This window comes from Salinimonas sediminis, assembly GCF_003429285.1.
Taxonomy (GTDB): domain Bacteria; phylum Pseudomonadota; class Gammaproteobacteria; order Enterobacterales; family Alteromonadaceae; genus Alteromonas; species Alteromonas indica.
Window position 1 is genome coordinate 1,845,156 of record NZ_CP031769.1, and the last position, 57,671, is coordinate 1,902,826.

At 47.9% G+C, this 57,671-nt stretch carries 51 protein-coding genes (2 of these 51 cut by a window edge); 25 read left to right on the forward strand and 26 right to left on the reverse strand.

Annotation, left to right across the window (positions count from 1 at the left end):
• The 3 genes from D0Y50_RS08290 to D0Y50_RS08300 form a co-directional block, all read right to left on the reverse strand.
• Positions 1–184: the beginning of an anti-phage deoxyguanosine triphosphatase gene (locus tag D0Y50_RS08290; protein ID WP_408640686.1), read on the reverse strand. It extends 1,145 nt beyond the left edge of the window; the window shows 184 of its 1,329 coding nt (coding positions 1–184); its start codon is at positions 182–184; its stop codon lies off the left edge, out of view.
• Positions 185–307: 123 nt separating this feature from the next.
• A complete protein-coding gene (gene yfbR, locus D0Y50_RS08295) occupies positions 308–916 on the reverse strand; it encodes a 5'-deoxynucleotidase (protein WP_117316410.1) in 609 nt (202 codons plus the stop codon).
• Between the two features lie 6 nt (positions 917–922).
• Complete coding sequence (locus D0Y50_RS08300; RefSeq protein WP_117316412.1) at positions 923–2,140, reverse strand: pyridoxal phosphate-dependent aminotransferase; 1,218 nt, start codon at positions 2,138–2,140, stop codon at positions 923–925.
• 376 nt (positions 2,141–2,516) lie between these two features.
• Between D0Y50_RS08300 and D0Y50_RS08305 the strand changes: the two genes are divergently transcribed.
• Positions 2,517–3,311: a DUF2189 domain-containing protein gene (locus D0Y50_RS08305; protein WP_117316414.1), complete on the forward strand. Its 795-nt coding sequence runs from the start codon at positions 2,517–2,519 to the stop codon at positions 3,309–3,311.
• Positions 3,312–3,672: 361 nt separating this feature from the next.
• A complete protein-coding gene (locus tag D0Y50_RS08310) occupies positions 3,673–3,999 on the forward strand; it encodes a DUF3718 domain-containing protein (protein WP_108566912.1) in 327 nt (108 codons plus the stop codon).
• Between the two features lie 101 nt (positions 4,000–4,100).
• Here the strand turns inward: D0Y50_RS08310 and D0Y50_RS08315 are convergent, their stop codons facing one another.
• Entirely contained in the window at positions 4,101–4,499 is a 399-nt protein-coding gene (locus tag D0Y50_RS08315; RefSeq protein WP_108566913.1) for an OsmC family protein, read from the reverse strand.
• Between the two features lie 8 nt (positions 4,500–4,507).
• Complete coding sequence (locus tag D0Y50_RS08320; protein ID WP_117316416.1) at positions 4,508–5,350, reverse strand: CvfB family protein; 843 nt, start codon at positions 5,348–5,350, stop codon at positions 4,508–4,510.
• Between the two features lie 68 nt (positions 5,351–5,418).
• Between D0Y50_RS08320 and D0Y50_RS08325 the strand changes: the two genes are divergently transcribed.
• From D0Y50_RS08325 to D0Y50_RS08340, 4 genes are read left to right on the forward strand one after another with little or no spacing between them, the layout of a single operon-like run.
• Entirely contained in the window at positions 5,419–6,162 is a 744-nt protein-coding gene (locus tag D0Y50_RS08325) for a 5-oxoprolinase subunit PxpA (protein WP_117318682.1), read from the forward strand.
• Positions 6,163–6,164: 2 nt separating this feature from the next.
• Positions 6,165–6,860: a 5-oxoprolinase subunit PxpB gene (pxpB, locus tag D0Y50_RS08330; protein WP_108566915.1), complete on the forward strand. Its 696-nt coding sequence runs from the start codon at positions 6,165–6,167 to the stop codon at positions 6,858–6,860.
• Positions 6,847–7,803, forward strand: coding sequence for a 5-oxoprolinase subunit C family protein (locus tag D0Y50_RS08335; RefSeq protein WP_170145471.1), 957 nt, complete (start codon positions 6,847–6,849; stop codon positions 7,801–7,803). The genes pxpB and D0Y50_RS08335 overlap by 14 nt, the downstream gene beginning before the upstream one ends.
• A 59-nt stretch (positions 7,804–7,862) precedes the next feature.
• Positions 7,863–8,669: an aminotransferase class IV gene (locus D0Y50_RS08340; protein ID WP_117318684.1), complete on the forward strand. Its 807-nt coding sequence runs from the start codon at positions 7,863–7,865 to the stop codon at positions 8,667–8,669.
• A 224-nt stretch (positions 8,670–8,893) separates the two neighbouring features.
• On the opposite strand, the gene fur is transcribed toward D0Y50_RS08340, so the two are convergent.
• Entirely contained in the window at positions 8,894–9,319 is a 426-nt protein-coding gene (gene fur / locus D0Y50_RS08345; protein WP_108566917.1) for a ferric iron uptake transcriptional regulator, read from the reverse strand.
• Positions 9,320–9,587: 268 nt separating this feature from the next.
• Between fur and D0Y50_RS08350 the strand changes: the two genes are divergently transcribed.
• Positions 9,588–11,597, forward strand: a complete 2,010-nt coding sequence (locus D0Y50_RS08350) for a methyl-accepting chemotaxis protein (protein WP_117316421.1) — start codon at positions 9,588–9,590, stop codon at positions 11,595–11,597.
• 94 nt (positions 11,598–11,691) lie between these two features.
• Here D0Y50_RS08350 and fldA read toward each other — a convergent pair whose 3' ends face one another.
• The 5 genes from fldA to D0Y50_RS08375 form a co-directional block, all read right to left on the reverse strand.
• Positions 11,692–12,216, reverse strand: a complete 525-nt coding sequence (gene fldA, locus D0Y50_RS08355; RefSeq protein WP_108566919.1) for a flavodoxin FldA — start codon at positions 12,214–12,216, stop codon at positions 11,692–11,694.
• Between the two features lie 29 nt (positions 12,217–12,245).
• The gene (locus D0Y50_RS08360; protein ID WP_108566920.1) at positions 12,246–12,464 is read right to left on the reverse strand and encodes a DUF2788 domain-containing protein; all 219 of its coding nucleotides are present in this window, start codon (positions 12,462–12,464) and stop codon (positions 12,246–12,248) included.
• An 82-nt stretch (positions 12,465–12,546) separates the two neighbouring features.
• On the reverse strand, positions 12,547–13,332 hold the full coding sequence (locus tag D0Y50_RS08365; RefSeq protein ID WP_117316424.1) for an alpha/beta fold hydrolase: 786 nt from the start codon (positions 13,330–13,332) through the stop codon (positions 12,547–12,549).
• A gap of 308 nt (positions 13,333–13,640) precedes the next feature.
• Complete coding sequence (locus D0Y50_RS08370) at positions 13,641–14,042, reverse strand: H-NS histone family protein (protein ID WP_108566922.1); 402 nt, start codon at positions 14,040–14,042, stop codon at positions 13,641–13,643.
• 117 nt (positions 14,043–14,159) lie between these two features.
• Positions 14,160–15,806 carry an electron transfer flavoprotein-ubiquinone oxidoreductase gene (locus tag D0Y50_RS08375; protein ID WP_108566923.1) on the reverse strand — a complete coding sequence of 549 codons (1,647 nt, stop codon included), beginning with the start codon at positions 15,804–15,806 and terminating at the stop codon, positions 14,160–14,162.
• A 288-nt stretch (positions 15,807–16,094) separates the two neighbouring features.
• On the opposite strand from D0Y50_RS08375, the gene D0Y50_RS08380 reads away from it, so the two are divergent.
• Both D0Y50_RS08380 and D0Y50_RS08385 read left to right on the forward strand, forming a co-directional pair.
• Entirely contained in the window at positions 16,095–16,847 is a 753-nt protein-coding gene (locus tag D0Y50_RS08380; protein ID WP_108566924.1) for an electron transfer flavoprotein subunit beta/FixA family protein, read from the forward strand.
• Positions 16,844–17,770 (forward strand): electron transfer flavoprotein subunit alpha/FixB family protein, encoded by a 927-nt coding sequence (locus D0Y50_RS08385; RefSeq protein ID WP_108566925.1) that lies wholly within the window; start codon positions 16,844–16,846, stop codon positions 17,768–17,770. The genes D0Y50_RS08380 and D0Y50_RS08385 overlap by 4 nt, the downstream gene beginning before the upstream one ends.
• Positions 17,771–17,896: 126 nt before the next feature.
• On the opposite strand, the gene D0Y50_RS08390 is transcribed toward D0Y50_RS08385, so the two are convergent.
• Positions 17,897–18,205: an isoamylase early set domain-containing protein gene (locus D0Y50_RS08390; protein ID WP_108566926.1), complete on the reverse strand. Its 309-nt coding sequence runs from the start codon at positions 18,203–18,205 to the stop codon at positions 17,897–17,899.
• A gap of 275 nt (positions 18,206–18,480) precedes the next feature.
• Here D0Y50_RS08390 and D0Y50_RS08395 point away from each other — a divergent pair, with 275 nt between their 5' ends.
• The 3 genes from D0Y50_RS08395 to D0Y50_RS08405 all read left to right on the forward strand — a co-directional run bounded on the left by D0Y50_RS08395 (position 18,481) and on the right by D0Y50_RS08405 (position 23,694).
• Entirely contained in the window at positions 18,481–19,710 is a 1,230-nt protein-coding gene (locus D0Y50_RS08395) for an efflux RND transporter periplasmic adaptor subunit (RefSeq protein ID WP_117316426.1), read from the forward strand.
• 4 nt (positions 19,711–19,714) lie between these two features.
• Positions 19,715–22,864: an efflux RND transporter permease subunit gene (locus D0Y50_RS08400; protein ID WP_117316428.1), complete on the forward strand. Its 3,150-nt coding sequence runs from the start codon at positions 19,715–19,717 to the stop codon at positions 22,862–22,864.
• Positions 22,865–23,331: 467 nt separating this feature from the next.
• Positions 23,332–23,694: a hypothetical protein gene (locus D0Y50_RS08405; protein ID WP_117316431.1), complete on the forward strand. Its 363-nt coding sequence runs from the start codon at positions 23,332–23,334 to the stop codon at positions 23,692–23,694.
• A gap of 605 nt (positions 23,695–24,299) precedes the next feature.
• Here D0Y50_RS08405 and D0Y50_RS08410 read toward each other — a convergent pair.
• Complete coding sequence (locus D0Y50_RS08410) at positions 24,300–26,588, reverse strand: TonB-dependent receptor (RefSeq protein WP_108566930.1); 2,289 nt, start codon at positions 26,586–26,588, stop codon at positions 24,300–24,302.
• A 117-nt stretch (positions 26,589–26,705) separates the two neighbouring features.
• Positions 26,706–27,710, reverse strand: coding sequence for a GlxA family transcriptional regulator (locus tag D0Y50_RS08415; protein WP_332308383.1), 1,005 nt, complete (start codon positions 27,708–27,710; stop codon positions 26,706–26,708).
• Between the two features lie 157 nt (positions 27,711–27,867).
• Here D0Y50_RS08415 and D0Y50_RS08420 point away from each other — a divergent pair, with 157 nt between their 5' ends.
• The 3 genes from D0Y50_RS08420 to D0Y50_RS08430 all read left to right on the forward strand — a co-directional run bounded on the left by D0Y50_RS08420 (position 27,868) and on the right by D0Y50_RS08430 (position 30,918).
• The gene (locus D0Y50_RS08420) at positions 27,868–28,872 is read left to right on the forward strand and encodes an NADP-dependent oxidoreductase (protein WP_117316433.1); all 1,005 of its coding nucleotides are present in this window, start codon (positions 27,868–27,870) and stop codon (positions 28,870–28,872) included.
• An 11-nt stretch (positions 28,873–28,883) separates the two neighbouring features.
• Positions 28,884–29,645 (forward strand): SDR family oxidoreductase, encoded by a 762-nt coding sequence (locus tag D0Y50_RS08425; RefSeq protein ID WP_117316436.1) that lies wholly within the window; start codon positions 28,884–28,886, stop codon positions 29,643–29,645.
• Between the two features lie 292 nt (positions 29,646–29,937).
• Positions 29,938–30,918, forward strand: coding sequence for a response regulator transcription factor (locus D0Y50_RS08430; RefSeq protein WP_117316438.1), 981 nt, complete (start codon positions 29,938–29,940; stop codon positions 30,916–30,918).
• 50 nt (positions 30,919–30,968) lie between these two features.
• On the opposite strand, the gene D0Y50_RS08435 is transcribed toward D0Y50_RS08430, so the two are convergent.
• Complete coding sequence (locus D0Y50_RS08435; RefSeq protein WP_117316440.1) at positions 30,969–32,159, reverse strand: amino acid aminotransferase; 1,191 nt, start codon at positions 32,157–32,159, stop codon at positions 30,969–30,971.
• A 118-nt stretch (positions 32,160–32,277) separates the two neighbouring features.
• Complete coding sequence (locus D0Y50_RS08440) at positions 32,278–33,045, reverse strand: NRDE family protein (RefSeq protein ID WP_117316442.1); 768 nt, start codon at positions 33,043–33,045, stop codon at positions 32,278–32,280.
• A gap of 222 nt (positions 33,046–33,267) precedes the next feature.
• Between D0Y50_RS08440 and D0Y50_RS08445 the strand changes: the two genes are divergently transcribed.
• Complete coding sequence (locus D0Y50_RS08445) at positions 33,268–34,509, forward strand: cystathionine gamma-synthase family protein (RefSeq protein WP_117316444.1); 1,242 nt, start codon at positions 33,268–33,270, stop codon at positions 34,507–34,509.
• Positions 34,510–34,653: 144 nt separating this feature from the next.
• On the opposite strand, the gene D0Y50_RS08450 is transcribed toward D0Y50_RS08445, so the two are convergent.
• Positions 34,654–36,366 (reverse strand): M1 family metallopeptidase, encoded by a 1,713-nt coding sequence (locus D0Y50_RS08450; protein ID WP_117316447.1) that lies wholly within the window; start codon positions 36,364–36,366, stop codon positions 34,654–34,656.
• A 477-nt stretch (positions 36,367–36,843) separates the two neighbouring features.
• On the opposite strand from D0Y50_RS08450, the gene D0Y50_RS08460 reads away from it, so the two are divergent.
• Together D0Y50_RS08460 and D0Y50_RS08465 are read left to right on the forward strand one after the other, a co-directional pair.
• Complete coding sequence (locus tag D0Y50_RS08460; protein ID WP_117316449.1) at positions 36,844–37,455, forward strand: FMN-dependent NADH-azoreductase; 612 nt, start codon at positions 36,844–36,846, stop codon at positions 37,453–37,455.
• 462 nt (positions 37,456–37,917) lie between these two features.
• Complete coding sequence (locus D0Y50_RS08465; RefSeq protein WP_117316451.1) at positions 37,918–40,437, forward strand: S9 family peptidase; 2,520 nt, start codon at positions 37,918–37,920, stop codon at positions 40,435–40,437.
• A 102-nt stretch (positions 40,438–40,539) separates the two neighbouring features.
• On the opposite strand, the gene rrtA is transcribed toward D0Y50_RS08465, so the two are convergent.
• Complete coding sequence (rrtA, locus tag D0Y50_RS08470) at positions 40,540–41,136, reverse strand: rhombosortase (protein ID WP_108566941.1); 597 nt, start codon at positions 41,134–41,136, stop codon at positions 40,540–40,542.
• Positions 41,137–41,227: 91 nt separating this feature from the next.
• Here rrtA and D0Y50_RS08475 point away from each other — a divergent pair, with 91 nt between their 5' ends.
• Complete coding sequence (locus D0Y50_RS08475; protein WP_108566942.1) at positions 41,228–41,992, forward strand: enoyl-CoA hydratase; 765 nt, start codon at positions 41,228–41,230, stop codon at positions 41,990–41,992.
• 69 nt (positions 41,993–42,061) lie between these two features.
• Positions 42,062–43,780: a gamma-glutamyltransferase gene (gene ggt, locus D0Y50_RS08480; RefSeq protein WP_408640695.1), complete on the forward strand. Its 1,719-nt coding sequence runs from the start codon at positions 42,062–42,064 to the stop codon at positions 43,778–43,780.
• A 102-nt stretch (positions 43,781–43,882) separates the two neighbouring features.
• Here ggt and D0Y50_RS08485 read toward each other — a convergent pair whose 3' ends face one another.
• The gene (locus D0Y50_RS08485; protein WP_117316453.1) at positions 43,883–44,341 is read right to left on the reverse strand and encodes a hypothetical protein; all 459 of its coding nucleotides are present in this window, start codon (positions 44,339–44,341) and stop codon (positions 43,883–43,885) included.
• Between the two features lie 398 nt (positions 44,342–44,739).
• A complete protein-coding gene (gene cysK, locus D0Y50_RS08490; protein WP_108566944.1) occupies positions 44,740–45,705 on the reverse strand; it encodes a cysteine synthase A in 966 nt (321 codons plus the stop codon).
• A gap of 279 nt (positions 45,706–45,984) precedes the next feature.
• On the opposite strand from cysK, the gene D0Y50_RS08495 reads away from it, so the two are divergent.
• The 5 genes from D0Y50_RS08495 to D0Y50_RS08515 all read left to right on the forward strand — a co-directional run bounded on the left by D0Y50_RS08495 (position 45,985) and on the right by D0Y50_RS08515 (position 50,444).
• On the forward strand, positions 45,985–46,821 hold the full coding sequence (locus tag D0Y50_RS08495; protein WP_108566945.1) for an AAA family ATPase: 837 nt from the start codon (positions 45,985–45,987) through the stop codon (positions 46,819–46,821).
• On the forward strand, positions 46,821–47,996 hold the full coding sequence (locus D0Y50_RS08500; RefSeq protein WP_117316455.1) for a vWA domain-containing protein: 1,176 nt from the start codon (positions 46,821–46,823) through the stop codon (positions 47,994–47,996). Before D0Y50_RS08495 ends, D0Y50_RS08500 begins: the two co-directional genes overlap by 1 nt.
• A 107-nt stretch (positions 47,997–48,103) precedes the next feature.
• Positions 48,104–49,090, forward strand: a complete 987-nt coding sequence (locus D0Y50_RS08505; protein WP_117316457.1) for an XdhC family protein — start codon at positions 48,104–48,106, stop codon at positions 49,088–49,090.
• Positions 49,069–49,674 (forward strand): nucleotidyltransferase family protein, encoded by a 606-nt coding sequence (locus D0Y50_RS08510; RefSeq protein ID WP_117316459.1) that lies wholly within the window; start codon positions 49,069–49,071, stop codon positions 49,672–49,674. Before D0Y50_RS08505 ends, D0Y50_RS08510 begins: the two co-directional genes overlap by 22 nt.
• A gap of 41 nt (positions 49,675–49,715) precedes the next feature.
• Positions 49,716–50,444 (forward strand): rhomboid family intramembrane serine protease, encoded by a 729-nt coding sequence (locus D0Y50_RS08515; RefSeq protein WP_232366490.1) that lies wholly within the window; start codon positions 49,716–49,718, stop codon positions 50,442–50,444.
• Here the strand turns inward: D0Y50_RS08515 and D0Y50_RS08520 are convergent.
• The 6 genes from D0Y50_RS08520 to D0Y50_RS08545 form a co-directional block, all read right to left on the reverse strand.
• Positions 50,429–51,040: a MarC family protein gene (locus D0Y50_RS08520; protein ID WP_108566949.1), complete on the reverse strand. Its 612-nt coding sequence runs from the start codon at positions 51,038–51,040 to the stop codon at positions 50,429–50,431. The two genes, D0Y50_RS08515 and D0Y50_RS08520, sit on opposite strands and share 16 nt — an antisense overlap.
• On the reverse strand, positions 51,037–52,434 hold the full coding sequence (locus tag D0Y50_RS08525; protein WP_117316462.1) for an MATE family efflux transporter: 1,398 nt from the start codon (positions 52,432–52,434) through the stop codon (positions 51,037–51,039). Before D0Y50_RS08525 ends, D0Y50_RS08520 begins: the two co-directional genes overlap by 4 nt.
• A complete protein-coding gene (gene moeA / locus D0Y50_RS08530; protein ID WP_117316465.1) occupies positions 52,431–53,690 on the reverse strand; it encodes a molybdopterin molybdotransferase MoeA in 1,260 nt (419 codons plus the stop codon). The genes D0Y50_RS08525 and moeA overlap by 4 nt, the downstream gene beginning before the upstream one ends.
• A 169-nt stretch (positions 53,691–53,859) precedes the next feature.
• Positions 53,860–55,620: a sugar phosphorylase gene (locus D0Y50_RS08535; protein WP_108566952.1), complete on the reverse strand. Its 1,761-nt coding sequence runs from the start codon at positions 55,618–55,620 to the stop codon at positions 53,860–53,862.
• 3 nt (positions 55,621–55,623) lie between these two features.
• Positions 55,624–56,847, reverse strand: coding sequence for a glycosyltransferase family protein (locus D0Y50_RS08540; RefSeq protein ID WP_108566953.1), 1,224 nt, complete (start codon positions 56,845–56,847; stop codon positions 55,624–55,626).
• An 8-nt stretch (positions 56,848–56,855) separates the two neighbouring features.
• Positions 56,856–57,671 carry the 3' portion of an HAD-IIB family hydrolase gene (locus D0Y50_RS08545; protein WP_117318688.1) on the reverse strand. Its footprint extends 3 nt past the window's final position, so 816 of the gene's 819 nt are visible here — the last part of the coding sequence; the start codon falls outside the window, past its right edge; it ends in the stop codon at positions 56,856–56,858.

Below are 57,671 nucleotides of genomic sequence, written 5' to 3' on the forward strand. Positions count from 1 at the left end.
AGTCACTTTGCCCTACACCCAGTACCTGGGTTTTGGCCTGTAAGCGTCTAAATGCAGCGGAATGTAATACTCTGGCCTTATCTCGCTGGTAACTGTTTCGATGGTCGCCATCACGGTTTTGTACGCGGGGCAGGCGTCGGGCCTGCCACAGGGTGGACATATCAGGTTTAGCAGGCGTAGACATTATTATCACAACTCCGCAAATACTGGTTTAACGTATCTGTACTAAAAGGCTCAGGCGCGAAAACAACCAATCTGTTACTTAACAACATTCGCCCCGCATGCGTGTTCTGCTAACGTTATACACTTAATCTTGGTTAACATCTTCCTGAGTGATTTCATCCAGGCTGAGCGAAAAGCTGGGAACATAGCGAGCTACAAAATAATCTACTTCGGGCGACTGATAGTCATTAAGCAGCTTGTCCAGACGCTTCTTGGCTAATTTAAACTCCTGGTTGCCTGCATTAAGCTCTTCCAGCGTTTTAAGGTAAGCACATAAAACATCCGCTGCTTTTACAATAAAGGCTTCCTCAGAACTGTGCTGTTGGCCATCAATTAATTGGGCGTAGTCAGCTTTGAAATCGTCCGGGGCCATATCAATCAGTTTTTGCTCAGCGATTTTCTCGATTTTTTTGTATTCGCTGGCAATGGTGCTGTTGAAGTATTTAACGGGGGTAGGTAAGTCGCCGGTGATCACTTCAGAGACGTCATGAAACAAAGCGAGGGTGGCAATCCGCTCAGGATTCAGGGTACCACCGAAAAAGCGATTTTTTATCAGCGCCAGGCCGTGTGCCACCATTGCCACCTGAAGTGAATGTTCCTGCACATTTTCCGTACGCACATTGTGCATCAGTGGCCACCGATTGATCAGTTTCATGCGGGCCAGGTGAGCAAAAAAATGACTTTTATCGGACATGAATATTTATACCTGTCGGTAACTACTGAAAAAATTATTAATTTTGCGAATTGCCGGGGTCAGCATATCGCTATGCGGCAAAAATACCAGCCTGAAGTATATTCCTTCAGATAAATTAAAGGCCCGGCCATGCACCAACAACACTTTTTCGCTACTTAGCAAATCCAAGATCATTTGTTCGTCGTTTTTGATATTGAACTTGGCGGCATCGACACGGGCAAAGCAGTACATAGCGCCTTTAGGTTTCACGCAATGTATCCCCTCAATTTCATTGAGCATGTTATAGGCGAGGTCGCGTTGAACCCGTAAGCGGCCGCCTTCGGCCACCAATTCGTTGATACTTTGATAGCCGCCCAGAGCGGTTTGTATTGCGGTTTGGCACGGTACGTTGGCACACATACGCATAGACGATAATATGTTTAGCCCTTCTATATAATCCGACGCAATACGCTTATTGCCGCTAACCACCAGCCAGCCCGCCCGAAAACCAGCCACCCGGTAGTTTTTCGACAGGCCACTGAGGGTGACTACGAATACATCATCGGCCAATGCAGCGATACAGGTATGCTGGCGGCCGTCATACAAAATTTTGTCGTAGATTTCATCCGAAAATATCACCAACCCGTGTTCCCGGGCCAGTTCAACTACTTCCTGCAACAAAGCCTCACTGTATACCGCGCCTGTAGGATTGTTTGGGTTAATCAAGACGATAGCCCGGGTGCGCGCGGTAATTTTACTTTTTATATCATCAATATCCGGAAACCAGTCGGCCAGTTCATCACAGCGATAATGTACCGGCGTACCTGATGACAGGCTTACTGCCGCCGTCCATAGTGGATAATCCGGAGAGGGCAGAAGTACTTCATCGCCGGTATTCAGTAGGGCCTGCATTGACATCATGATTAACTCGCTGACGCCATTACCGATAAACACATCGTTAATCCGTAAATCTTTCACGTTCATCTGTTGATAATATTGCATAACAGCAACACGCGCCCCGTAAATACCTGTAGAGTCTGAATAACCCTGAGAGGTGGGCAGGTTATAAATGACATCCTTTAAAATGTCGTCTGGGGCTTCAAAACCAAACGGTGCCGGGTTCCCGATATTCAGCTTTAATATACGATGGCCTTCATCTTCCATTTTGCGGGCTTGCGCTGCAATGGGGCCACGAATGTCATAACACACATTATCTAACTTATGGGAACGGGCTACTGGCTTCATAATCCTGACTACTAATACAAACGGTTCGTCAGATTATCGCAAAGCTAGCGAAGTTGCGACGCCTTATTTAACCTAAAAATTGAAAATATTTAGCTAAATCATACCGCCACTGCAAATAAACGGTCGATTATGAGCAATATCTATCCTGTACCTGGCGAAATTAACTTAAGCTTCAGACCTATCGCAGAGAATAAAAAGCCGGTATATAAGTTTTAGTGCATTAAAATGCTGTAATAGTGGGTTATAAAGTTGTTAAAAAAAGCACGTGAACTATGTTTATAAAACAAGTGCTGAAGGCGTTTTAATGGCAGGCTCTGCGTTACCAGAATGGTCTGTTGCGATGCCCAGGCTCGGTTTTGCTATAGCGAGATACTGCATGTCACATTCGTTCAAACACACACCACATAATGCCATTACTGATAGTGGTATTGCACGGGTCATACCCTGTCGCGAACTGGACTTAACGGATCCCTTCAAATGGCTGGTACTGGCCGTGCACGATATGCGCCGGGCACCCTTACATACGCTGCTTTACGGCGCGCTGTTTGCACTGGTTCCCTGGTTTATTGTTTATTTGGTGAAGTTAACTGGTTGGCATTTAATCATTATGCCCGCCATTGTATGCTTCATGCTTATTGGGCCATTTTTAGCCGCCGGTTTATATGATGTCAGCTGGGAGCTGGAAAAAGGCCACCGGCCTAGTTTTTTGCATTCGATAAAAGCCACCACGCGTAATGCGGTAAATGGTTGGGGCTTTGCGGTGGTGTTAATGATTTTGATGATATTCTGGCTGCGAGTTGCATCGCTTATCCATGCCCTTTACCCACCTTACTTAGACGAAACGTTGCGCGATCTCTGGCCGTTTTTGATCTTAGGCACCGGCGTCGGCGTGCTGTTTTCCGTATTACTGCTTTTTATCAGCGCATTTACCCAGCCTATATTAATGGAACGAAAGGTTGATCTGGCGACCGCGCTGCTTACCAGCGTCAATGCCGTGTGGCTGAATAAACTGCCTATGGCGCTATGGGCCGGAATCATTTTTACCATCGTAGTATTAGGGTTTATTACCCAATTTGTTGGGTTTATCTTGTTAATGCCCTTGCTTGGCTATGCCACCTGGCATGCCTATATCGATACAATAGAAACAAAGAGAGCACGAAATTATGTTTAAAATGTAGTTTTATTACAACAAAATCGGATTTGTCTGTTCAAGAATTATGCTATTTCTACGTTGAATAATATTAAATTTCAGATCTCGGGAAATATCTGCGCAAAATTTGCACATATAAGCCATACTTTATTAGAATAAAAAGATCACTCGTTATACTACTTAGTAATTAGTGCGCGTGGTTTTTTATTAACTAACAGTAACTTACAATTGTAAAAACTCTATAACAAGGGTTTTTACGCACTTGTTACTCACTTACAACAATATTCCAACAGCATTTATTTTTTATTTGGTGCATAACTATAGTGCGTTCTGACTACAGAGCGCTTAACCGAGTTTGCCAAAACCGCTGAGGAATATTGAGATGAAAGTACTAACCAAAACACTGACCACCCTATTAGGTGTAGCCGCTCTTGCTGGACAAGCGCACGCCGCTCAGCCTGAAAAAGATGTTCGCTTTGTTGGCGACACACAGTTTTCTGGTTTTTGTAAAGCTATCGTAATGGACGATATCCGTATTCTTCGTTCAAGCCTGTCACGTAATGTAGGCCGTATCGGTGCAAGCCAGCGCGAAGTATTACGTTTGATTACTGCTGAAGATGGCCTAACCTGTAATGGTACCAGCCTGATTGAATTTTCAGTAGAACGCGATGCCAACTCTGTACATGATTTTCTGGTTTCACGTAGCTAAGATGCAGTTTAGTGGCGCTCGGGCAGTACTCGCTCAACGGTACTGCCCGACATAGCCCACCTAAACGCTTCGTTTCAGGTCATCAGGTCGATAACCTATAGTCAGGCATTTTCCAGTGTAAAGCTGGTGGTAATATCCACATTACCCTTTAGCATCAACATAACTGAGCAATACTTTTGGGCAGACAATTCAACCGCTCTGGCCACTGCCTTTTCAGATAAGTCCGTTCCTTTCACCGTATAATGAGCATGAATTGCGGTAAACACCCGGGGCGACGATTCGGCCCGCTGCGCGTCTAATTCGCACTCGCAGGCAATAACCTCTTTACGACCTTTTTGCAGAATATCTACTACATCGATACTGGAACAAGAGCCCACCGCTAATAATACAGATTCCATTGGCGATACCGCTTTTCCATTACCGTCCATGACCGTTTTATAGCCTGTTTCTGTTACCCCGGTAAAGGTAAGATCCTGGTCCCAGGATACTGTCGCTTTCATAACTAACCTTATTTGTCCGCCAGGCGTACAGCCTGTTTATCAATAATGACTTTACGTTGTTTATAAAGTGCGCCCAATGCTTTTTTATAAGCGGCTTTACTTACCTGGAAACGTGAGTAAATTTCATCTGGGGGGCTTTTATCGGTTAATGTTGAAATACCACCATGCGCTTGTAAATCTTCTATAATCGCGTCGGCCAGGCTCAGCCGACCCGCTTTATCAGTACGCTGCAAGGCGATATCCAGTTTTCCATCTGGGCGAATTTCTTTAACCACGCCGGTGACTGCCTCACCAATTTTCAGTGGCTTAAAAGCATCCGAATGGAAGATGACCCCCGTATAGGTGTCGTTTACCACAACCTTAAAGCCCAGCTCAGTTTTGGCATAAACAACTGCATTCACCTGTTCGGCGGGCGCTAACGTGTCGTTATGTTCCTGCAAAAAATAATGGAGACGGGTAGCCCCCAGTACACGCTGTGTTTTGGCATCAAAAAACGCGTGAACCACATAATACATACCAGGATTAATCTCATTCTCCTGATATTGCGAGGGTACCAGTAGGTCTTTGTCCAGGCCCCAGTTGAAAAAAGCACCAAAATGTGTCACATTTACCGCTTTAAGTACTTTGGTTTGGCCCACCAGAATAGCTGGCGTAGCCGCTTTCGCCACCAATGTGCCGGTTTCGTCGGGTAATACAAACACCGACAACTGTTGACCAATCGCCGTATTGGGCGGCGCATCAGCCTTTAGCAGCGTCACTATTTCTTCCACACCTTCTTGTACAGAAAGCTGAAAACCAAAAGGAAATTCACTGGTGACTACCAATTCGTTTATTTGACCGACCTGAATCATTAGACCTGACTGTTTAGGAAATTACAGTTAACATGATATCGCACATTAGATTTAAGAGCGAAGAAACTATGTTGTTAAATTGCGATTTAGGTGAAAGCTACGGCGCCTGGAAGATGCCTGTAGATAGTGCAATTATGCCGTTGCTTGATCAGGCTAATATAGCCTGCGGTTTTCACGCAGGCGATCCGGTGGTTATGCAGCACGCAATTGAAGCGGCGGTGACCCATAAGGTCGCTATTGGCGCCCATCCGTCTTACCCCGACCGCGAGGGGTTTGGTCGCCGCAGTATGGCAATGAGCGCCGCAGAGCTTATCGCCTGTATCCAATATCAGGTTAGCGCACTTAACGGCATGGCCGGACTACAGGGCTCTCAGGTAACGTATGTTAAACCTCATGGCGCTTTGTATAACGATTTCATGCGCGATGCTGCGATACGGCGAAGCGTATTTTTCGCGGTGGCCGGCTTTGGCCGGCAACGGCTTCCTCTGATGGTACAAGCCCACCCAGACTACCGGACCCTGCAAGCTGAAGCCGCCGAGTATGGAGTACCATTGATATACGAGGCGTTTGCCGACCGGGCTTATACCGATTCCGGTTATCTGGTCTCCCGGCAGCAAGCAGGAGCGGTATTGAGCCTGGACGCCGCCCTGGAACAAGTTGCCAGGTTATTGCGTGATGGCACAATTATATCGCAGGGCGGACAACCGTTATCGGTCAACGTTGACACTCTTTGCGTCCATGGCGATACGCCCGGCGCGGTGGCAATGGCCACGCAAATTCGCCAGTTAATTGCGCAGCAAGCAAAGACATAAACATGGAAGCATTTGGTAATATAACGCGTATTGAGCCCGCCGGAATTGACGGCCTTATTGTGTATTTCGAGCATGATACGTTAAGCCAGACCAATCAGGCTGTGCAGGCAATGAAACGAGCGCTTAAACACAGTAACCCAGTATGGTTAAATGCACTGATCCCGGGTTACGATTCGTTGCTGGTTTTATTTAACTTGCAGCATGCTGATGTTCACACGGTGTATCAAGCGCTACGCCACGCCAAACCGACCGGGCAAAGCCAGCACAAGAGTGAGCATTACACTCTGCCTGTGTGGTATCAGGCAGCTTCTGCCGATGACTTTGACGCGATATCACAGCATACCGGCTTAACTGCCAGCCAGATTATTGAGCACCATACCAGTCAGGATTTTCATGTCTTTACTGTTGGTTTTGCGCCGGGTTTTGCCTACATGGGAGAGTTACCAGAAGTATTAAGTTGCCCCCGTTTAACCACACCGCGCACCCGGGTGCCTAAAGGGGCTGTGGCTATCGCCGATCGCCAAACGGCGGTATACCCCAGCGACTCCCCAGGTGGCTGGCATCTGTTGGGCTTGTGCCCTACAGCGTTATTTGATTTAACCTGGCAGCAGCCGGTGAAGCTGCAACCCGGCGACACTGTGCGCTTTTATGCGATAGATGAACAACAATACAAGGCACTATGTAATGAGCCTGGTTAATATTACAATACAAGATGCAGGAATGCTTACTCTGGTAGTGGATGCCGGACGGAGCCTGGCGATGCAGGAAGTCGGGTTTTGTGTGTCAGGGGCCGCCGATATCCGAAGCTATCATCTGGTTAACTGGTTATGCGGTAATCCACGGCATAACGCGGTTTTTGAAGTGATCGGTAGCTTTGGTATGCAGGTCAGTGAACCCTGTATCGTTGCTACCGGCGGGCCGGAATTCACCCTTACCGTAAATGGCCAACCGGCATCGCCGTGGCAGGCTATGGCGCTGGCCACTGGCGACATCCTGGAACTTTGTCCCGCGCGGCTGGGCACCCGCAGTTATATCGGTATTGCAGGGCAATGGGCGCTGCCCCTGGTGGCGGAAAGTCAAAGCATTGTTATGCGTGAGGGGGCGGGGGGCCTTAACAATGACGGCCAGCCCATCCGGCGACACGATCAAATATCAATTCAAACCAACGATAAACCGTCACGCCAGTTACGTAGCCTGTTACCGCACGCTATACCCGATTACTCGCTAGGCACCGCATTGCAGATGATACCCGGTTATCAGTACGCCAGCTTTGAAGGGTGGCAACAGCAGCTCTTCTTTAGTAGCGAGTATGAAGTAACCAATCAGATAGATCGGATGGGATATCGGCTGAAAGGGCAGCCCATTGTATGTGATACACGTACAATGCGTTCAGAAGGTATTAACTTCGGTGCCATCCAACTGCCGCCGGATGGCCAGCCAATAGTCATGTTATCGGATCGCCAAACCCTGGGCGGTTATCCCAAATTGGGCTGTGTGGCAGAATACGACATTTACCGTCTGGCCCAGGCAGTACCGGGTGACAAAGTAAGCTTTGCGCCGGTGGATATTGATAATGCCCGGGCGCAATGGCTACTTAGACATCGCTTAGACCAACAGTTATTTGAAGGTGAATCACAGTGACGACCACGGCGTTTTTAAACGACACTTATCTCCCGTTAGAAGAAGCAAAAATTTCACCGATGGATAGGGGATTTTTGTTCGGCGATGGAATTTATGAAGTTATTCCTACGCACAGCGGAAAGCCAGTAGGCCTGCAGGCCCACCTTGCGCGACTGGCCAATGGGCTGGCAGAAATCAACATAGCCAATCCTTATGACAATAAACAGTGGGAAGAGATTATTGTTACGTTGGTGGAACGAAACCGAACCGCGCAAACCGGACCGTATATCGGTATCTACCTACATGTCTCCCGGGGCACGGTTATGAGCCGACAACACGCATACCCACAGGACATACCGCCCACTGTATTTGCTTATGGTTTTGCACTGGCGTCACCGCCACAACCTGATGTGGACAAAGTCAGCCCCCTGTCGGTGGCGCTGGAACAGGATCTACGCTGGGAAAGATGCCATATAAAGTCTACCTCGCTGCTGGGCAACGTAATGCATTTTGAACAGGGCCGGATGCAGGGTAAACAAGAAACGATATTGCTCAACGCTAACGATGAAGTCACCGAAGCCAGCTCGTGCAACGTTTTTGTTGTTAAAGACGATATTATCTATACGCCGCCGCTGGATAATCAGTTACTGCCTGGTATAACCCGGATGCTTGTAATCGAAAGTTTGTCCCGTGAGGGAATGAAGGTTAAGCAAGAAGTCGTCAGCAAAGCGCTATTATTAGCCGCAGACGAGGTCTGGCTAACCAGTTCAAGTAAAGAGATTACGCCGGTAATATCGATTGCCGATCAGCGCGTAGGCAATGGTAAAGCCGGTCCGGTATGGGCGCACGCCATAGCCATATTTAATCGCCATAAATTTAGCCTGTAAGGCTATGTGAAGTAATAAGATGCCACTGTGCTTTAACGAGCGTCTTTATTTGCCTGCGACGGTCGCGCACTCGTTTAGCTAGGGGTATTAAGGATGGTGTACCGGCTGAGTGGCAGTTTTACCTTAATGCTTGCGGACCCCCTGGCACCCCGATAACAAAAAGCCCACCGGATTAAGTCATAATTCGGTGGGCTTTAATGCAAAGCTGCTGTGTACACAACGTATCAGTCCAGCTGGTCGCATTCCCCATCGGCACATTCACCGTACAAATAAAGGCTATGGTGGGTCAGCTTCATATTGTTTTCTTCAGCAATCTCGATTTGACGACGCTCAATCATGTCGTCTTCAAACTCAATTACCTTGCCACACTTTAAACATACCAGATGATCGTGATGGTCTTTGTGACTAATTTCAAATACCGACTTGCCGCCTTCGAAATGGTGGCGATTCAGGATCCCGGCATCATCAAACTGGTTTAATACCCGATATACCGTCGCCAAGCCTATCTCTTCACCATGATCAATCAGAATCTTATAGACATCCTCAGCGCTGATATGCTGATTTTTCGGCTCCTGCAGAATTTGCAGTATTTTCAGGCGGGGCAGAGTCACTTTTAGACCGGCCTTTTTCAACTCTTTATTTTGATCCATTAATACCAACTTCAGAGGCTGTTAGAAGATAGCCGTTATTATAGGTAACTTGTATGGATTTGAAAGTAAAAGGAACGGTTTGTCAAATATTCGCAGGTTTTTTGAGCATCGTTATACGGTGGTTGCCCAGTAAACTTTATTATGACGCCTTAACTTTCCCCATGATCTCAACCAAATAAACTCATAAACGCATTGTTAAAGATAAATTTACAAATATTAAACAATTTTGTATGTTAGAAGACGCAGTATTATTTACAGGATGTGGTAAATGCGGCTAACGGTAGTCAAAAAAATAATAATAGGCTTCGCAATATTCTGGTGTTTGCTTTTTCTGGTAGGTATTTTGTCTTATTTCGGGCTGACTGAAATACGTCGTGCCGCCGTTTCTGTGGTAGAGGAGAAAATGCCTCTGCAGGTGCAGATGATGGATATCAAATCCCAGACGTTAGCGTTATCCACGATGGTAGCCAATGGTTTTCACGAGGAAGACAAGGCTAGCCTGGCCGCTAACCAGCTTCAGTTCAGCGCACTGCAAACCACGTATGAGCGCCAGTTGACCAACCTTGCGAAGGCGCGCAGAAGTGTCGATGTACCCCATCAAGGCGTCGTCGAACAGTCACGGCAATTTATTCACCACGCCGGCCAGATGTATCATGCACTCAGTGCGAAGCTTGACTATCATGCCGCCCTGCAAGCACAGCTCTTGCAGGTTATCACACTGGCAGACGAAGCCAGTGCATTGATGCTGGATTTGAGTTACCTGGACTCGCAACAACCAGGTATAGCGACCCTTATTGGCGCTGGCAATAATATAGATAATAAACTGCTTACCCTGAACACGGCCCTTAGTGAACTGGCTAAAACCACTAGCAAGGACGCCACCCTGGCCATCATAGAAGACCTGGATTATCAGTTCAGTAATCTACAAGTAGATACTGAATACCTGAACCGGCTGGCCGAAACAATTAATACAAATGGTACGGTTGAGGCGTTTAACCAACAGTTTTCGGCACTACAAGAAGCGGTAAATGGCGCTAATGGTCTCATCGCCCTGCAACAGTCGCGACTTAATGCTGTCGCGCAAAGCCAGCAATCTCGGCATGCGGCTACCCAGTCATTGGCGGCTGCGCTACTGGCTATCAATGCACTATTTGAAACCGTTAGTCAGGCGACTATCGATGGCCAGCAAAGTATTGTCGAAACGGTACAAGAAAGCCTGACAGAGACGCTGCTGGTATCCGCCGTAGGGCTGGTGGCCGCGTGTATACTGGCTACGATGGCAACGCGCAGTATAGCCCGGCCCCTGGCCAGGATAAACGCAGGGTTGGGTAATGTGGCTGACGGCGATCTAACCATTTCACTGCCCGACCATGGCAACGATGAATTTGCCGACTTAGCAAAAAAAGTGAATGCACTTATCCATAGTTTGCGCGAGCTGATTGGAAATATCCATACGCAGGAAACGCAGCTGGTCACCATATCCAAAGACAGTGTGGCAATGGGTGAGCGAAGCCTGAAAGATGTGGATAAGCAGCGTGAGCAAGTGACCCGCACTTCATCGAATACCCAGAACGTACAGCGCACCAGCCACAGTAACCTGGCTCAAATTCAACAATCCAGTGCCGCTTTGGAAACCATCACCGAACAAAGTCAAAGCATTACCCGGCTGGTTGAACAAAGCCGCCAGCAAAGTAACGAACAAGCCCGGCAGGCTGAACAGTCAGCACTGGCTATCGCCCGGTTAGATGACAATAGTCGCAGCATCGGTAGTATTCTTGATGTGATAAAAACCATTGCAGAGCAAACCAACTTGCTGGCACTGAACGCGGCGATAGAAGCGGCGAGGGCGGGAGACCAGGGACGGGGATTTGCGGTAGTCGCTGATGAAGTCAGAACGCTTGCGACTCGTACGCAAAATTCTACTGCTGAAATCGAAGGAATGATCGATAGCCTGCAACAGGATGCTGCCGGCGCTGTAAATGCCATAAGTGCCGGACGCGAGCAGGCCCAAGTCGGGGTACAAATTATTGAACAAGTCAAACAGCAGGTCGCTCAAATAGCGGATATTATTACTCAATTGAGCCAGATAAACCGGCAAATCGTGACCGATACCCAGCAACAGGATACCTTACTGGCGGATGTCGCCCGTAGCCTGGATGTGATAGTGACATTGGCTGATTCCAGCGCCCAAAGCACACATAAAGCCAATGATTCGGTTATGCAGCTGGATGCGCGAATGGATAGCCTGCGGGCAGCCGTAGAACGCTTCACCCTTTAACCGCAACCAACGCCTTGTGGTATAAATAAAAAAAGCTGCCATTTTGGCAGCTTTTTTCAGTATGTGCGCAGTGCAAATAACCCCACTGGCCAACTTAGGCTAGTTCAGCCAGACACAGCTCATCATATAACTGTTTACACCAGGCTTTTACACGCTCTTCAGTCAGTTCAGGCTGACGGTCTTCATCAATCCCCAAACCTACAAAGTGATCATCGTCCGCCATTCCTTTAGATGCTTCAAACTCATAGCTGGCGGTAGGCCATTGACCCACCAGAATTGCGCCTTTTGGCTCAACGATATCACGTATCATGCCCATGGCATCAAGGAAGTATTCGGCATAATCTTCCTGATCACCACAGCCAAAAATAGCCACGAGCTTATCGTTGAACTCCAATGCCTCAAGTTCTGGGAAAAAATCATCCCAGTCACACTGTGCCTCACCGTAATACCAGGTCGGGATACCAAAAATCAGCAAGTCATATTCCGCAATGGCTTCTTTGCTGCTTTTCGCAATATCAAATACATCGATAAGATGTTTACCCAGTTCTTTTTGAATCATTTTCGCGACATGTTCTGTATTGCCGGTGTCGCTGCCGAAAAATAGGCCAACAGTTGCCATATTCAACCTCTATTGTTTAACTGTTTTGCTTACAAGCCCGTACCTAACCAGAATACTTCAATCAGCCCTTTTGCTAAAAAGCCGAGGGCACCTGCACCCAATACTCCGTAAACCACTACTTTCCCAATCAGGGGAACATCGTTTTTCTTAAGTACGTCATGTACTGCCAAACCCATTAAGATAAACAAGCCTCCCAGGCCAACGTAAATCGAAACAGATTCAAATAACTCGTAACTGTTAGCGGGCATATACCCCATCCTAACTTGGCGTGACTATATCATATTCTATACGGCCGAGGCACAGAATACCGTTTAAAAAATACCGCGTTATTTAGTCCTGTCGGCGTAAAAAGCCTTCTACAACACTGTTAAACGCCGCTGGCTTCTCAGCGTGCAGCCAATGCCCTGTACCTTCTATGATGTGGGCCTTGGCGAGGGGAAAATGTTTAGCAATAGCTGCCTTATATTCACTTTGGATATAATCTGACTCACTACCCTTGATAAATAGGGTAGGTTTATTGAATTGCAAGGTGCTATCTGGCCATCCACGAATATTGTCATAGGCCTCACTGAGCCCTTCAATATTGAAGCGCCATTGCCATTGTTGTTGCGCATTCTGATACAGACTTTTTAGTAAAAACTGCCTTACACCAGGATTATCAACATACTCAGCTAATTGACTATCTGCTTGCTTGCGCTGTGTTATTTGTTCCAGGTCTACCGCTTTCAGCCCTGCAATAATCTCGTTATGTCGGGCGGGATAAGATACCGGTGCAATGTCAGCCACAATTAAACTGGCCACGTGCTCAGGATAATGTAAAGCATAAAACATGGCTGCTTTGCCACCTAGCGAATGGCCCAATAGGTGGTATTCGCGGGCACCAACGTGCAATAGCACCTGATTAACTTCTTCTACCGTATGCGATAAGGAAAACGGTTGTGCCCAGTCAGACTTTCCATGGTCGGGTAGGTCAATACTCAGTACATTGTATTGCTGGCTAAAATGCCGCTTGATTACTGCTAAATTGTCAAGGTTGCCGAACAAACCATGAATTAATATCAACCATGGCGCAGCGGGCGTGGCTTCTGCTGTTTCGTAATATAAACCTGTACTCATAACGATGTTCTTACCATTAATAATTGGCGCTGAATAAGTGTATTGAAAAAAGCAAAAAGGTGATAATAGCGCTTTAGATGGACAGCTATATAGCGCTAACAAAATTCGCTTTCAACAGCTTAAGCGTGAAATGCTACGCTGAATAAATAACTATGGGGATAGCATTATTTTAAACCAACGTTGCTTTTGCTCAAAGTTTGTCAAAAAACGCCAGCAACAAAAAAGCCGGCTTAAAAACACAAGTTTTTAACATCCGGCTTTAATTCAGCCTTTATACTTAAAGGCTGCAATACAGATAAAAGAAACTACTAAATAGAGTAGTCTTCTAACTTTTTGCCACTATCAATGGCTTCTTTAAATACTTTAGGCATTCTGCCAATACCGGTCCATTTATGTTCCTGGCCGGTTTTATCTGTCAGGATAAACTTAACGGGTCTTTTCTTACCTGTTTTACGAGGCTGCGCTTTTTGTGCAGGCGCAACTTCTAAATCACTTACATCAAGACCAGCGGCTTGTAATTGCTGTTGGATTTCAGCAATCTTAGCCAATTTTTCCTGTTCTTTTTCTTGATCTTCCGCCGCTTTTTCACGACGCTTCTCAATAATGTTGCCAAGTTTTTCCTGAACCGCTTCCAGTTCAGCAAGCGACAACTCTTTTACTGCTCCCTGTAAACGTCTTCCATGGGTTAAAATTTCTAAAAATTCGCTCATTTATTAACCTTACGTTTATTTATTACCAGCACTGAACACATCATAGTTAATTTCTTTCAAAAAAAAAAGCAGCGATACGCTGCTTTATTAATTAAAAACGAAAAAGAAAGATCAAATTCACATATTTGGGTAATTTGGCCCGCCAGTACCTTCTGGTGTGACCCAGCGTATATTTTGTGAGGGATCTTTAATATCGCAAGTTTTACAATGAATGCAATTTTGCGAATTAATTTGAAAATGCTTCTGTCCGGCCTCTTCAACTATCTCGTAAACCCCCGCCGGACAGTACCGTTGAGCAGGTTCGGCGTAGTTGGGCAAATTCACCTGAATAGGGATAGACGGGTCTTTAAGTTGTAAATGGCAGGGCTGGTCTTCTTCATGGTTGGTATTCGATAAATACACAGAAGATAGTTTATCAAAGCTGAGTTTCGCGTCCGGCTTTGGATAATCTATTTTGCTGGCTTTATCTATAGTGACCATCTGCGCATGATCCTGCGAGTTATCCATAAGCGTTCGGCCAAACATACTGCCACCAAAATAGTTTTGTTCTACCGTATTGTAGGCACCACCCCAGAAATTGCCGTATTTATGAATAGCCGGACCAAAGTTTCGCGAACTGTAGAGTTCTTCATAAAGCCATGACGATTTTAAATTTTCAGCAAACGCTTCCGGTGTTTTTTCCGGCGTTTCTTTTGCCAGTTCTGAGAAAACGGTTTCAGCAGCAATCATGCCGGATTTCATTGCTGTATGATTGCCTTTTATTTTCGCAAAGTTTAACGTGCCAGCATCGCAACCAATTAATAAGCCCCCGGCAAATGCCATTTTCGGTAACGAATTAAAGCCGCCTTTAGTAATCGCTCTGGCTCCATAGGAAACGCGTTTGCCATTGGTTAAATATTGACTGAATACAGGATGGTGTTTCAGACGTTGAAACTCATCAAACGGACTTAAGTATGGGTTTGCGTAATTCAAATCTACAATTAAGCCTACCAGTACCTGATTATTTTCAGCGTGGTACAGATAACTCCCGCCAGTGGCATCATTGAGTGGCCAACCAGCCGAATGGATTACCAGCCCCGGTTTATGTAACGCCGGGTCGATATCCCAAATTTCTTTAAAGCCGATAGCGTAATGTTGTTCACTTACATCGCTATCCAGATTGAATTTAGCAATGAGCTCTTTCCCTAAGTGACCACGTGAGCCTTCTGCAAATAACGTATATTTTGCGCGTAATTCCATACCCGGCATAAAGCCATCTTTTTGCTCGCCCGTGTGGCTGACGCCCATATCGCCGGTAATTACACCGCCGACACTACCATCTTCATTATAAATGACCTGGGCGGCGGGGAAACCCGGAAATATTTCGACCCCGAGCTGTTCTGCCTGCTCGGCCAACCAGCGGCACATATTACCCATAGAGACAATATAGTTACCCTCGTTATGCATAGTTTTGGGCGTCATCCAACCGGGGAGTTTACGCGCAGAAGTAGCGTTGTTTAGCAGGTATATTTCATCTTCTGTTACCGGCGTATTAAGGGGCGCTCCCCGAGAGCTGTAATCAGGGAACAACTCAGCAAGTGCGCGTGGCTCGAATACGGCGCCGGATAAAATATGGGCGCCCACTTCTGAGCCTTTTTCTACCACGCATACCATGAGCTCCTGGTCAGCTTCGTTAGCCAGTTGCATAAGTCGGATAGCAGCCGACAGTCCACTGGGTCCAGCGCCAACTATGACAACATCAAAGTCCATTGATTCACGTTCCATACAGGCTCCTTAAAAATTATCGTTATAGTGCACTATAGGTGAAACAAATAATGCGAAGTGTCAAAAACTTGTAAATTAAATGCTGCTTCGAAAGGTAATCCAGGTTGACGTTTACGTCAACAGGAAGTAGATTGCAAATAAGTTTACGTTAACGTAAAGGTTGTAACTATTCTTCGTCTATTTACGTTAATAAAGCGTAATAAGTCGAGACGAAGCGAGCGAATGTTTCGCTGATGATTTGGAACGAGGTGCTAAGACACCGGCAAAACTCACATCTTGAGGTAACCAATGAAAATACTTGTACCGGTCAAACGTGCCATTGACTACAACGTAAAAGTGCGGGTAAAGGCCGATAATTCAGGGGTTGATTTAACCAACGCCAAAATGGCTATTAACCCTTTTTGTGAAATCGCGGTGGAAGAGGCCGTGCGTTTAAAAGAACAGGGTATAGCTGAAGAAGTCGTAGTGGTTTCGGTAGGTGACAAAAGCTGTCAGGAGCAGATCAGAACCGCGCTGGCGCTGGGTGCTGACCGCGGTATTCAGATTGATACAGAAGAAAAGCTTGAATCCCTGCAAATTGCGAAATTACTCGCCAAGCTGGTAGAAAAAGAATCTCCAGGCCTGGTTATTCTGGGTAAGCAAAGTATCGATTCAGATAATAACCAGACCGGTCAAATGCTTGCTGCACTTACCGGTATGCCACAAGGAACGTTCGCCTCAAAGGTAGAAGTCAGTGAGAACAGCGTTAAGGTTACCCGGGAAGTTGATGGCGGATTGCAGACGGTCGCGCTCGACCTGCCCGCCGTGGTGACCACCGACCTGCGCCTGAACGAACCGCGCTATGCATCGTTACCCAATATTATGAAAGCAAAACGTAAGCCGCTGGAAGTAATCCCTGCAGCGGACTTTGGCGTCGATTTAACCTCCAAGGTTACCGTGTTAAAAGTCACCGCGCCGGCGCAACGAGCGGGTGGGGTGAAAGTTGCCAGTGTTGCAGAGTTAGTCGACAAGCTTAAAAACGAAGCGAAGGTGATTTCATGAGTGTTTTAGTTTATGCCGAACATGACAACCATCAGTTAAAATCAGAAACCGCGAAGCTGGTTAATGCCGCTTCTAAAATTGGCGGTGATATTCATGTACTGGTTGCAGGTAGCGGCTGTGAGGCCCTGGCGCAAGCCGCAGCAAAAATTGCTGGTGTAGCGAAAGTTTTGCTGGTAGACAACGAACACTTTTCCCATCAGCTTGCTGAAAATACAGCTGATCTTTTGGTAGAGATGGGCAAAGACTACAGCCACCTTATGGCAAGTGCTTCAACTACCGGAAAGAACTTTATGCCCCGGGTTGCGGCATTATTGGACGTAGCACAGTTATCCGACGTTATTGATATTATTTCTGCCGACACCTTTGTACGCCCTATCTATGCCGGTAATGCCATTGCAACAGTACAGTCGCAAGACACCATCAAAGTCATGACAGTACGCGCTTCGGCGTTTGACGCATCGCCTGAGTCAGGCGATGCGGCGGTGGCAACATTGGCCCTTGGGGGCGCGGCGAAAGGTGCACAGTTTGTAGCAGAAGAGCTTACCGAGTCAGCACGACCGGAACTGGGCGCTGCCGAGGTTATTATCTCTGGTGGCCGAGGCATGCAGAACGGCGAAAACTTTGCCCTGCTGGAAGGTATTGCAGATAAGCTTGGTGCAGCAATCGGTGCCTCGCGGGCTGCTGTGGATGCTGGCTTTGTTCCAAATGACATGCAGGTCGGCCAGACCGGTAAAATTGTTGCTCCGCAACTTTACATCGCGGTCGGGATTTCTGGCGCTATACAGCACCTGGCTGGCATGAAAGACTCTAAGGTCATCGTGGCCATCAACAAAGATGAAGAAGCGCCTATTTTCCAGGTCGCTGATTATGGCCTTGTAGGCGATTTATTTGAGATTCTACCTGAACTGGAAAAGTCACTATAGCTGCGGCTTTTGGTACCCTGGCGGCGTAAGTGCTGCCAGGGTTCCCGGATATTGAATGTAGCTTGCCAGTGGGGGAACGATCATACCCGCATTATCTATCTGTTTTGCAACACCGCACATTTGGCGTTACACACTTACCACCGAGTTATCTTCGTTACTGATAGGTGAACGCCGATAGCTGTCGGCTTCCCAATCGTTCTCCCAGCTACCATTGTCTAAAATATATCTGAAGGCGTAATCATTGTTGGTGGAAAGCTCCACGGTTTGCGTAAAATCACCGTTCTTTAATCTTTTCATTGGTTCTACGTTTTCATTCCATTGATTAAAGTCTCCTACCAGAATCGCCGAAGTGGCATCTCCTGCTTCCTTTGCTTTAAGTCGAAAGGTAACCTTGCAGACAGGTTTAGATTTAAGAAACTGCTTTTTCAGGCTCATGGTTGCTCTCGTTTTAGGTAATGGCTACTTCACTAAATTACGTTTAAAAACTAACCATATCAAGCATCCTGGGTAAATTTTCAGCAAGAAAGTGAGGGCGCTTACCCAGGGACTGGACGGGTACGCGGGCCAACACATATTTATTAACAGTTTTACACAAGCACTTCTTGATAAGACGCGTTACACTGCAATTATAAGACTATAAATAGACCATCTGCTAACGGTAACTTCTTGATAGTTAGGTTATTGCAGAGATTATTCTCAAAGGGAAAAGGATGAAAAACACCGCCTTGGCTAAAGCGGGTATACCGTTAATTATTGTGCTTATCGCGATTGTATTTACTGTCGTACTGGTTAAAAGTAAGCAACCCCCAGAAAAGCAGCCGACCGAAGTTAAAGCCTTTTTGGTTGATGCCGCGCCGGTCAGCCGGCAGACCGTAACCTTTAACGTTACCTCCCAGGGTAACGTATTACCCAGCCACAGTACTGAATTAAGCGCCCAGGTTAGCGGCAAAGTAGTCAGTATGGCCGATGCCTTTGTGGCGGGCGGCATGTTTAATAAGGGCGACGTGCTACTGACGTTAGAACAACAAGATTATGAAACAGAGTTGAGCCTGGCTGAAGCTGAACTAGCCCAGGCCCAAGCAGCATTGACAGAAGAGCTGGCAAGAGCGGAAGTCGCCAAAACGGAGTGGCGCTCAGTAAACTCGGTGGTGCCCCCTGAATTAGGGTTACGCAAGCCTCAACTGGCCCGCGAGCAAGCCAATGTTAAGGCTGCCAAAGCCAAATTGGAGCGTGCCAACCGTAACTTAAACCGCACTCAGATTCGGGCGCCGTACAATGGTCTGGTCGTGCAGCGTAATGTGGATATTGGCCAGTTTATCAGTATAGGTAGCCCGGTGGCCACAGTCTACAGCACTGACGTTGCTGAAATACGATTACCCGTTGCTGACAGCGATATGGCATTTATCGACCTGGCGCAAGGTATAGGGCAGCAGAACAATGTGACCTTGCAGGCCCGGGTGAACGGCAGTGTTCGCCAGTGGCAAGCTAGCCTGGTACGCAGTGAAGGGGTACTGGATGCTGCCAGCAGAGTAAGTTACCTGGTGGCTAGACTAGCCGATCCGTATCGCCGCGAAAGCAACCAAAATCAGCCCCCCCTGCGGTTTGGGCAGTTTGTTGAAGCCACTATATCAGCTGGCGAACAACGCTCGTTATTTGTGTTACCGCGCAGTGTGCTGCGACTTGATCAAACCATCTTAACGGTTACTCCGGATAACGAAATAAAAATCACCCCGGTAGAAGTAGCCCGCACTAATGCTGAGCAGGTTTATATCAGCGCTGGGGTTAAAGAGGGTGACAAAGTCGTGCTGAGCGCCGTACCCAACCCTTACAATGGAATGAAAGTTCGCTTACCAGATGAAGACGCCGACGCCCCTGCGAACACCAAGCCGGCGACCCAGGATGTTCCGAGCAAGGCTGACAACCTTGAGGTAGGGGAATAAGCTGATGAATAAAATAGATACGCAGAAAGGCCTTATTGCGTGGTTTGCCAGAAACAACGTGGCTTCTAATCTATTGATGTGGATTTTGCTGGTGGGCGGCATAGTAAGCGCGTTTACCATTCAAAAGCAGATATTTCCGTCTATTGAAATTAATGTCATCAGCGTACGGGTACCGTACCTGGGGGCGGCCCCACAGGAAGTGGAAGAAGGCGTATTACTTAAAATTGAAGAGGCAATTGAAAACCTCGAAGGAATTAAAAAAATTACCTCAACCGCGCAGGAAGGCATGGGCACGGTAAGTATTGAGGTTGAGGAAAACTATGATGTTCAGGAAGTACTGGACGAAGTAAAAGTACAGGTTGATGCGATACCCAGCTTCCCGGGGAATACCGAAAAACCTGTTATTTACCGCGAAAAAATTCAGTCTGATGTTATCTGGGTGTCGGTTTATGGCGATGCATCGGAACGTGAACTTAAAGAGTTTGCCAAAGGCATCCGCGATGATATTGCTAATCTCGATGGCATAACCAGTGTAACGGTGGTCGGAGCCCGCGACTATGAGGTCTCAATAGAATTATCTGAAGCCGACCTACAAAAGTATAACCTGACATTTTCTGAAGTTGTGAATATGGTCAGGCAATCAAGCGTGGACTTACCTGGCGGCTCTATTCGTACCCAAAATGGCGACATTTTGCTGCGCACCAAAGGCCAGGCTTACACTGGTTGGGACTTCGCCCAACTTACGCTACTTACCAGTAGCGACGGCACGCGTGTGCGGTTAGGGGATGTTGCCACCATAAACGATGGCTTCGTAGAAGATAACCGATTCGCGTATTTTGATGGCAAGCCTGCGGTAAGTATGCGGGTGCGGGCGGTAGGCGATCAAAGTGCACTGGATATTTCCACCCAGGTCAATAATTACATAGAACAACACGCCGCAGATTTTCCAGATCACTTAAAAGCAGATACCTGGGGCGATGTCTCGTTTTACCTCAAGGATCGCCTCAATATGATGTTGGAAAACATGGGCGTGGGGGCTTTACTGGTGTTTATTGTGCTGTCTTTGTTTTTACGGGTGAAGTTGGCATTTTGGGTTATCTGGGGACTGCCGGTGTGTTTCTTAGGGGCGATCCTGGCTATGCCAATGGAGTTTATTGGCGTATCGATTAACCTGCTGAGCTTATTTGCATTTATCCTGGTGCTGGGCATCGTGGTGGATGATGCCATTATTATGGGAGAATCGGCTTACACCGAAATCGACACCAAAGGCCATAGTACCGATAATGTTATTGCGGGGGTTCAGAAAGTCGCTATGCCAGCCACCTTTGGTGTGTTAACGACGATTGCGGCGTTTACCCCGATGTTAATGGTATCAGGCCCGTTCGGGGTGATCTGGAAATCTATTGGATGGGTGGTAATTATCTGTCTGATTTTTTCTTTAATTGAATCAAAGCTCATTTTGCCCGCCCATTTGGTGCACATGAAGCTTAAAAAACCAGACCCAACCAAACAAAATCGTTTTCAACGGTTTCGCAATATCTTCAGTGAAGGTCTCAAACGGTTTGTAACCCAACGTTATGCGCCATTTTTGGCCAAAGCAGTGCGTAACCGCTACACCACGTTAGCCACGTTCGTGGCGATGCTGATATTAACCATTGGCTTATTTGCCGGCGGTATAGTGAGGTTTGTGTTTTTCCCGGATATTCCTAGTGATTTCATGTCTGCCAGCTTTGAATTACAACCAGGCTCGTCTTTGGCTCAGCGGGACAAAGCGTTACAAGAAATGCTGAGTGCCATGAAGCGCATGGATAACAACATAACCGAGGAAACCGGCTCTGGCGTGGTAAAGCATGCCATTGCATTTGATAATGGCAACCTTGGCGGAGAGGTATTTGTAGAGCTCAGCAAAGGGGAGACACGTGAGCTGCCAGACTATGAGATACATCAGCGCTGGCGCGAGCAGATGCCTGAAATACCAGGCGTAAAAACCTTAAATATCGGCTCTGGAGACGGCTTCGGCGGACCGGATTTAAGCTTTGAATTTACCTCTGCTGATATTGATGCATTACAAGCCGCCGCACAGGCACTGAAAGACAAACTGAACGACTATGAAGGGTTAAGTGACGTGAATGACTCCTTCGCTGGCGGTAGCGATGAAATTCAGTTGTCGCTGACCCCCCAGGCTGATGCCTTGGGCGTCAGTTTGCAGCAACTTGGCCAACAAGTGCGGTACGGTTTCTATGGGGCGGAAGTCCAGCGTTTGCAGCGCGACGACGAAGAAGTCAAAGTTATGGTGAGATACCCTGAAGAAGCCAGAAATTCTATTGAGTATCTGGAAAATATGCGGATAAGGGCCCCTAATGGGGATGATATCCCCTTCGAAGAAGTGGGTAAAATAAGCTTGGGTGAAGGTTTTTCTTCGATCATTCGGGTAGATGGTAGCCGTTCCATTACGGTAGGCGCAAAAGTTGACAAAGCCTTGCTAGATCCCGGTGAGGTTACCCGCGATGTAGTGATGAACGTAGTCCCAGATATTATGGCTCGTTATCCGGCGGTAAATTTTCAGTTACAAGGCAATTCAAAAGAAGAGCAAGAAGCGATATTCAGTATGTTTCAAGGCCTGATGTTTGCGTTGTTTGCTATCTATGCATTATTGGCCGTGCCGCTGCGTTCTTATTCCCAGCCATTCATTATTATGGCGGTTATTCCATTTGGCGTGGTAGGCGCAATTGTTGGGCATCTGGTACTGGGAATGGCGGTCAGTTCACTGTCGTTGTGTGGAATCATTGCCCTGTCGGGAGTGGTAGTGAACGACAGCCTGATTATGGTGGATTTTGTTAACCGAGCCCGCGCAGAAGGACACCGGTTAATTGATGCTGCAATAAGCGCAGGAACCCAGCGCTTCAGGCCGATTATTCTTACCTCGTTAACGACCTTTATGGGCTTGATGCCGATTGTGTTTGAGCGTTCACTACAAGCGCAAATTGTGATTCCGATGGCTATATCGCTGGCCTTCGGGATACTGTTTGCTACTGTGATCACGTTATTACTGGTGCCCTCGTTATATCTTATTTTGGACGATATCCGGGGGTTATTCAGAAAACGACCCAAGCCTCGGCCCACGGATTTGCCGATAACCAGCAGCAGTCAATAAGCGCTACCGCTGGCTGAGTGGATAGTCAGCCAGCGGTCATTTAAAGCCACATTGAGCCGTTTATCAGCGCTCGGCATTATGGTGATTAACTATCTGCCTTGAAAAAATGGCCCCTCGAGGTATACCGCATTATTAATTAAAAAAAGGTGTTGCTCTGCGCTTTTGTGAGTGACCTAGAAGATAATATTTAAGTTAAACCGCCCCCCCCCCGTTTATTTACCTTAAATCGCTGTTACCGATGAAAAGAGATGGCGGTTTAGTGGTTGAAGCCTGCGTATAACCTATATTCCCTCGATTATAACCTCCCGATATCAGCCGGCCCCTGCCAGCGGCTGAAGCTGGGCGTCTTTTGCTATTTGAATCGCGGATACTGGCAACCCGCTTTGTACATAATTAATACAAAACGGTTGAATTATACGCATCCGTCATTATACTGTTTATATATACAGTGTTTGGTGGGGTAAGTAATGAGTACAGGTATTAAAGCGGTAGATAACCTTATTGTGCGCTATGGCATTCAGCCACAGCCCTCTATTTCGGATTTTCAGCGGGTCACCATACTAAATAGCCAAAACGCCTACGGTGCAGGTCTTGGGCTACCTTATTGTATGCAGCAAGCACTACAACGGGTACCAACCGCATGCCAGGTATTTTTACACCAATTTTATTTACCGTATCGCGCGCAGCGACTGGCAAGTTATTTGGTTACCGATGAAGGCCAGCTACTTGAACAAGTTTGGTATGTAAAAGACCACAAGTACCAAAATGCGGCCAGAATAATAGGTCGGCGGGTGATGAGTAGCTATCTGCAGCGTGCTAACGCCGCGTAACAGTTGCGATAACCCTAGTACTTTTAAAAAGATGCTTCACCATTTGTACAATAGGCTATGGGGCGTTCTTTTGTACCTGCATTAATCGTGAGAAAATTAAGCCACCGCTTTAGTGGGCAAAGCAGAACACGGGTATAGGTAAAAGCCTTTGGCATAAAAAGCATTTATTCAAAATAAGACCCGGGCCGAATAATCCCTAGGATGCGCGCGACTTAACTATTCCTAACCCACCTTACCCCGGCGGTTAATTATTGCAGACGTGCAAAGCACCGCCATATGCCATAGTACATCAAGCATTAGCTACACCGGCTTAAAGGCAGTCATCGCGTGCAGTGGTAGCAAACAAGGGGGGCATTAATATTATGGTTGCTTATCTAACCTCGGTTGGTTTTTTACGATAATCGAAGAGGGTAAATGCTTTTTGGGGTGGCTTTGAGTATAAAAAATCCCACTACCTGAAGGGAGTGGGATTACCGGGACGCCGTACTAGCGATTTACCGTGGAGTATCTGAGGTAAACCGCAAGTAGGGTGCGCCTGGCTTGTAGTTGCACATTTACCGCAGAGCCTGAACCAAATAATTTAAACCCTACAGTACGTTACGTAATTAATAAAAAGACACTTTAAGTTCAGCTCCCCAAATACGAGGTTCGTTCACTATGCCGGTCAGGTTATTGAAATCGATAGCACCTTTGACGTTGTCTTCATCGGTGATATTACGACCAAACAGCGCCACCGTATAACCGTGGGTAAAGTTTTCGTAACCTATGCGCAAGCCACCTTCAACATTGTCATCGGTGGTAAATTCAACCGCATCGTATAGGAACAGATTGGTTTCACCCTGGAACGCCCAGTCGGTGAATGCAAAAATTTCACCGTCGCTACCCATGGGTATAGCGTAACGGGCGGTAAAATTAAAGATGGATTCCGGAGCCTGAGGAAACGGGTTTCCATCAATATAAGCGGCGTAGCCATCAGGACGCGGATTGTTAACTGTACAGTTGCCTGCAAACGCAAAGTCGGGGTTAGCGCCACACGGTTGAACGGTTAACTCATCGTCTTTTATCTCAGTATGGTTATAGCTGTAACCCGCAGTAAGGGTAAGTGCTTCGGTGGCAAGCCACTGGGCGTCTACCTCAAAACCATACGCTTCACCCTGATCGGCATTCACCAGCGCAGTGAAGTTATTCCCGCCACCAATGGCAGATAGCTGCATGTCGTCTACCGTATAGTAAAATGCGGCTGCATTCAGGCGTAGTGTTTTATCTAACAGGTCAGATTTAACCCCCACTTCAAAGGAATTGATGGTTTCGGCTTCAGCAACAGAAGGCGAGCCTTCAAAGGCAACATCCCGGCCCTGGATGGTTTGCGCCCGAAAGCCATTGGCATAGCGAGCAAATGCTGAGATATCTTCAGTCAGGCGATAGTTAGCGCTTAACTCAAAGCTTACCTGTCCATCGTCCACATCTACCGGGGCATAGTCGGTGATCGTGGCATCGCCGGTAACCAGTGCAAAGCCATCTACATTCTGGTCGCCTACGCGTAAAGATTTATCGTCATAGGTGTAACGAATACCACCCGTCACGTTAAGCTTTTTATTCACCTGGTAAGAGGTTTGGCCAAAGACTGCCCACGTTGTGTTTTCGTGAAACACAGTGGTGGCACCATAATAACCGTCGAAACTGGTTACATTGAACGAAGAATCAAAAAAGAATGCTCCGGCCTGCCAACTAAGTGGATCCGTGGTGTTGCTGGCAAATCGGATTTCCTGGGTAAACTGTTCAAGATCGTCCATCTGATCTTTGGTTACCGCTGAAAAACCGATAAAACCCGGGCCTGAATCTAATCGGTTGCCAGACTCGTCTGCGACAAACCAACCGCCATCAACATCACCTAAACTAAAGCCTTCAGCGGTTTCTATCGCAGAGATAGAGGTGAGCTCAACCGCATCAAAGGCGTACGTCAGTTTTAGCGATGAGCCAAAACCATCGTATTCTTGGGGGTTATTGTCCGGGCCGTTTCCTTCCAAATCACCATCATAATAAACCGTTTCACGGTCATAATTCTGGTTTAGATCGTTGCTGCCTTTATCGAACACATTAGCCCGAAAGATAGATGCCGTACCTTCCAGTTCCCGCCCATGCACATTAAGCAAGGCTGAAAAGCGATCGTTTGGTTGATACAGCAACTGGGCACGCCAGGCTTTTTCATCAAACCCGCCGATAGCATCATCTTCGCCCGTGTAGGCGTTATCGATGTAGTCATCGCGCGTCTGCGATAATACCGAAATCCGGCCGGATAAATCATCGGTCAGACCGCCACCTACAGCACCTTCAAAGTTAATCGTGTTGTAGCTGCCATAAACTGCTTTACCGTAACCTTCAAAGTCCTGGCCCGGTTTAACCGTATCAAACTTTACAATACCCGCTGTGGTATTACGGCCAAATAGTGTGCCTTGAGGCCCACGTAGTACTTCAACCCGCTGGATATCGAACAACGGGAAGCTTTTCAGTACGACGTTTTCCATCACCACGTCGTCCATTACAATCGATACCGGTTGTGATGCCGCCAAATCGAAGTCGGTATTACCCAGCCCGCGAATATAAAAACGTGGCGCAACGCGGCCGTTAGATGATTCAGCGTAAAGCCCAGGTACGCGTACAGCCAGGGCCAGAATATCTTCGCCGCCGGCGAACAGGCTATCAAGCTTTTCGCCGCTTAACGTAGCAATGGAAAGCGGTACTTCCTGAATCGACTGGGTACGTTTTTGTGCGGTAACGGTAATTTGCTCAAGGCCCGGTTCTTTTGATTTTTTTTGTGTTTCCTGAGCCATCAGGGGCGCGCTTAGCGCAGTACTGATAGCCAGCGTAAGCAAGGCGATGCGATGTGTTTTCATGTGTCCACCAAGTGTGAAGGTAAAGGTTTTTAGTCATTATGTATGAGCAGTCTACTGAGGCGCTGCTTGCGGTTGCTCAGTTTACTTCATTTACAATTTTTTTATATGACGTTTTTATTACAGTAAGTCTCCCGGCGCGAATTTTGACCGATATTGGGACGGAGAGCAACCGGTTTGCCGCTTGAACAGGCGAGAGAAGGAGCTGGCATCTTCATAACCGATTTCGCTAAGAATGCGCTCAATGGTCCAGCGCTGGGTTTCAAGTAACTTACGGGCATGATCAATCCGGATTTGCTGAATATACTGCACCGGGGTTTGGCCAGTAGCAGCCTTAAACCGTCGGATCAGCGTACGGGTTGTAAGGTTGAACTGCGCCGCTAGCTGGGGCAGGGCAACCGGTTGACGCAAGTGATCAGCAAGGTAAGACTGCACGGTTTTAATCAGCTCATCCTGGTGATGCTGTTGACGACGACTACCCGCGTATAAGGTCTGGTTAAAACGCGGCAAATCCAAGACGTGGGCTTTTGCTGTCTGCCGCGCCACCTGAGTACCGGCATAACGTTCAATAAGTACCAATGCTAAGTCAAACCAGGCCATACCGCCTCCCGCACAGAATAGATTTTCATCCATGGTATGCAATTTCTCGCTATGTAAATTAACCGTCGGATAAGCCGCGGCAAATGCGTTCGCAAATCCCCAGTGCGTCGTTGCCTGACGTCCTTCCAGGATGCCGGCCTGGGCGAGTAAGAATACGCCGGTGCAGTTAGCGGCGATATCCACTTGTTGCTGATGATACTGGCGTAATATGGGATATAAACGTTGTTCACTGGTTAGTACCTCCTCAAGTTGGCTACCAATAGAGGGGATCAATAACACATCGGGACGGATAGCAGGGTCCAGAGCGCCATCAGTTTTAAGCGTCAGGCCATTGGCGCAGCGAATGTCAGTGCCGCGTGCAGATACTAACTCTACCGAGAACACCGGGCGACGAGTTTCGCCATGTATCGCCTGCCAGGTCACCCCAGCTTGGGCAAACAAATCTACCACTCCGGTAATGGCACTGGAGAGCGCATTATCAAAACCGTATACCATCACTTTGGCAGGTCGCTTATCCGGCATCATTAGTTAATTCCATAAAGATGTATAACGAACATAAATGTATGTCCTAATTAACCATAATTGTGTCATTTTTGACAGTAATTAGAAGGTCCGACCTGTGTCACAATCAATTAACATTTCAGCTTACTGGTATAATCCAGGGTAATGATACGGAGAGATGATGAAAAATAAGCAATGGTTATTGGCCGCCCGCCCGCAAGGTGAACCCACCCGTGATAACTGGCAATATACTGAAACTGAATTGGCCGAACCCGGCGCTGGAGAAGTACAGGTTAAGGTTGAATATATCTCTTTAGACCCTGCTATGCGCGGCTGGATGAACGATAGTAAATCCTATATTGAGCCGGTGCAGATAGGTGAGGTCATGCGTGCAGGTGCTGTAGGTGAAGTCATTAAATCCAATGATGATAACTTTTCTGCGGGCGACAAAGTATACGGTAACTTTGGCGTACAGAGTTATGCTGTATGTTCTACTAAGGGCATCCATAAAGTAGACCCATCGCTGGCACCACTTGAACGGTATCTGGGTGTATTAGGCATGCCAGGTATGACCGCCTATTTTGGCTTGCTAAAAACCGGTTTACCGAAAGCAGGTGAAACCGTAGTGGTATCCGGGGCTGCCGGAGCGGTAGGCAGTGTCGTAGGTCAGGTAGCTAAAATTAAAGGCTGTCGGGTAGTCGGTATCGCCGGCGGCCAGGAAAAGTGTAAATATCTCACCGAACAGCTGGGTTTTGATGCGGTGATTGACTATAAAAACGAAGACGTTAAGAAAGCTTTACGCAGCGCTTGCCCGCAGGGCGTAGATGTATACTTTGATAACGTGGGTGGCGAGATTCTCGATGCAGTACTTACGGCTATTAATTTACATGCACGTATCGTTATTTGTGGGGCAATTAGCCAATACAATAATACTACCGCGGTAAAGGGGCCTTCAAACTATCTGTCATTATTGGTAAATCGGGCCCGTATGGAGGGGATAGTGGTCTTTGATAATGCCCCGCATTACGGCGAAGCCGCACAGGAAATGGCCGGCTGGATAGCCCAGGGTAAACTCAAAGCTAAAGAACATGTGGTAGCGGGCTTAGAAACATTCCCTGATACGTTGATGATGCTGTTTAAAGGGGAAAACTTCGGCAAACTGGTCATGCAAGTAGAGCATGGATAAGGAATGTGTAGATGAAGGATTTGTTTAACCTGACCGGCAAGGTGGCCCTGGTGACTGGCGCAAGCCGGGGCATCGGGGAATCGATAGCACATTTGTTAGCGCAGTATGGGGCCCACGTAATTGTTTCCAGCCGAAAACTTGAAGCCTGCGAAGCCGTCGCTCAGGCTATCCGGGAAAATGGTGGCAAGGCCAGTGCACTGGCCTGTCATGTTGGCGACATGCAGCAAATTGATGCCCTGTTTGACAATATTCAGGCCGCCCATGGCCAGTTGGATATTCTGATAAACAATGCGGCTGCCAATCCTTATTTTGGCCATATTCTTGATACTGACCTGGCTGCGTTTCAAAAAACTGTAGATGTGAATATCCGAGGGTATTTCTTTATGTCGGTGGCGGCAGGCAAAATGATGCGCGAACAAGGCCAGGGGGTAATCTTAAATACAGCCTCAGTTAATGGTGTTGTAGCTGGCGACATGCAGGGTATTTACTCTATTACTAAAGCGGCCGTAATTAGCATGACCAAATCATTTGCCAAAGAGTGTGGCAAATTCAATATTCGGGTTAATGCCCTGTTGCCAGGGTTGACTGACACCAAGTTTGCCTCAGCATTAACCGGTAACGACAAAATATTAAAAAGTGCGCTGAGCCAGATCCCGCTGGGCAGGGTGGCGCAGCCCGATGAAATGGCCGGCACCGTGCTGTATTTAGTGTCTGATGCTTCAAGTTATACTACCGGCAGCACCATTATTGTAGATGGCGGCATGCTGGCGTAGCAAAAGTAACGTGTAAACTGGCGCCTCAATGGCGCCTTTTTTATGCGCTGAGCGAGGAGCGTGCCCGACTTGTTCAGTTGGGTCTATTGTGGCGCTGCTGTTTAATCCACCCTGTGTCAATGATAACCGCATTGATTTTCCCCTGGCTATCGAAGCATGGCCTAATTTCCCGGCAATCGGGATAAAAAGAGGCACAACGGTGAATCTGGGTCTATAACTACTGCTATGGTGTCATTAATGGCGCATTGTGCAATAACCGAACGCGTGGGCAGCGTTAATCAGGGAGAATGATATGTTACGGTTATTAATTATAGAAGCAGACGATACGCAATCTGAGATTTACCAGATGGCGCTGGATGAGTATTTTACTATTGAACGGGTGGCCGATTTTAGCGCTGCCAGCGAGCTTATCCCCCATAGCGATATTGTTATCAGCGACTGGGAGATCGGTGCCCAAAACGTGGCTTGCTTAGCTACGCATTTTACTAAACAGCAACCAGATGATTTACCTGTATTGATAGTTGTTACCACCGACAACCGCGAATCGAGCATGATACAGGCTTATAATAATGGAGCCTCTTTTTATATTACCCGGCCCTACAAAGTTATTCAGTTTACCGAATCGGTGCTGGCGGTAAAAAACCAGATTGAAACCGTAGCCCAAATTCGTCGGGACCGTGAACAAACCGCGTTATCAACAAAAACGGCTATCGGCCAGTGTACGTTATACGGCATGGGAATGGATTTAGCGTCGGCGCTGGTGCTAAGCCAGGATATGCCGGCTATGGCTAAAAAAATGCTAAGCACATTACGTTTAAATGGTATTCATGCCGCTATTGAACTGCGCGATACGCAAAATCGCATTTTGCTAGACAGTGATGAAAAGGAATGTGATGAAACACTCGCCGAAACCTTTTCGGTGTTAAAACACCAAGGTACATGTTACCGGTTTGGACGTCGTTGCATGCTAACGGAAGGGGATATGTCATTATTGCTCAAACATGTGGTACATAGTGAAGATGATCTATACGAAACGACCATTGATGTATGCCGAAAACTGTTAGTGATAGCCCATGCGCATTACTGCCAGTGGCGCCACCGTGAAGCATTGCAAGATACCCAGGCACAAATAATTAATCTGATAACCGCCAATGAAACCGAGACCCGGGCGCGGGGTTTGGAGGATTTAACAGGGATGTTAGACACCGCGAGCGCCCCCGACGAGAACCACGAAATACGTGGCGCACGGTTACTTGATTTAGAGCGGTTTTAAAACCTCCGGGGCCTGCCGCTTAACGACAAACCCCGGAGAAAATACGGTCTTTACAGTACCGATACCAGCGCTTTGGCCAGCGTATCAACATTATTTTTGTTGATACCTGCTATGTTGACCCGGCTTGAATCAACAAAGTAAACACTGTGCTGGGCACGCACCTGGCGTACTTGTTCAGGCGTGATACACAAAAATGAGAACATACCTTTTTGCGTATTCAAAAAGCTAAAGTCTTTTTGGGCGCCATTTTCTTCTAGTTTTTCAACCAGCATGGTGCGCAAGCTATGCATACGGTTACGCATACTGTTAACTTCGCTCACCCAATCCTGCTTTAATGCCGTATCGGACAAAATAATATCTACCAGCGCACCACCGTAGCTTGGCGGCATAGAATAAATACCCCGGGCCACCGATTGTATTTGTCCCTGGGCAATTTTCTTCACTTTGCTGCTATCGGTGATGATCGCAGCCAGGCCTACCCGTTCGCGGTACAAGCCAAAATTTTTGCTACATGATGCTGCAATAATGACTTCTGGAAGATTTTCGGCCAGCAGGCGAACACCATATGCGTCTTCTTCCAAGCCATCGCCAAAGCCAAGATATGCGACATCCAGGAAAGGTAAAAAGCCTTTTTCCTGAGCCAAGGTTAACACCGCGTCCCACTGTGCGTTGGTTAAGTCAGCACCGGTAGGGTTGTGGCAACAACCGTGCAGTAATACCACATCGCCTTTACCGGCTTCACTTAACTTCTCCATCATGGCATCAAAATTAATCCCTGCCATGGCTTTATCAAAATAGGGATAGGTTTCCAGTTTCAGGCCGGCGGAGCCAATCAGAGGAATATGATTGGCCCACGTTGGGTCGCTAACAAATACCCGAGCACCTTTATTACAGCGAACCAACAACTCAGATAATATCCGCAGCGCGCCACAACCGCCAGGTGCTTGTACCGCGGCTACCCGGTCAGCCATCATTACCGGGCTTTGTTCACCCAATAGTAAGGCGAGCATATTATTGATATAGCCTTGGTTACCCTGTGGTGTGATGTAGGTTTTGCTGGTTTCACGCTCAAGCAGGATGTGTTGGGCCTGTGCGACAGACGATAAAATCGGTGTATTGCCTTTTTCGTCTTTATATACACCTACGCCAAGGTCAATTTTGGCATTATTTTTATCTTCCGAGAAAGCGGCAGACAAACCGAGAATCGGATCAGGATCTAAATGGGGTAATACTTCAAACACAGTGGTTCCTCACGTTGCGTGAATAATAAGCGAGGCAGGCATTATGCCAGTCGTAGTAAAAAATACGAGTCCTAAAAGCAGAAATTATCAATAAGTATTGAATGGTTATGCATAAATATCAGATAAATTGAAACAGCGCGTTAGCCTGATTAATTTGCTCACCCTCCCGGTTGAACGTTCGTTCTGTCCAACTGGCGCTACCATCCCGTTTAACCAGGAGCAGGGTAGAGGACCGCGTACCATACTCTGGCAATTGAATAAATATGGGAGATAGACGTTTTTCCCACGCTTGTTCGATACCGGTAGTGGGTAATAATTCATCCGGCGCCTGGGTACTATCCTTAAGTAAGGCGAACAGCGCTTCTTCTTCTAAGTTGATCGCGTTATTACAGTATTCGGTCAGCGCGCCTACGCCCCGAGAGACTTTAGGCCAGGGAGCATTAAAAGAAGCGTTGGATAAACCATGGACACCATCGCTTACCGACTCAACTTGCTCACGGTGGTTATTAAATACCTGTAGCTTTTGCCATGTACCAAACAGCAGGTTGTAGCCATTAAACTGATTGGCTTGTTGGCTCAATTCATGGGTAAAAGCCGAATCTGAAGACTGACTCAGTAAATAGCGCACCACCAATTCGCCGCGGGAGCGGGCTTGCGGATTTTCACTATCCGGTTTTCTGATATTCGTTAGTGCTGCGATGCGCCCGCTACGGGTTACCCCCATCCAGGTGCCACCTGCCTGTAAATCTTTGCCTGCAAAAATAGGCGGATGCGAGCTCCATATATGTGAGCTCTGGGTAGGGCGGGCATGAAACTCATCCCGGTTTGCAGCGATAATGAGCGGGTAATCTTTACGCTGCCTTTGCGCAATGAACAAAATACACATAACGGCAGATACATCTCCTATAGGCCCTAGTGCGTGGTTCTTATAAGCCTTTTGTATTAAAGCGGATCATCGAAACAGCGGTGTAAGCACCACTACCCGCGCATAAAGTGCGCAGCGAGTGTAAATAGCCCTTAACGAAATGCGCGAACACGCACACACAAAGATATTTTTATGCTAACGTTGCAGCTTATTATTTTAGTCTGCAGATGGAGCATCCTTTTCGTGAGCAAACAGGGCTTTACTACCCGCCAAATCCACGCCGACCGGCAGTTAAATCAACCTGAACATGGTGCAGTTCATACTGCTTCAACCAATTCAGTACTGTTTGAATTCAAAGATGCGCAGGGCATTATTGATGTGTTTCAGGGGAAGCAGGCCGGACATGTTTACGGCCGTTCATCAACCGGGTCTGCGGTAGCCTTAGCGAATCAGATCAACGCGCTGGAAGGCGGTTGTGGTGCAGTATGCTTTGCTACCGGTATGGCGGCCATTAGCGGGTTGTTTTTAGCGTTATTCCGCCAGGGCGACCACATCATCGTTAGCCAGTATCTATTTGGAAATACACGCAGCTTAATGGCCACCTTAAGCGATATTGGGTTGCAGATTAGTTTTGTGGATGTCACCTCCTTAGAGGCGATACAGGAGGCATATCAGCCTAATACCCGAGCGGTATTCACTGAAACCGTCGCAAATCCGGCTACTCAGGTAGCGGATATTCAGGCAATAGGTAAATACTGCCAGGAACGCCAGATACCCCTGATTGTGGACAATACCATGTCACCGCCGCCGCTTTTCAACGCACGGGATTTGGGGGCGAGCCTGGTGGTTTCTTCGTTAACTAAGTTTGTTGCCGGTCACGGTAACGCGCTTGGTGGTGTAGTAGTCGATACCGGCCTGTATGACTGGCAAGCTTTTGACAATATTAAGCCGGCCTATCAAGTTGCCGATCCCCGCCAGTGGGGCCTCACCCAGATAAAGAAAAAAGGCCTACGGGATATGGGCGCGACCTTATCTCCGGATGCTGCGCATAAGATAGCGGTGGGAATGGAAACCCTTGGCTTACGTATGCAACGTGCTTGTAATAATGCTCAGCAACTGGCCACTTTTCTGGATAACCATGACAAAGTGGCAAGGGTATTTTATCCGGGGCTGGCAGACCATCCGCAGCATTTTATCGCCCGCGAACAAATGCAGAATGGCTATGGGGCGATGTTAAGTATTGACCTGATAGACAGTATCGACCCGGTGGCCTTTTTAAATGCCTTAACCCTGGTAATTTGCGCTACGCACCTGGGCGATACCCGTACCCTGGCGCTACCCGTGGCACCCACAATTTTCTTTGAAAGCGGCGCCCAGGAACGAGCACGCATGGGAATCAGTGAAACTATGATCAGAATATCAGTAGGCATTGAAGACCTTGACGACCTGATTGCTGATTTTGGTCAGGCATTGAACCAGTTTTAATACGGCAAGGTTTAATGACTCGAATCAGACCTGCTTAGACCATGCCGGGGCGTATTAAAACCTCGGCATGGTTAGGCGCGATAGGGCTAATCTTTATTGGTGCAATAGCCTGGTATCTAAGCCGTGCACAATCTCGGGGGGACTTCACGATGCATCTTGTGCTTTTGCCTCTTCATAGCGGGCTTCAAAGCGCAGAATTTTACTGGCCGGGTCTATAATCACAATATCTTCAGGCTTGAGCTTTATAGCAGTGGGCTGCGCCATGGACAGGGTTGTTATCTTGCCATTAATGCTTACCTCTAGCGGCATGGTAAATGGGCTGGATGCCGCGGTTTGCCAGCGAAAACTAATAGAGGTTTTATCGCGTGTGACATCTAGGCGGGGCAAACTGGCCTGATATAAATAGGTATCAAAAAACCAGTTCATGTTTTGACCGGTCTGTTGGTTGACATTGTTGATAAAGTCTTTGGTCGCTGCATACACCGGCGAAAAGTTACCCGGCTGGGGATCGTTGCGGCCATATACAGTGCGGGTGACCGCGTTAAAAAACGCCTCATCACCAATTAAATACCGCAGGGTGTGCATTATCCATGCGCCTTTATAATAAATATCCAGCCCCGGTCCTTTGTCGCTATCGTAGACTTCTTCTTCGGCACGCGGTTGGCCGCTTACAATAGGATAGCGATTAGTTATCTGCTGACGAATTTTATTCAGATACGCGTAATAGGCCAGATTGCCATGCAGGTATTGGGCGTAAAGCGGCTGCATATAAGTACCCAACCCTTCGTGCAGCCACATATGGTCCCAGTTGCTGTTGGTTAACTGGTTGCCAAACCATTCATGGGCAAACTCATGCTGCATTAGCCAGTCAAAACCGTACTCATCTTTTGCATAATCGTTACCATAAGCATTAATTGATTGATGCTCCATACCTTTATGAGGGGTTTGCACCACGCCCACTTTGTCGTTAGCAAAAGGGTAGGGGCCGATGAACTTCTCAAAAAACGCTATCATCGAGGGCAGTTCATCAAACAAGACCTGAGCTTTGGTTTTTTCTTCGTCGTTGGTAGGAAGATAATAGTAAGTGATAGGAAAACGGTTACCATACTGACTAGTAAAACCCGCCGATAAAGTTTCATATGGGGCAATATTTAACGCGATACCATAGGTATTTGTAGGGTAATCGGAATGCCAGTGAAATGTATGCGCGGTTTCCTGCTGTGTCACCTTATGTAAGGCACCGTTACTGGCTGCGATTAAATGTTTAGGCACCGTTATGTGCATATCAAGCGATTGTGGTTCGCCGGTAGGCTGATCGATACACGGCCAGAATAAATCGCAACCTTCACCCTGGACCGCGGTGGCAAGCCATTCGTCACCGGAGGCGGTTTTTTGCCACATCACACCACCATCCCAGGGTGCATTCACCGGGGTCCGGGGGCGGCCATAATATTTCATTTTAAGTTTAAGAGGGAAGGTAACCGCCGCGGGTGGGGTGATGAGCACCTGACCATCCGGGTTTTTTACGTTACCTGCGGGCACGGGCTTGTCGTTTACCCACACCTGTTCAATTTTAAAGCGGGTATCAAGGTCCACAGAGAGGGTTCTTTTCTTGCGTTTGCTGTCCAGGGTTAGAATACTGGTACCGTATAGCACTTCGCGCTCGAAATCGAAATTGAACCATAAATCAGCGTGCTGAATTCTTAAGCCTCGCTGCAACGGGGGAATAAAGCCCCCGCTTTTCAGCGTATAGGGGGTCGAAAGCTCTCTGGAAGGCTCACCTTTGACTACCGGTTTGCGGGTAGCGCAGGCGGTTAACACCAGCAAAGGTATTAAACCTATTGCGAATTTCTGCATTAAAAATTCCTGCCAAAACTGTAGTAGATGATAAAAACCAGTAATGATGACGTGGTTTGTGTGTGCAGTACAGCATTCGCGCGCCAAATAACGCGGTGAGTGCGGTAAACTTTATTATCTTTGTGGCTAAACAATACCTTACAATGCTTTGGGTATACAGCCCTGTGAATGCTAAACGGCTGTTTTAACATCAATAGATAAAACATGTAAATGATGCGTTAAAAGCAAGACAAAGCGTGAACATCAGTGATATAGTTTATTTTGCAAGTTGTGTGGCCTCCCAGTTGTCGCTTAGTCTGGTTACTCTCTGTTTTGGCGAACTCGGTATACGGTCTTAGTGCGGAAGCCACCCTTGCATTACCTCATACCCCTACCTATATTCCATTTATTCGAACGTTTCCTTGCATATTTTAAAATTTTAATCGATTTACTCCTGACGTAGACTAACAGCACTTATTGAACACGTCGGAGTACACTATGACAAATGTTCTGGTCCTCAAGTCCAGCCTTAATCAAACTAATGGTAATTCCAATAAATTAATCAACAGCTATATCGCAAAGCTGACCGCCCAGCACACTGTGAGTTTGGCTGAGCGCGATCTAGCGGCGCAGCCATTATCCCATTTGTCAGAGCAGGAAATGGCCGCATGGATGACTGAACCGGCAAAGCGCAGCGATGAACAACAAGCGCTGGCAGCGCTATCCGATAATATCGTGGCCGAAGTCATGCAGGCAGACCACATCGTTATCGGGGTACCCATGTATAATTTTGGTATTCCTTCTGTACTTAAAGCCTGGATTGACCGTGTTGCGCGGGCGGGAATTACCTTTAAATATACTGATACCGGCCCGGTGGGATTGCTTGAAGGCAAATCTGTTACGATACTGGCGGCCCGGGGAGGCCAGTATCAGGGCACTGAATTTGATACCCAAAGTCGATACCTGGAACATTTTTTTAATTTTATCGGGATTACCGATATCAACTTTGTGTATGCAGAAGGGCTGGCGATGGGCGCCGAAGCAGCCAACCAGGCATTTGATGCAGCAGATAAAAAAATTGTTGAACTAATTGAACAGGCCGCTGACTAACTTTATGCAGTTAGCGAAAAGTGTTCATTGCCCGGCAGTGAATACGTTTCAAGCTAAAGTGTGTTCCAAGTTGAGTGTGCTTGATTGCCCCGCGGGATAGCGGGGCTTTTTTTTGCCGGTTATTTAGTGAATGCACAGGTTGCCAGCCGCTTAAGCCGCGCTTGGGCTTCTGCGTTAATTTAATGTATCTTTGGCATAGGTGTGCTGGTTACTGGGTTGCCGCAGACGCGCCCCAGGGGCGGATGATTCCCTGCACCTGAGCGAGAGCCTACCGCTGCTAGTACAAAGCCAAATCAGGCAGTGTGAGCTTAGCCGCTGGTGATCTTTTATCCCCTTGCCCCCATCGCGGGCCTAAAAAGAGGCAGGACGATTGCGCCAACATAGCAGATGAAGCTTGACCGGCAATCACCTGCTTTGCGTATAATGCGTGTTCAAATAACAAAATATAAACGACGGACACACATGAATAAACTTTCCACTTTGGTATTGGCTGCCGCGGTGGCCAGCGCCCTTGGCGCTTGTTCATCTACTTCTGCACCTACACCTACGCCCGATACTACCGCCGACGCGCCGAATACGACCAGCCAGCCTGCTCCGGCCAAAGTTATTAAGACGGCCCCGGCCGCCGCCGCATCAGACAACAACACTATAACCTTGAAAAAAATTATGTCTGATCCCCAGTGGATGGGGCGCCAGCCTCAGCATGCCGGCTTCTCCATCGATGGCGCAAAGATTGTTTTTGAACAAGAGAAAACCGATAGCGATTTGCGGGAGGTTTATAGTGCCAATGTAACGCGGCCAGACCATGCATCAAAAGCTGAATTAGCCGACTTGCATACTTTACGTTACGACGAATATGTGGTCAGTCCCGATGGCAATACAACGGCCTTTCGCTTTAAAGACAGTGTTTTTGTAAAATTTGATCAGGGCCAGCAGACCGGTCAGATTGTTCAGCTTACCCGGGGCGGGGCGGCACTGTCGCAACTGCGCTTTATGCAGGATGGCCGGTTGATGGCCCGCAGTGCCAATAAGATTATTGCTATTAACCTGGCTACAGGGCAGCGTGAGCAATTGCTGAGCTGGCAGTTTGCTGACCAGCCTGAACCGGTTACCGAGCCAGCAGACTATGTGGCGCGCGAGCAGGTTTCTTTGTTGGCTTATATTGCAAAACAGCGTCGCCATGCTGAAGAAACGCAAACCGCAGAACAAGCGTTGGCCGAGCACAGTCCGGCAGTCGCTGCGACCCCTGTGTACTTTGCCGCCGATGAACGTTTGGTCGCCGTCTCTATGTCACCGGCAGGGGATAAGGCGATATTAGCCACCACCGAAGATACCCCGTGGCGCAAGGACAACGATATTATGCCCCATTATATTCAGGATGATGGCAGAATTGAGGCAAAACAAGTGCGTCAACGGGTTGCGGATGCTGAGTCGGTAAAGCATAACCTGTGGTTAGTAGATGTTGCCAGCGGTGAAAAAACAGCCTTATCAATGGTGAATTTACCCGGCTATAACGATGATGTTCTAGCGGAAGTAAAAACAGAAAATGCCAAAGCCCGCGGTGAGACGTACCAGGTCAATCGCCTGCCACGCGATATCACGTTATTAGAAAGCTGGTACTGGAACAAACCATCTATCCGCTGGCACCAGTCAGGTGAGCAGGTAGCAATAATGCTTGAAGCCTGGGATAACAAAGATCGGTGGCTGACTACGGTTGACCTGAAAAACGCTAAGTTGGTTAACCAGGCACGGTTACATGATGATGCCTGGATTAATTATCAATTTAATCAGTTTGGCTGGTTGCATAATAGTCACACGCTTTACTATCAATCAGAACGTTCAGGCTACGCTCATATCTATACCCAGGTTCCGGGGCAGGCTGCCCAGGCCCTGACCCAGGGACAGTTTGAAGCGGATGAACTGACCCTGACCCATGACGACCAGTTTATTTACTACAAAGCCAATAAAAAGCATCCTGGTATTTATGAAATTTACCGGGTTAACCTGCAAACCGGTAAACATGAGGCGCTTACTGATCTTAACGGTATGACCGACTACACATTAAGCCCGGATGAGCAGACGTTATTGTTAACTCACAGCTCAGTCACCCGGCCGCCTGAGTTAATGATTAAACCGACGGCGGCGGATACCAAGCCCCGCCAGATCACCCATACGGTGAGCGAAGAATTTCTGGCGTTACCCTGGGCCAGCCCGAAGGTGGTGGCCATCGAGTCCAGCAATACTGCACAACCTATTTATGCGCGGGTTTATTTACCGGAAAATTATCAACAGGGCGGTCCCCACAAAGCGGTCGTGTTTAACCACGGCGCTGGCTATTTACAAAACGCGCATCTGGGCTGGTCAGGTTATTTTCGTGAATTTATGTTCAATAGTATGTTAGTCCAGCAAGGCTACGTGGTGATGGATATGGATTATCGTGCATCAGCCGGCTATGGGCGGGATTGGCGTACTGCTATATATCGCAACATGGGCACGCCAGAGGTAGACGATCTGCGAGATGGCATCAATTGGCTGGTTACCAATGCGAATGTTGATGCTCAGCGAATAGGCACATATGGGGGATCCTACGGCGGCTTTTTAACTTTTATGGCAATGTTCACTCAGCCGGATTTGTTTGCCGCCGGTGCGGCACTTCGGCCAGTGACGGATTGGGCGCACTACAATACGCCATACACTGCCAATATATTGAATACGCCTGATATAGACCCTATCGCCTATCGTCGCAGCTCCCCCATCTATTTTGCTGATGGGTTGTCAAAACCATTGCTGATTAACGCCCCGATGGTAGATGACAATGTATTTTTCCAAGATACGGTGCGCCTGGTACAAAAGTTAATTGAGCTGGAAAAAGAAGACTTTGAAACCGCCATTTATCCGGTAGAGCCCCATGGTTTTGTGCAGCCCAGTTCGTGGTTGGATGAGTACCGGCGTATATACGCGCTCTTTGAAGAAAACCTTTAAGTAAAAAGCCCGGCCTGATAGCCGGGCTTTTTGTTGTTGTATGTTAAGGGAGCACGACAGTTATCGCTATCATTCACTATGCGCGTATATGAGCTTACCGGTTTATTGCCTTGAAGGCTTTTTTCGTTGAATGCCATACATGGCGAAAAATAGAATACCGCCGCTTACCGCGCCATATAAATGCGCATCCACCGCCACGTTGGCCTGAATCAGGCTGGCCACAGACGCACTGCTACCATAAAGTTGTTCGTAGCCAATTTTGGCTGCTACCCCGGCGATAAGCAGCCACCCGGAACGAACGCCGGCAGCAATATCCATGCATGCGCCCCATACAAATACACCATGTAACGCGCCAGATAAACCGGCATACCAGATTAACTCTGGTGAACCAATATATATCGCCATACTGGTGGCCAGGCTGCACCAGGCAAACACCTTAAGAAAGCGGATTATCCGATAATGCTCAGCGTGAAGTAGCCATAGAAGCCCGAGACCCGCCAGATTTAATAACAAATGATAGCCATTAGTATGTACCAGATTAGCACTCAGTAAGCGCCAGGTTTCCCAACCTTGTAATGCATAGCGGTCGTAAACCAGCCATTGGGTTGAAAGCGGTTCAAACAGGTAGATAAGAATAGCAGTAATAGCGACCAATAACGGCCCTAAGCTGTACTTCGGTGCAAGTGGCAGTACGATCATTAATTTCAATGATTTCTATTTTAAACAATGCTGGCTATCATACAGAAAAACAATGAAAAATAACCCTGCAATCAACGTAAAAGGATTAACTATGAATAATGTTACGGTGACCCAGCACGATACTATTTTAGTCCTCACCCTGGACCGGGCAGAGAAAAAGAATGCGTTAACCCGACAAATGTACCAGACGCTGGCCGATGCATTAACTCAGGCCAACGATGACCCGGCTATTAAAGCCGTAAGAATACAAGCCAATGGTGATTGCTTTACCGCGGGCAATGATATTAGTGATTTTGCTCAGCAGGATGAAGGGCGGCATATTTCGGAAGTTTCTGCTTTCATGCATGCACTGGTAGATTGCACTAAACCTGTTGTCGCGCAAGTTCATGGTATGGCGGTGGGTATCGGCACCACAATGCTGCTACACTGCGATCTGGTGTATTGCGAACCGCAAACCCGCTTTGTGTTGCCGTTCATCAATTTAGCGCTGGTACCTGAATATGCTTCAAGTTATCTGTTACCGCGCCTGGCAGGGCGGCGCAAAGCCAGTGAGTGGCTAATGCTGGGTGAACCTTTTAGTGCTCAGGACGCGTACGCTGGCGGCATTGTCACTGACGTGATAGAGGCCGATAATTTAGCCACCCGGGTTGATGCGGTGTGCCAGTCTTTGGCTGCAAAACCCCAGTTTGCGTTACATCACACCAAAGCGCTGCTTAACAATAATAAAGATGCTATCACGCAACAAATTAATGTTGAGTTGGACTTATTCTTAGAAGCCATGGCCAGTGAAGCAGCAACAGAGGCGTTTGACGCATTCTTACACAAACGCCCGGTGGATCCTGCAAAATTTAAATAAGAGGAAAGAGATACCTTGAAACATCCTAAGGGAGCAATCAAAACGACATTGTGTGCCATTTCGGCGAGCCTGGTTCTGGTGTTTGGCAGTGCCGTAGCCTGGGCGCAAACCGCCAAGATTGAAACACGGGAGCCCGAGGCCAATACCGGCTATCAGCATAAGCAAGCGTTTAAAACTGACGACTATATGGTGGTAGCCGCGAACCCTTATGCTTCCTGGGCTGGCAAAAATATTATAGAGAGCGGTGGTAGTGCCATTGATGCTGCTATTGCCATTCAGGCAATGCTGACGCTGGTCGAACCGCAGTCTTCCGGTATTGGTGGGGGCGCCTTTATCCTGTACTGGGATAATCAGAAAAAACAGTTACATACGTTTGATGGCCGGGAAACGGCACCCTCTCAGGTAAATGCCTATTGGTTTATGCAGAATAATAAACCTATGCCCTGGCTCGAAGCTCTGGTAGGTGGCAAATCAGTGGGCGTACCTGGGGCTTTGCGCGGGCTTGAATTGGCGCACCAGCAATATGGTAAATTGCCCTGGAAAAACCTGTTCAATGATGCCATCGATACTGCGGAGCAGGGCTTTAAGGTGTCACCGCGACTGGCCAAGTTGGTGGCCCTGGATTATCACCCCGGATTGCGTGAGTTTCCGCTTAGTAGCACCTATTTTTTTCCGGGCGGTATGCCTTTAAAAGCGGGTGTCACGCGAAAAAATAAACCCCTGGCGAATACCCTACGGCAGATCGCCGACCAAGGTGCCGACTATCTGTACACAGGAGAGTTGGCTAGCCATATTGTTGAGACTGTTAATAACGCGCCGGTGAACCCCGGGAAACTTAGTCTGGATGATTTACGCAACTATAAACCGCTGGAACGCACGGCGGTATGTGGGCCGTATCGGGACCGTAAGGTCTGCGGCATGGCGCCGCCCAGTTCTGGCGGAATCAATGTCTATCAGATTCTTAAGCTGTTGGAAGGTTTTGACATTGGTTCTTATAGCCCGTTAAGTCCGGCGTTTATTAATTTGTTCGCCCAGGCCAGCGCGATGACATTTGCTGACCGCGATAAATACATTGGCGATACCGACTTTACTAATTTGCCAGTCGCGGCGTTAATCAACCAGCCTTATCTCAAGCGCCGGGCACAAAGTATCAGCCCTGACAAAGCCTGGTCGAAAGCACGGGCAGGCAAACCTTATGATGATGCTAAAGTAGGCCAAGGCGTGTCGCTGGAACAGCCTAACACCAGTCATATATCAATTGTAGATAAGCAAGGCAATGCTATTTCGATGACCACCAGTATCGAGTTTATGTTCGGTTCAGGTTTGATGGTTGATGGCTTTTTATTAAATAACCAGCTAACCGATTTTTCCTTTAATCCTACAAGTGGCCGTTACCCGGTGCCTAATAGGGTGGAACCGCACAAGCGCCCTCGCAGCGCCATGAGCCCGACTATGGTATTTGATAAGCAAGGCGAGTTGGAATTGATTATCGGTTCACCTGGCGGCAGTAGAATTATCGATTATGTGGCCCAGACCATTATCGGCGTAGTAGATTTCGATTTGGATGTGCAACAGGCTATAAATTTGCCACGTATTACAAACCGTAACGATTATACAGCGCTGGAAAAAGGTACCGAAGCTGAAACGCTGAAAGCGCCGCTTGAAGCGTTAGGTCACCCGGTTAAAGTGATCGATTTAAACAGCGGCTTACATGGTATACAAATCAAAAATGGCCAGTATATCGGGGGCGCCGACCCACGACGAGAAGGTGTAGCAGTAGGGCAGTAGCCTATATTACACCCTTCAGCGTTCCCTGCCTGGGGCTGAACCATCCGTGTTGCTAAACGCAGGTATTCGGGTGTTTAGCCTCTATCCGGTAGGGGCACCCGGTTACATATAATCTGCGGTAACCCGGTCAACTTTCCATTGGCCGTTTTGCCGTACCAATTGCACCGTGCGTAAATCTTCAATTCGGTCATCATCATAGGTCCCACTGAAAAATAAGGTAATCGATGCGGTTTCAGAAAATTGCGCCCGGCCAATTTTATTACCGCCGTCCGGTACTATGTTGACCTTATCGTATTTCAGGTTGAGCACATGACGCTGTACATTGCGGTTTGTATGATAACTGTTGAGCACCCGCTGCATACGATCAGTACTTAGCGCCACGGCGCCGTCAATAGACTCCTCGTGATAAATGCTACGGGCAAACATCAGTGCTGCATACTCAGGGGTTTTATCGTCAATCTCACTGTCGCCAACTGCGCCGCGTTGGGGTTTTTCGCATCCGTTTAATAGTAAAACGCACAGCACAGCCGCAACATATTTATAAAATTGTATCCTTAGCATTAGTTCTTCCTTTAAAAGTGCGCTTTAACAATAATATCCATCCTCTTTGTTCAATCATACCCTCTTTTTAATAGCAAAATAAGGCCAGGCAACGCCATTAAGCTATGCGATACAAGTCGCTAGAATAATACTGTAAACCTGCATTGCGGTGGCCCAGCGCATCTGCGATAGCAGACAGATGATAATCGCTCGCAGGGTAAAGCGACTATCATCCCCGAGTTGGATAAATTCCCTGCCTTTTGCCTGGCACTCACATGGCAATACGCACCAGGCGCGCTTCTGTTTAAAGCAATAGCCGGTCGCCTTACACATAAAAAAACGGGGCGCAAGAGCCCCGTTTTTCAATTGTGCAATAGGTGGTTACGCGCAGTTCACTACCTGCGCTACCAGCTTGCTGGTTATTGAACTTCTTCCTGATCGCCAAATGCGCCAGCAAACAGTGGACTGCTCAAATAACGTTCAGTAGCACTAGCCAGTAATACCACAACAACTTTGTCTTTATTTTCCGGACGTTCAGCAAAACGCTTAGCAGCGACTACCGCCGCCCCTGAGGAAATCCCTGCCAGAATGCCTTCTTCTTTCATTAAACGATGCGTCATTTCCATACACTCATCATTAGTAATCTGCTCGACTTCATCAATTAGATCCAAGTCGAGGTTACCAGGGATAAAGCCGGCTCCTATGCCCTGAATTTTGTGCGGCCCTGGGGTCAGTTCCTGACCATTTTTGGCCTGGGTGATTACTGGCGAGTCCGTGGGTTCTACTGCAATAGAAATAATTTGCTTACCCTTGGTGTTTTTAATGTAGCGGCTTACCCCGGTAATGGTTCCACCTGTGCCTACACCTGCTACGAATGCATCCACTTTGCCATCCGTATCTTCCCAAATTTCAGGGCCGGTGGTTTTTTCATGAATTTCAGGGTTAGCAGGGTTATCAAATTGCTGTAGCAGGACATATTTATCAGGATCGGAATTAACAATTTCCTGCGCAGCGGCCACCGCACCTTTCATTCCTTTAGGCGCTTCCGTCAGTACCAGATTGGCACCTAAGGCTTTCAGTAGTTTACGGCGCTCAAGGCTCATACTGCTAGGCATGGTTAAGGTCAGCTTATAGCCGCGCGATGCCGCCACAAATGCCAGCGCTATACCGGTATTACCGCTGGTGGGCTCGACAATCTCTTTACCCTGGGTCAATACACCGCGCTTTTCAGCGTCCCAAATCATGTTAGCGCCAATACGGCATTTCACACTGAAACTTGGATTACGCGATTCAATTTTTGCATAAACATTGCCGCCGGTGACCCGGTTCAGCTTAACTAACGGTGTACGGCCAATGGCCAGTGAATTGTCGTCAAATACGTTCATAAGTCGTCCTTTATTCGCTTGGAATATCTGCAATAGGCGATGGTCAGCGTTTTACCGTCGGCATTAGCCATTTTACCGTACCATCTCGCTGTACACTCTCAGCGTACGAGCTCGCCGTGCGATCTCGCTGTACCTTGGCGCCAGTCGCATCATATTTTGATTATCTTTCATATCATTGGTGCCGCAGACTAAAAATTAAAGTGATTTTTAGCTATATGATATGGTTATTTGTATTGATAACTAATTTGTGGCCTAGTGTGGCAAAACCAAGGAGCATGCATGGCATTTCACAGCACCGACAATTATATCGCCAGTAAAGAATTACAACTGGCCGTTAATGCGGCTATCACGTTACAAAAGCCCCTGTTAATTAAAGGCGAGCCGGGCACTGGTAAAACAATGCTGGCTGAAGAATTAGCCGCCAGTCTCAATACCTCATTAATACAGTGGCATATTAAATCGACGACCAAAGCCCAGCAAGGATTGTATGAATACGACGCAGTATCCCGCCTGAGAGACTCACAATTGGGCGATGATCGGGTCCATGATATCAGCAACTATATTGTAAAAGGCAAACTTTGGCAGGCCTTTGAAGCGGGTGACCGCCCGGTTTTACTAATCGATGAAATAGACAAAGCCGATATTGAATTTCCGAATGACCTGTTGCTTGAACTGGATAAAATGGAATTCTTTGTTTATGAAACGCAGCAGGTCGTTAAGGCGGCGCAGCGGCCGGTGGTAATTATTACCTCTAATAATGAAAAAGAGTTACCGGATGCATTTTTACGACGGTGCTTTTTCCACTACATTCAGTTTCCTGATGCCGAACAGATGCGGGATATTGTTAATGTACATTTTCCCTCGCTTAAAAGTCGGCTACTGGATGAAGCTTTAAATGCTTTTTTTGACATTCGCGAAGTACCGGGCCTGAAGAAAAAACCTTCTACTTCCGAGCTAATCGACTGGTTAAAACTGTTATTAGCTGAAGATATACCGCCTGAAGCATTGCACAACAAGGAGGGCAAAACTGCTATTCCGCCTTTGTATGGGGCGTTACTTAAAAACGAACAGGATATCCATTTGTTCGAAAAACTGGCCTTTATGGCACGTCGCTAATGCTTATCGATTTTTTCTTTACCCTACGTCGGTACAAAGTCCAGGCCAGTCTGCGTGAATTGTTAGATTTACTGGGCGCATTAGAGCACCATGTGGTCTACGCTGATATTGAAGGGTTCTATTATTTGGCGAGGCTGACCCTGGTCAAAGATGAAACTCGGTATGACCATTTTGACAAAGCCTTTGCAGATTATTTTGCCGGCGTACAGACATTGGATTTATTCGACCGGGATATTCCTGAAGCTTGGTTGCGTAAAGCCTTTGAAAAAAACCTGACAGCTGAAGAAAAAGCCCTGCTAAAGAGTATGGGGGGACTGGACGAATTAATGAAAACCCTGCAGGCTCGTCTGGCTGAGCAACAAAAGCGCCATCAGGGGGGCAATAAATGGATTGGTACAGGGGGTACTTCACCCTTTGGTGCGTACGGCGATAACCCCGAAGGGGTGCGTATAGGGCAACCAGGTAATCGCAACTTTTCAGCGGTGAAAGTCTGGGACAAACGCGAGTTTAAAAATTTATCCTCAACGGTAGAGCTGGGCACCCGGAACATCAAAATAGCGCTACGAAAACTGCGTAAGTTTGCCCGCACCGGGGCCACCCTTGAACTTGATGTTGATCACACTATCCAGGAAACGGCCCGTAAAGGGGGGCTGCTGGATATTCATATGCGCGCCGAGCGGCACAATGCGGTGAAAATACTTATGTTTTTTGATGTAGGCGGTTCAATGGACTCGCATATTCAGGGGACACAGGAGTTATTCTCGGCTGTACATACAGAATTCAAACACCTTGAATATTTTTATTTTCATAATTGTGTATATGAAAATGTATGGCGCGATAACGCGCGCCGGCGCAGCGAAAGCATACCGGTTTGGGACATAATTCATCGCTTCGGTAGTGACTATAAGGTTATTTTTGTAGGTGATGCTACGATGGGACCGTATGAGATAACCTATCCAGGAGGTAGCGTTGAACATTGGAATGAGGAGCCGGGTAGTGCCTGGATGCAACGCTTGCTTAACCACTTTCACGATGTAGTGTGGTTGAACCCGCAGGCGATTGACTACTGGCCTTATTATCAGTCGATTGCGGTGATGCAGGAGATTATGTCACAGCGTATGTATCCACTTACCCTGGATGGCCTGACAGCAGCAATCAGTAAATTGAGTCGTTAACCGATAGTGCTTTTTAGTGAACAAATTTGCCTCACCAAGTGTACTGATAAACAGATGACCACAACCGTCTGGTAGCAATACCCGACAGGAACCCGGCGACATAGCGAATGAAACATCATTTTTTCCATATCCTAGAAAATTGGTATGCCCACAAAGATGAAGGGCAATGGCTATTAGCCACTATCATCAATACGCGCGGCTCTGCGTACCGAAAAGCCGGCGCGATGATGTTGTTTAATGATCAGGGCGGTCAGTTAGGCGTGGTGAGCGGGGGATGTCTGGAAAGTGATTTGTTTCACCAGGCGCGTAAATGCTGGATGACCGGCGAAGCGCGCACGGTAACCTATGATATGCGAGAAGAAGGGGATGTAGCATGGCGTCTGGGGATAGGCTGTGGCGGGGAAGTGACGTTATTATTGCAACCGGTTACCGCTGAAAATCATTATCTTTATTTGCCACAAATGCTGACACAGTTAAAACAGCACGAGCCCGTAACAATTTATCATCAAACCGGCCGCGGCAACGCCAGGTGCGAAATTAATCCTTCAGTTGAACACTCAGATGGCTTTTGTCACACGATTAGCCCTCCTAACACTTTGATGATAATGGGTGGAGGGGTAGATGCTTTGCCGCTGGCTGATATGGCCACGCGGATTGGCTGGCGGGTGTTTGTTAATGACGAACGCGCGCGTTATGCCCGGCCTCACGACTTTGCCCAAGCCAGTGGCTGTACCGAATTGGACGCTGAGGCGCTCAGCAACACGGTTCCTTACCAACAGGCCGATGCCATTATTGTTATGCACCACCAGGTATCGTTGGACGCCCAAGCTATCCGTGCAATAAGTTTACAGGCTCCGCCCCGGCTTAAGTATCTGGCACTACTGGGGCCACAACATCGTACGCAACGCGTGTTAAGTGAAGCCAATGTGGCGGTAAGCGAACTACCGCTAGCCTTACAGTCGCCGGCCGGATTTGATATTGGCGGCGATTTACCTGAGTCGATTGCCTTATCTATGTTATCTCAGGCGCATGCGGCGGTGCATAATAAACCTTACCAAATTAATAGTCTGGCATGTCAGTCGTTCTCGGCGTAGCCATCCTGGCGGCAGGCAAAGGCCGCCGTTTTGGAGGGAACAAACTGCTGGCTACCTTAGGTAGCGGGCAATGTTTGCTTGACCATACACTCACCCAGTGTAGCCCATTAAGTGCAGTGCCGGTGGTAGTGGTAAGCGGGGCTTATCATGATGCCTTGTCGCAACATCCGTTTTCCACCGAGATATCACTGGTCCACAATACCCATTGGCAACAGGGCATGTCTGGAAGCATCGCGCTGGCCGTGAAGCATATGCAACGTCAGCATCCAGAGGTTACTCATTTACTTATTACGCTTGGCGACTTGCCCCTGGTAACCACTACCAGTTTACGTAGTTTATGGGATGTAGCAAAAACCGAACCGGCCACTATTATTGCCAGTTTTTGGGAAGGTAAAGCTACGGCGCCGGCTATTTTTCCAAAACAATACTGGCCGGTGTTGGCGCAGCTTTCGGGCGATCAGGGGGCAGGCATGTTGTTACGAGAAGGCATGGCGCAAAGCCCGCCGGCGTGTATACCCGTGCCTCACGGTGAAGCCAGTGTGGATATTGATACCCAGCAAAACCTGGCTGCCCTTAGCAGTTGATTGATAATCGCCGTTTTTCCCCCATTATGTAGGTATCTCCAATGGCGAAGCATGACGCTTTGCCGGCTATAATGCGAGCCCTTATGCCGTTGACCTCTTCACATCAATATAGCCTGGCCGAGGCCATCAAGCGCAGTGTAATACTGGTTGCATTGCTATGGATTATTCAATCCGCGGGCGTGTTGTTCAATTTACCATTAGCAAACCTGGCAGTGTATCCGCATGCGTGGGACCGGCTTTATGGAATACTTAGTGCGCCACTGGTGCATTCCGGATATGAGCATTTATTCAATAACACGTTACCTTTGGTGGTTTTAGGTAGTGCGCTGCTTTATGGGTATCCCGCCACGCGCAACAAAGTGTTGTTATTAGTCTGGTTAGGCAGTGGAATCGGCGTATGGATGTTTGCTCGCGAAGCAAACCACCTTGGGGCCAGCGGTATTGCTCACGGCATGTTTTTTTATTTATTCGTAGGCGCAATTTTGCGCCGCGACGCGCGTTCGGTGGGGTTAATGCTGATCGCATTTTTGATGTATGGCACGATGATTTTAACTATTTTTCCGACGGAGCCGGATATTTCCTATGAAGCCCATTTCTTTGGCGCAGTCTCGGGCGGCATAGCTGCGCTGTTGTGGTGGAAACAGGATCCTAAACCCACCATCAAGCGCTATAGCTGGGAAAATCCGGATGAGGCTGACGATCCGGTCATTGGCGAACTATGGCAGCAATCGCCCCATCCAGACGACGATGAAGGTTATAAAGAAAAGTAATCTTTAATCCCCGCCAGGGTGTTCGCTGTCGCGAGGGCGGCCAAAATTAATCCCATTACCCGGCTGATAATATCAGCCCCGCCATTGCCGATTACTTTAGAAAGGCCATTGGCCCCAAGCATAACCAATAGCGTAATTAGCAAAATTACCAGCATCACCAGGGCGGTTTGTGTTTGCTCCCACAAACTGTATACCTGGTTCCGGGTTAACAGCACCGCCGCTAGCATAGCGCCGGGGCTTGCAATAGAGGGTAGGGCAAGCGGATAGATAGCGGTATCTTTTAAGGACTTGGCAAGCTTTACTTCAGTTTGTGGTTTACTTTGCCCAAAAATCATTGATAGGGCGAACAAAAATAACACAATGCCGCCCGCTATTTGAAACGCGGCCAGGGGGATATGCATGGCGTTTAAAATAAGTTCGCCAGCCACAATAAAAAACACCAGCACCGCGCAGGATACCGCAAACGCCATTAACGCAATCCGACGTTTTTCCGCAGCAGTATTGCCGGCCGTCACAGCCAGGAATACCGGTAGCGTACCAATCGGGTCTATAACAGCAAAAAAATAAATAAAGATTTGCGTTACATCAATGGTCATAGCGTGCCACTTAATCCTTGTTGAAGATGAGCCGTTGGGCGTTGCCGGTGCACCAAATAATACACTCTGGCGCCCAGTAACACGGCCGCGCTGCTCAGGCCAACAATAAAGCCTATCCAAAAACCTGCAGCTTCCATAGGTTGTGCGGTAAGCCAGTCAGTGCGACCTAAGATAATGCCGGTAGGCAAGCCTATTAGCCAGTAAGCGAAGAAAGTAATAACAAACATCGCTGTAGTATCTTTGTATCCTCTTAATGTGTTTGCTGAAATAACCTGAATGGCATCAGAAAACTGGAACATGGCAGCGTAGATTAACAATGCAGCCGCCAGCGACGAGACCGCCGGATCCTGAGTATAGAGATCAATAATGAATTCTTTTGCCAACAGGGTAAAGCTGGCGGTGCCCACGGCCACTATCAAGCCGATACATAAAGCGCTATTAACCGCAGTAGCGGCTTGCTTAAGATTGTTCTGGCCGACGCGGTAGCCGACCCGGATAGACACGGCCATACCCATGCTCAGTGGAAACATAAACATCAGTGCGGAAAAGTTAAGTGCCACCTGATGTGCAGCTACTGTCGTTGCCCCAAATGGTGCTAAAAGCAGTGCCACTACAGCAAACAATGTGACTTCAAATAATAACGTCATCGCAACCGGAAAACCCAGCCGAAAGGTACGTATCATCATCTTTAGTGATGGCGGCGCAATATGGGCGAATAAGCCAAAATGATGTAACCGCTTGCTTTTGGCGGTGTACACCAAGGTCGAGACAAACATAACGCTAATCACGATAGCGGTGGCAATACCACACCCGGCGCCACCAAATGCAGGTATCGGGCCTGCGCCATAGATAAAAAGATAATTTGCTAAAATATTAAAACCTAGTCCAATGACCGTAATGATCATAGTGGGTTTGGTGTTTCCCAGCCCCTCACAGTAGTTTCGCAGCCACTGGTACAAGGCAAAGGCTGGCATACTGAGCAGGACGTAACGTACGTAATCCAGCGTAATCGCATATAAGCCGGCTTCCATTGGAAACCACCGCAATATTGCCGGTACGGCGGGATACAGGGATAAAATGACTACCCCCAGAATAAGCAGTAAATAGCCGGCTTGCTGTGCGGCAAATGCCACCTGGCCCGATGCCTTGCTTCCCTGGTAACGGGCTATAATGGGGGGCAGAGCAAGGGCGATACCCTGCAAAAAGCACATCAACGGAATGGTGATACTAAAGCCGAGCGCTACGGCGGCCATATCCAGTGCGTTATATTGGCCGGCCATAACGGTATCGACCACACCCATCAGCATTTGCGTGATTTGCGCAACCAACAGAGGCCAGGTCAGTTGAACCAGGCGCTTACTTTCAAGCGCAAAGCGTCGTGAGACTAATTTCACAGTGGGGGAGTGCTCCGCATACCAGGTTGAGAGATAAGATGTGAGAATGGTTGAACCATCACGGTTGTGCCGGCAACCACATCTGCGCTATCGGCAGCTACCACAATGTAACAGTTAGCCTGGGTAACAGTGGTCATGACCCCCGAGCTTTGGCGAGGGAGCGGCGCCACCAACCACTGGCTATCTTCGTCTTGCGACAGCACGGCGCGAACGTATTCAACACGACCGGGGCGGTGCCTTACCGCAGACTGAACTATCGCACGGAACTGTAACGGCTGGGGAGCACTGGTGTCACCCTGAAGCGCGCCTATTAAAGGCAAAACCAACTGCTGGGTGGTGACATAAGCGGAGACTGGGTTGCCCGGAACGCCGCAAAATAAGCAATTATTCAACTGGCCAAAGGCAAAGGGTTTACCAGGTTTAATCGCGACTTTCCAGAAACCGATATCGCCCAGCGAGTCGAGTACCGATTTGACATAGTCGGCGTCGCCTACCGAGACTCCCCCTGAGCTAATGATTAAATCCGCTGTGGCCGCAGCCTGGGTGAATGTATGGGCCAATTGGTCCGGGTCATCGCGTACAATGCCCAAGTCAATAATATCTACATCATAAGGCCGTAACAGCGCGGCTATACCCACACTATTAGAGTTATAGAGCTGGCCGGGCGCCAAGGGACTGCCTGCCTGCTGTAACTCGTCGCCAGTAGCCATAATAGCCACGCGCAGTTTGCGCTTTACCAGGCAGTCTGTCAGTCCCAGAGAGGCCAGTAACATTAAATGGCTGGCCTGTAGGCGCGTTCCCTGGCGAATAACTACCTCACCCTGACAGACATCATTGCCTTGAGGGCGAATATTATCGTTAATTTCAGGCGCAGTAATAAGCATTACTGTATTGTCGCTGCGCTGGGTGTTTTCCTGCATAACTACCGCGTCAGCGCCTTGAGGAATGCCAGCGCCGGTCATAATACGCGCGGCCTCGCCGTGCTGAATTTGCAAAGTGCTTACGTCATCGCCGGCTAATATAGTATGTACCACTTTCAATGTAATGTTATTGCGCAGCGATGCAGCAGGGACCGCATACCCATCCATGGCCGACACAGCCTGGCCGGGCACATCGATAGGCGCAGTGATATCTTCGGCCAGAATTCGCCCAAGGGCGGCGGGAATGTCGCATCGTTCGCTTTGCTCTACCGCAGTGGCGTATTGTAAAAGAGAGGAAATTGCCTCTTCCAAGGTCAGCCAGTTAGAAGCGGACATGTTAAACTCCTTGATTCAGCAATTAAAAAGCTGATTATCGCTAAAATAGGATAGGGGTGCTACCGGTTTGTGAGGAAAATAGCGTGGCGGGTAAAAAGTCAGCAGTGGAAAGCGGAAAAGCACCAGGCTGAATTAGCCAGCCTGGTACTGCACGTGATAGAAAAGCCGGTTATTGCGGGTCCTGGTTACTTATCCATACCGTCTGATATGGTTTCAACTGCAAGTAGCCGCTGTCGCCGTCTATTTCTTCGCGGGTAATCAGATCTATCCAATGATCAGTACCAATTAAATTGATATCGGTTAGCAGAACCGATTGCTCTTCACAGGTGATATTAGCAATACAGAATAAACTCTGCTTACGGTCCAGACTTTGTCGCCAATAGCCGAATAACTGATTACCCAGTTGCAGCGTAAACTGCGTAGCGTTGGGATGAAACGCCGGCTGGGCTTTGCGAATACGGATTAACTGCGACATTCTGGTTAACACTTTATGATGCTGAGAAAACGGCGAATCAAGCAATGCTTCCAACTCGCTCAGGTCCCACCGCTTGCGATTTATAGAGCGGTTCTGGCCAGTATTTGCCACTTTTTCATAGTCGTTCGAGGTACCCAGCAGACTGTGAATATACACCCCCGGGATCCCTTCCATACCCAGCATAATTGCATGCGCGCAAATAAACCGGTCCACCTGCCACCGATCAGGGCCAGCGGTGGTCCCTTGCAGTGCATCAAACAGCGTGATATTGATTTCATAAGGCTTTTGCTGGCCATGTGCCGACGCTCGCCAGGAAATCTTGCCGCCGAAATTTTGCATGGTATGGACCAGCGTAGATATCTCCTCATCGTCCAGCAAACCTTCTGCCGGGCGCAACCCTATGCCATCATGCGAGGCAATAAAGTTAAAATAGGTCGTACCGTTTTGGGCGGGCGGCATACTCATCATCCAGCTTTTCAAATACCGGCAATCGCCGGTTACCAGCGTATTTACCAACAATGGTGGGAGTGAAAAGTTATAGATAGCATGGGCTTCGTTAGCATTACCAAAATAGGTCAGGTTTTCGCGGTTCGGAATGTTGGTTTCGGTAATAATAATAATACCGGGGTCAACATGCTCAATAAGCGTGCGCATCAACCGGATGACTTCGTGGGTCTGGTCTAAATTAATGCATGAGGTGCCCACAATCTTCCATAAAAACGCCACCGCATCCAAGCGGAATATCTTGGCACCTTTATCAATATAAAGCCGAATAATTTCCATAAATGCCAACACCACATTGGGGTTGGTAAAATCGAAATCGACCTGGTCATGGCTAAATGTGCACCATACGTATTTGGTGCCGTCATTGGTCTGGGTTTCCCTTAGCAATGGCGACACTCGCGGACGGGTGACCTGAGACAGGTCATCGTCCGGGCTGGCAGTGAAGAAAAAATCACTGCCCGGGCCTTCCCCTTTAATAAAGTTTTCAAACCATGCGCTACGGGCAGAACAATGGTTCACCACCAGATCAAACATGAGGCCGTAATCTTCTGCAAGCCGGGTAACATCTGACCATTCCCCCAGCGATTCATTCACGCTGGAATAGTCGATAACCGAAAAACCATCATCCGAACTATAGGGAAAGAAGGGCAGAATATGCACCTTATTGATGGTGTTTTTGCAATAAGTCTGCAAAAACCGGTTCAATGTGAACAAAGGCTTTTCATGACCATCCATGACGCTATCGCCATAGGTGATCATGATGATGTCTTCTTCATCCCAATAGTTGGAATGAGACTGCGGCGAGACAATATCATTGTCCTCGTGCAGTCGCATCGTTTTCATTAGCTGGGTAGCCAGTTCACCCACCGGCCTGTCCAGTTGAACATCGGCATAAATAGCCTGCAGATGATGTGATACTTTTTCGTGTAATGTATTCCAGTTTGCAGTCATGGATTACTCCAGTAATTCAGACGTGTCAGCCTCTACTGCCTCCAGCAGACGATCAAGAATGTCAGGTACCGCACTGGTTACCCGGTTCCAGCTAGGAATGAAGGGGGTTTCCATTGGGCTATCCAGAAAACTCTGACCAGCTTTCATGATATTACTGGCAAACATTTCCACGGCTTTCTCTTCGCTATGAATGTCTAACTTCAAGCCATTCATTACCGCATCATTATGATAGGTTTCCACAAAATCCAATGCAATCCGGTAATAGGTTGCTTTAATTGAGCGGAATGTTTCGGTACTAAACGTCGTTCCCTGGGTGGCTAGCTTGCGAAAAACTGCTTTTGTAATGTCGATAGACATCTTAGATAAGCCGCCCTGGTCATCATGTAGCGATAAATCCTGATGTTTGTGATCGTAGGTTTCTGCAATGTCTGCCTGACACAGGCGATTGTGAGAATAGTTGCGGTGCATTTCCGATAGCACGCCGATTTCCAGTCCCCAGTCACTAGGAATGCGTATGTCATTGAGCACATCGCGGCGGAACGAAAACTCGCCGGCGAGCGGATAGCGAAAACTGTCCATAAATTCGAGATATTCGTTATCACCCAGCGTACGTTTTAATGCACGCAACAGCGGCGTAACCAGCAGTCGCGAAACCCGACCATTAATTTTGCCGCCCGCTACCCGGGCATAATAGCCTTTACAAAATTCGTAATTGAACATGGGATTGGCAACCGGGTAAATCAGCCGGGCTAACAGATCGCGCTTGTATGTCACAATATCGCAGTCATGCAACGCCACCGACTCAGCGCGGTTAGAGGCTAGGATATAGCCCATGCAATACCAGACGTTGCGGCCTTTACCTAATTCTTTAGGGGCCAGGCCTAGCTCGGTTAATTCATCATCAATTGCCTTTAAGCGCGGACCATCGTTCCACAACACTCGATGGTGCTGGGGTAAACGACCGAAGAATTTAAGCGCACTCTGGTATTGTTCTTTGTTCGCGCGGTCCAGGCCGATAACGATTTCAGACAAATAGGGCACATTGGTCAGCTCGTCAAGAATGTGGGGCAGGGCTTCGCCTTCCAACTCGGAATACAGCGACGGCAGAATAAGCGCCATCGGACGTTTTTGTGAGAAGCGAAGCAATTCAGCTTCTAGCTCTTCAGTAGGGCGATTAGCCAAATTGTGTAACGTTGTGACCACACCGTTTTGATAAAAATCGGCCATGTGTCCTCCTAAATAGGTAATGAGAGCAATGATGTTAGAATTTCAGTCCAGCCTTCGGGGCCGAGTTTAGTACTGGTAAACACGTTTTCGTCTTTGTTTACGGCTGGCGGCGCATGACTGGGTGAGGCGATACGTACCGCGACATCAGCTGCTTCCAGCATGGCCACGTCATTTTTACCGTCACCTAAAGCGATAGACCGCGCTTTACAGTGATGTTGTCTTTCGTACTCACTGACCAGCCAGCGTAATGCATCCCCTTTGTTGCAATCGCCAGATACATGAATAAACCGGCCGCCTTCCAACGGATAAGCCCCACGTGAGCGTATTGAATCAATAAAGTCCTGCTTACGGCTGTCTTCTCCCTGCCACAAAACGGGTTCGCCGAATTGTCGCTGAGCAGCCAGTTTGGCAGAGGCTTCGTCCAAGCCTGTTGCCTGTTGTATTTGTTCGATACTCATCTGGCTAAAGTGCGTAAATTCACCGGCATACTCATCTTTAATTTTTTCTAGCAGCTTTAGCCAGTAATTCTTTGATGAGATAAATGATTTGCACCAAAAACCGTCCTGCCATACGGTGCCGGTAGGTTTTTGATCAAAAAAACCGTGAGGGATATAGGCAGCAGCGCCGTTTTCCACAATAAACGGTCCGGCGAGATCAATTTGCTTCCGTAATACCAGCATTTCAGCAAACGTTTTGCTGGTGGTAGGTATAACCGGAATGCCCCGGTTTTTTAACGCTTCCAACGTGGGCGCGGCCGCGGCAAAACTATAGGTGTCATGGTCGAGCAAAGTGCCGTCCATGTCTGTAAACACAAGGATGTTGTC

What these genes read in the sequence shown, in the direction of transcription:
- D0Y50_RS08370 (WP_108566922.1), bottom strand. Translation starts at nt 14,042, where the DNA reads ATGAGCGAATTTTTAGAAATTTTAACCCATGGAAGACGTTTACAGGGA.
- cysK (WP_108566944.1), bottom strand. Translation starts at nt 45,705, where the DNA reads ATGAACGTATTTGACGACAATTCACTGGCCATTGGCCGTACACCGTTA.
- D0Y50_RS08340 (WP_117318684.1), top strand. Translation starts at nt 7,863, where the DNA reads ATGGATAGGGGATTTTTGTTCGGCGATGGAATTTATGAAGTTATTCCT.
- D0Y50_RS08535 (WP_108566952.1), bottom strand. Translation starts at nt 55,620, where the DNA reads ATGACTGCAAACTGGAATACATTACACGAAAAAGTATCACATCATCTG.
- D0Y50_RS08540 (WP_108566953.1), bottom strand. Translation starts at nt 56,847, where the DNA reads ATGGCCGATTTTTATCAAAACGGTGTGGTCACAACGTTACACAATTTG.
- D0Y50_RS08320 (WP_117316416.1), bottom strand. Translation starts at nt 5,350, where the DNA reads ATGATTCAGGTCGGTCAAATAAACGAATTGGTAGTCACCAGTGAATTT.
- D0Y50_RS08510 (WP_117316459.1), top strand. Translation starts at nt 49,069, where the DNA reads ATGTCAGTCGTTCTCGGCGTAGCCATCCTGGCGGCAGGCAAAGGCCGC.
- D0Y50_RS08450 (WP_117316447.1), bottom strand. Translation starts at nt 36,366, where the DNA reads ATGCAGAAATTCGCAATAGGTTTAATACCTTTGCTGGTGTTAACCGCC.
- rrtA (WP_108566941.1), bottom strand. Translation starts at nt 41,136, where the DNA reads ATGATCGTACTGCCACTTGCACCGAAGTACAGCTTAGGGCCGTTATTG.
- D0Y50_RS08430 (WP_117316438.1), top strand. Translation starts at nt 29,938, where the DNA reads ATGTTACGGTTATTAATTATAGAAGCAGACGATACGCAATCTGAGATT.
- D0Y50_RS08350 (WP_117316421.1), top strand. Translation starts at nt 9,588, where the DNA reads ATGCGGCTAACGGTAGTCAAAAAAATAATAATAGGCTTCGCAATATTC.
- D0Y50_RS08415 (WP_332308383.1), bottom strand. Translation starts at nt 27,710, where the DNA reads ATGATGCCGGATAAGCGACCTGCCAAAGTGATGGTATACGGTTTTGAT.
- D0Y50_RS08310 (WP_108566912.1), top strand. Translation starts at nt 3,673, where the DNA reads ATGAAAGTACTAACCAAAACACTGACCACCCTATTAGGTGTAGCCGCT.
- D0Y50_RS08475 (WP_108566942.1), top strand. Translation starts at nt 41,228, where the DNA reads ATGAATAATGTTACGGTGACCCAGCACGATACTATTTTAGTCCTCACC.
- D0Y50_RS08365 (WP_117316424.1), bottom strand. Translation starts at nt 13,332, where the DNA reads ATGAGTACAGGTTTATATTACGAAACAGCAGAAGCCACGCCCGCTGCG.
- pxpB (WP_108566915.1), top strand. Translation starts at nt 6,165, where the DNA reads ATGGAAGCATTTGGTAATATAACGCGTATTGAGCCCGCCGGAATTGAC.
- D0Y50_RS08395 (WP_117316426.1), top strand. Translation starts at nt 18,481, where the DNA reads ATGAAAAACACCGCCTTGGCTAAAGCGGGTATACCGTTAATTATTGTG.
- D0Y50_RS08420 (WP_117316433.1), top strand. Translation starts at nt 27,868, where the DNA reads ATGAAAAATAAGCAATGGTTATTGGCCGCCCGCCCGCAAGGTGAACCC.
- D0Y50_RS08375 (WP_108566923.1), bottom strand. Translation starts at nt 15,806, where the DNA reads ATGGAACGTGAATCAATGGACTTTGATGTTGTCATAGTTGGCGCTGGA.
- D0Y50_RS08390 (WP_108566926.1), bottom strand. Translation starts at nt 18,205, where the DNA reads ATGAGCCTGAAAAAGCAGTTTCTTAAATCTAAACCTGTCTGCAAGGTT.
- fldA (WP_108566919.1), bottom strand. Translation starts at nt 12,216, where the DNA reads ATGGCAACTGTTGGCCTATTTTTCGGCAGCGACACCGGCAATACAGAA.
- D0Y50_RS08410 (WP_108566930.1), bottom strand. Translation starts at nt 26,588, where the DNA reads ATGAAAACACATCGCATCGCCTTGCTTACGCTGGCTATCAGTACTGCG.
- D0Y50_RS08520 (WP_108566949.1), bottom strand. Translation starts at nt 51,040, where the DNA reads ATGACCATTGATGTAACGCAAATCTTTATTTATTTTTTTGCTGTTATA.
- D0Y50_RS08465 (WP_117316451.1), top strand. Translation starts at nt 37,918, where the DNA reads ATGAATAAACTTTCCACTTTGGTATTGGCTGCCGCGGTGGCCAGCGCC.
- D0Y50_RS08335 (WP_170145471.1), top strand. Translation starts at nt 6,847, where the DNA reads ATGAGCCTGGTTAATATTACAATACAAGATGCAGGAATGCTTACTCTG.
- D0Y50_RS08380 (WP_108566924.1), top strand. Translation starts at nt 16,095, where the DNA reads ATGAAAATACTTGTACCGGTCAAACGTGCCATTGACTACAACGTAAAA.
- yfbR (WP_117316410.1), bottom strand. Translation starts at nt 916, where the DNA reads ATGTCCGATAAAAGTCATTTTTTTGCTCACCTGGCCCGCATGAAACTG.
- D0Y50_RS08485 (WP_117316453.1), bottom strand. Translation starts at nt 44,341, where the DNA reads ATGCTAAGGATACAATTTTATAAATATGTTGCGGCTGTGCTGTGCGTT.
- fur (WP_108566917.1), bottom strand. Translation starts at nt 9,319, where the DNA reads ATGGATCAAAATAAAGAGTTGAAAAAGGCCGGTCTAAAAGTGACTCTG.
- D0Y50_RS08515 (WP_232366490.1), top strand. Translation starts at nt 49,716, where the DNA reads ATGGCGAAGCATGACGCTTTGCCGGCTATAATGCGAGCCCTTATGCCG.
- D0Y50_RS08440 (WP_117316442.1), bottom strand. Translation starts at nt 33,045, where the DNA reads ATGTGTATTTTGTTCATTGCGCAAAGGCAGCGTAAAGATTACCCGCTC.
- D0Y50_RS08360 (WP_108566920.1), bottom strand. Translation starts at nt 12,464, where the DNA reads ATGCCCGCTAACAGTTACGAGTTATTTGAATCTGTTTCGATTTACGTT.
- D0Y50_RS08505 (WP_117316457.1), top strand. Translation starts at nt 48,104, where the DNA reads ATGAAACATCATTTTTTCCATATCCTAGAAAATTGGTATGCCCACAAA.
- D0Y50_RS08405 (WP_117316431.1), top strand. Translation starts at nt 23,332, where the DNA reads ATGAGTACAGGTATTAAAGCGGTAGATAACCTTATTGTGCGCTATGGC.
- D0Y50_RS08500 (WP_117316455.1), top strand. Translation starts at nt 46,821, where the DNA reads ATGCTTATCGATTTTTTCTTTACCCTACGTCGGTACAAAGTCCAGGCC.
- D0Y50_RS08425 (WP_117316436.1), top strand. Translation starts at nt 28,884, where the DNA reads ATGAAGGATTTGTTTAACCTGACCGGCAAGGTGGCCCTGGTGACTGGC.
- D0Y50_RS08400 (WP_117316428.1), top strand. Translation starts at nt 19,715, where the DNA reads ATGAATAAAATAGATACGCAGAAAGGCCTTATTGCGTGGTTTGCCAGA.
- moeA (WP_117316465.1), bottom strand. Translation starts at nt 53,690, where the DNA reads ATGTCCGCTTCTAACTGGCTGACCTTGGAAGAGGCAATTTCCTCTCTT.
- D0Y50_RS08305 (WP_117316414.1), top strand. Translation starts at nt 2,517, where the DNA reads ATGTCACATTCGTTCAAACACACACCACATAATGCCATTACTGATAGT.
- D0Y50_RS08325 (WP_117318682.1), top strand. Translation starts at nt 5,419, where the DNA reads ATGTTGTTAAATTGCGATTTAGGTGAAAGCTACGGCGCCTGGAAGATG.
- D0Y50_RS08495 (WP_108566945.1), top strand. Translation starts at nt 45,985, where the DNA reads ATGGCATTTCACAGCACCGACAATTATATCGCCAGTAAAGAATTACAA.
- D0Y50_RS08460 (WP_117316449.1), top strand. Translation starts at nt 36,844, where the DNA reads ATGACAAATGTTCTGGTCCTCAAGTCCAGCCTTAATCAAACTAATGGT.
- D0Y50_RS08385 (WP_108566925.1), top strand. Translation starts at nt 16,844, where the DNA reads ATGAGTGTTTTAGTTTATGCCGAACATGACAACCATCAGTTAAAATCA.
- D0Y50_RS08315 (WP_108566913.1), bottom strand. Translation starts at nt 4,499, where the DNA reads ATGAAAGCGACAGTATCCTGGGACCAGGATCTTACCTTTACCGGGGTA.
- D0Y50_RS08300 (WP_117316412.1), bottom strand. Translation starts at nt 2,140, where the DNA reads ATGAAGCCAGTAGCCCGTTCCCATAAGTTAGATAATGTGTGTTATGAC.